We start from the raw sequence: 55,964 nt of genomic DNA on the forward strand, positions 1-55,964 counted from the left end.
CTTCAGTGCCTGGGTGAGCAACTCGTCGGAGCGCGAAGGCTCGGCCTCGCCGGACGGGTGGTTGTGCGCCAGGATGGCCGCGGCGGCGTTCAGCTCCAGCGCGCGCTTGACCACTTCGCGCGGGTAGACGCTGGTCTGTGTCAACGTGCCGTGGAACAGCGTTTCCATCGTGATCAGCCGGTGCTGGGCGTCGAGGAACATCACCGCGAAGACCTCATGGTCCAGCGCATCCAGATGCAGCCGGAGGTAGTCACGCACCAGCTGCGGCGAGTCGAACACCGGCGTCCTGCGCAAGGGTTCGCGCAAGGCGCGCTGGGCGATTTCCAGCACCGCGGCGATCTCGGCCCGCTTGGCCGGGCCCAGGCCTTTCACCATGCCCAGCCGGTGCGCGTCGGCGCGCAGCAGACCGGTCAGGCCGCCGAACTGGTCCAGCAGTGCCTGCGCCAGCTGCAGCACCGTCTGGCCGGCGCTGCCGGTGCGCAGCAGCAGCGCCAGCAGCTCGGCGTCGGCCAGGGAGCCGGCGCCGTGCGCCAGCAGCTTTTCGCGCGGGCGGGAGTCGATGGGGAGGGTTTGGAAGCTCATGAATGCAGGTGCGGCGGGGAGGATTGTGGGCCACAGCCTAAAATCCGGGATCGATTTTAAAAAGTGCCCCCTTGATGGGGCGTCAAACGCCGTGAATCTCGTTCAAGCCGGATCCTTCCTGACCCTGCACTACCGTCTCGCCGGTCCGGACGGACAAGACGTGATCAACACCTTTGCCGACAAGCCCGCCACGCTGTCGCTGGGCAACGGCGAACTGGCACCGGCCATCGAGGCGCGGCTGATCGGCTTGGCCGAGGGCACGCGGACCCAGTTCGAGCTGGCGCCTGGCGAGGCGTTCGGCGAGCGCAATGCCGAGCTGCTGCAGCGCGTCAAACTCGAATTGCTGCGCCAGCTGGGCGATCCCGACGAGCAGTACCAGGTCGGCGACGTCGTTCAGTTCCCCACGCCAGACGGGCAGGGGCAGTATGCCGGCGTGGTGCGGGAGATCGGCGAGGACTGGCTGCTGTTTGACTTCAACCATCCTCTCGCCGGCCAGGCGGTGAGCTTCGAAGTGCAGCTGATCGGGGTGCTGTGAGCATGGCAGCGGCATCCAACCTCCCGGACGACGCGGACGGCAAGGCCATCCTGCTGGCCGAGCCGCGTGGCTTCTGCGCCGGCGTGGACCGTGCGATCGAAATCGTCGAGCGGGCGCTGAAGAAGTTCGGTGCCCCGATCTATGTGCGCCACGAGATCGTGCACAACACCTATGTGGTGAACGACCTGAAGGCCAAGGGCGCGATCTTCATCGAAGAGCTGTCCGAGGTGCCGCCCGGCGCCACCCTGGTGTTCTCGGCCCACGGCGTCAGCCAGGCCGTGCGCCGCGAGGCGGCTGCGCGCGGCTTCCAGGTCTTCGACGCGACCTGCCCGCTGGTGACCAAGGTGCATGTGGAAGTGGCCAAGCTGCGCAAGGAAGGCTACGAGTTCATCATGATCGGCCACAAGGGCCACCCCGAGGTCGAGGGCACGATGGGTCAGCTGAACGACGGCATCTACCTGGTCGAGGAGGCCGCCGATGTGCCCCATGTCCGTGTCAAAGATCCGTCTCGTCTGGCGGTGGTCACGCAGACCACGTTGAGCGTGGACGACGCCGCCGAGATCCTGGCTGCGGTGAAGCAGCACTTTCCGCTGGTGCGCGAACCCAAGAAGCAGGACATCTGCTACGCCACCCAGAACCGCCAGGACGCCGTCAAGGTGTTGGCGCCGCAGGTGGACGTAGTCGTCGTCGTCGGCAGCCCCACCAGTTCCAACAGCAACCGGCTGCGCGAACTGGCCGAGCGCCTCGGCACGCCGGCCTACATGGTCGACGCGGCCAGTGACCTGAAGCCCGAGTGGCTGGAAGGGCGCTCGCGCGTGGGTCTGACGGCCGGAGCCTCGGCGCCGGACGTGCTGGTGCAGGCCGTGATCACGCGGCTGCGCGAGCTGGGCGCCACCGCGGTGCGCAGCCTGCAGGGCGTGGAGGAGCATGTGCGCTTCCCGCTGCCTCTGGGCCTGGGCGACAAGTCCATGGCCGAGGTCACCAGCGAACGATCCTGATCCGCGCTTGCCTCCCGCGCCCCGCGATGGCGCGCGTCGCTGCGCGCGCCGGTCGCCCAGACCCATCGAACCGCATTCGAAAGAAAAACCCATGCTAGACATCAGCCTGCTGCGCAAGGACCTGGACGCCGTCATCGAGCGCCTGAACGCGCGCAAGAACCCGCAACCCTTCCTGGACGTCGAGCGCTACAAGGCCTTCGAGGCCGAGCGCAAGGCGGTACAGACCCGCACCGAGGAGTTGCAGGCGCGCCGCAACGCGCTGTCCAAGCAGATCGGCATGGCCAAGGGCAAGGGCGAGGACGCGTCGGCCCTGATGGCCGAGGTGGGCGGGATCGCCGACGAACTGAAGGCCGGCGCCGAGCGCCTGGACGCGATCCAGCACGAGCTCAACCATCTGCTGATGGGCGTGCCCAACCTGCCCGACGCCAGCGTGCCGCCGGGCACGGACGAGAGCGGCAACGTCGAGGTGCGTCGCTGGGGCCAGCCGCGCAGTTTCGATTTCGAGGTCAAGGACCATGTGGACCTGGGCGCTCCGCTGGGCCTGGACTTCGAGACCGGCGCCAAGCTCTCGGGCTCGCGCTTCACCTTTCTGAAAGGGCCGGTCGCGCGCCTGCACCGTGCGCTCGCGCAGTTCATGCTGGACGTGCAGACCGCCGAGCACGGCTATACCGAGTGCTATACGCCCTATATCGTCAACCGGGAGATCCTTGAAGGCACCGGCCAACTGCCCAAGTTCCGCGAAGACATGTTCTGGGTGCTGCGCGGCGGCGACGACGAGGCGCAGGAGCAGTACCTGATCTCGACCTCGGAGATCTCGCTGACCAACACCGTGCGCGAGAGCGTGCTCAAGGCTGAGGAACTGCCGATCAAGCTGACCGCCCACAGCCCCTGCTTCCGCTCGGAAGCGGGCTCGGCCGGCCGCGACACGCGCGGCATGATCCGCCAGCATCAATTCGACAAGGTCGAGATGGTGCGCATCGAGCAGCCCGAGCACAGCATGGCGGCGCTGGAGGAAATGACACTGCACGCCGAAGCCATCCTGCAGAAGCTGGGCCTGCCGTACCGGACCATGCTGCTGTGTGGCGGCGACATGGGGTTTGGGGCCACCAAGACCTATGACCTTGAGGTCTGGCTGCCGGCGCAGAACACCTACCGTGAAATCAGCTCCTGCTCGAACATGGGCGCCTTCCAGGCGCGCCGCATGCAGGCCCGCTACAAGAACGCGCAGGGCAGGAACGAGCTGGTGCACACGCTCAACGGCTCGGGCCTTGCCGTGGGCCGTACGCTGGTCGCGGTGCTGGAGAACTATCAGAACGCCGATGGCAGCATCGGCGTGCCCGAAGTTCTGCGTCCCTATCTGGGCGGTCTGGAGGTTCTGCGGGCCTGATCCGGGGTGGTGAAGGGTCCCAGCCCACAAGTCTGCAAGAAGTTCTTGGCTTCTCCCGAAAACTGGCTATACTAGCGGGCTTACTCGCAAACAACCACGCGAGCACCGAATCAGGAGAGGTGGCAGAGTGGTTGAATGTACCTGACTCGAAATCAGGCGTACGTGAATAACGTACCGAGGGTTCGAATCCCTCCCTCTCCGCCAAAATGCTTGTTAAATCAAGCACTTAAAAGCCCGCTTGAAGCGGGCTTTTTCTTTGGCTGGTGGTGTCGTTTCCGCAATTTCCGCAACTGCGTTTCCGCAGTTCAGCGGGTTGGGGCGACCTTTTCGCCGCGGCGCCTGTATACCCGGCGTGTGAGTGCCTCGCTGCTGTGGGCCAGCGAAGCCGAGCAGGCGCTGCGCAAGCCTCAGGTCATCACGTCGCTGGATCGCGTCGGAGAAATCGATGCTGAGCTGGCGCGCGACTAGGCCCGGGCGCATGAGCTGTCCGACCCGGCCGTCGGGTACGGCCAAATGTTCGATGCTGAACGGACCGAACTGGCGCGTCGGCTTCAGGAGCTGCGCGCGGAGCGCGATGCGCTGTCTCGCGACTGGCCCTCGGCGGTTCCCGGCGCCACCACCAGCTTCAGCACGGAGGCTGGCGCAAAGCTGAACGGTCACTATGCGCCAATGGAGGCCGGCGATCTTCAGACGTCGCACGACATGAACCTACGGCCAAACCCGATCTATCCGCAGGAGTTGTAGCCGCGCGAGCGCGACCGAGCCGCCAGCGAAATGCAGGTGTCCGGCATCGTTCAGCGCATCGATCCCGCGCGCCTGGGCCTGGCGGTCCCCGGACTCACCGCAGCGTGTTGCGCAGCAAGCTCCCCATGCCAGTGGTCGTTGGCCGGTGGTAGTTGCAGTGACGATGCGCGCGCAAGGCTCAATCGGTGCGCATGCGTCAAGGGATGCTTGGCGGCATCGCCAGTTCGCTGCGCAGTGCCTGCACCAGCGCCTGCGCTGGCCCGCCCAAGCGCCGACCCTGGCGGGTGATCAGGCCCAGGGTCCGCTCGATACGCGGCTGCTTGAGCGGCACCCCCACCAGAACGGCCCCGGCCCGCATGGACAGCGCCAGCCGCGGCACCACGGCCACCCCCAGCCCCGCCTCCACCATGCCCAAGGCGCCGGACACGTGGTTGGCCTCGAACTGCACCGTGGGCCGCTGTTTCAGGCGCGACAACGCCTGGTCGATCAGCACCCGGTTGCCGCTGTCGCCGGTCACCGCCACCATGGGCTCGGCCAGTAGGTCCCGCCAGCTCAAGTCAGCGCGCTGCGCCAAGGGGTGGTCGGACCGCAGGGCCAGCACATAGTCCTCGGTCAAGAGCGGCTGGAAGTCGATCTCGGGGTGCGAAGCACCGGTGAAGCTCAAGCCCAGCTCGGCTTCGCCCGACTGCACCGCGCGCAAAACCTCGGACGCCCCCTCGTCGAGCATGCGCAAGCGCACCCCGGGATGGTGGGCGGCCAACCGGGCAAAGGCTCGCGGCAACAACGCGCTGGCCACGGTGGGGATGCAGGCCACGGTGAGACTTGCGGCACGGCGCGCCACCTCCCGCTCCACCTCATCAACCCCGGTGCGCAGGGCTGCCAAGCCGCGCTCGGCATGGGTCAGGAACTCCCGCCCCTCCGGCGTCAATGCCACCCGGCGTGTGGTGCGCTCCAACAGCCGCACCTCCAGCACCTGCTCCAGCTGGTCGACCCGACGGCTGAGGGCGGGCTGCGAGAGGAACAGCGCGTCAGCCGCTCCCTTGAAGCTGCCCGCATGCGCCACGGCGACGAAGGCCTGGACTTCGTCCAAGGTCATATTGATGCGCTTCATGGAAAAGTGATTCTGAATAATGCACTTAACAAATAAGTGTGCCCGTTGCACCATCGCTTCACAAGCAGGCGCCCACGCCTTCAGAACACATCGGAGACATTCTTGAAGCAAAAGTCCATCCTGTCGGCAGTCTTCCTGCTCTTTGCAGCCGGTGCCGCCGTGGCGCAAGGCAGCGTCGTCGTTGGCGGCATCCTTGACTCCGCTGTCCGCTACGTCCGCAACGACGGCGGCGGCTCGATCAAGTCGCTGGTGAGCGGCTCTAACCAGACGAGTCGTCTGTACTTCCGCGGGGACGAAGACCTTGGCGGCGGGCTTTCAGCTGGCTTCTGGCTGGAGTCTGGCGTGAATGCCGACACCGGCACCAGCTCTGGCGGCACGCAGTTCTTTGACCGTCGGGCCACCTTGTCGCTGTCGGGCCGGGGCATCGGTGAGCTTCGCCTGGGCCGCGACTATGTCCCGACCTACGCCATCTGGGTGCGCCATGATCCCTACTCGCACGTCGGCGTAGCCGGTTCGAACAATTTCTCGTCCTCCTCTCAACAGGGGCCGATCCGGAGCGCGTTCGGCACGGGCCCGAATACGACGGTCCGATCCAGCAACACCGTGGCATACCTGCTTCCGTCCGACCTCGGTGGACTCGAGGGTGGCCTGATGGTGGCTGCCGGCGAAGGCGGAACCGCAGCGAATGGCCAGGACAAGCTGATCGGTGGTCGCATCGGGTGGCAGAGCACCAGCTTTGGCGCGCATGCCAGCCGGGTGGTCACCTCCAATGACCTCACGGCGTCCGGCAAGTTCAAGGACACGCTGTTCGCTGTGAACGGGAGTGTCGGTCAGGTGCGGATGAACGCAGCGCTGCGCAAGTATGAACAAGCCCTGTCCGAAGAGACCATCCTGTTGCTTTCGACCGTGGTGACCTTGGGCCAAGTCGAGCTGAAGGCGTCCTATCTGCGGGCCAATATGAAGGGCAAGGTCGGCACGACGGTGATTGACGCCAACGATGCGACGCAGATCGGCCTTGGTGCGGTCTACAGCTTGTCCAAGCGGTCGGCGCTGTATGTCCAAGGTGCTCGCATCAACAACGACGGCAAAGCAAGCTTCTCAATCCCAGGGGGATCGACGATGGTCGCCGGCGGCAGTTCCACGGCCTTTGAAGCCGGCATGCGCCACAACTTCTGACGCGGCCCCCCAGCCGCAAACGCCGACTGGGTGAGCGGCTCGGTCCGTCGACGCACCGCCGGCGACGGGAAGTTCTTCGCCCGACAGGTCACAAGCCCGCGGCGCTGCAGCGTCGCTCCCTTCTGCGGTCCACCCTGGGGCTGGCGCAGCGCCGCCTCCCGCTCTATCTCATCGAACCGGGTACCGAGGGTGCCCGACGCACCCTCGCTTCACATCCAGGAGACAAGCCATGATCCACACCCGCCGCGGCCACCCGCCGCTGCCCCACCTCGCCCTGCTCGTCGTCATCAGCCTGATGCTGATGCTGGTCGGCTCCGTCGCCCGGGCCGACGAGGTGCGCGTCGTGAGCTCCGGCGGCTTCGCGGCCGCCTACAAGGCCCTGGCGCCGGCATTCGAGAAGGCCACCGGGCACACCTTGATCAGCAGCTGGGGCCCTTCGATGGGCGAGACGAAGAACGCCATCCCCCAACGGCTGGCCCGACAGGAACCCATCGACGTGGTGATCATGGTGGGCAGTGCCCTGGACCAACTCGTGGCCCGGGGACAGCTCGACGGGGCCACTCGCACGGAGCTGGCCAGCTCGCGCATCGCATTGGCTGTTCGCCGCGGCGCGCCACAACCCGCCATCGCCACGGTGGAGCAACTCAAGCAGGCGCTGCTCGCGGCCCAGTCCATCGCCTACTCCGACAGCGCGAGCGGCGTCTACCTGTCGCAGGTGCTGTTCCCCCGACTGGGCCTGGCGGAGGCCTTGAAGGGCAAGGCGCGCATGATTCCCGCCGAACCCGTGGGCCAGGTGGTGGCACGGGGTGAGGCGGAGCTCGGCTTCCAGCAGCTCAGCGAGCTGCAGCACATCGAGGGCATCGACGTGGTCGGCCTGCTGCCCGAGGCCGCACAGGAGGTGACCCAGTTCTCGGCCGCGGTGGTCCGGGGCGCCGCTCATGCCCAGGCGGGGCAGGCCCTGATCCGCTTTCTGGCCTTGCCTGAAGCGGCGCCCATCATTGATGCTACCGGCTTGACCGCCAACCACCGCTGAGCCGACGCTCACGCCTATTCCTAACGATTCGGAGACCTTCCATGACACGTCGTACCTTTCTGCTGGCCAGCCTGGCCACCGGTCTGACTTGCGCACTCGCGCCCACCCTCGGCCACGGCCAATCCCCATCGGCACCCATCATCATCAAGTTCAGCCATGTGGCTGCGGTGGATACGCCCAAAGGGCAGGGCGCCGAGCGATTCAAGAAGCTGGCCGAGGAACGTACCAAGGGTCGAGTCAAGGTTCAGGTTTATCCCAACAGTCAGCTCTACAAGGACAAGGAAGAGCTGGAGGCGCTCCAGTTGGGCTCGGTGCAGATGCTGGCGCCCTCGGTGTCCAAGTTCGGTCCCTTCGGCATCAAGGCGTTCGAAGTCTTTGACCTGCCTTTCGTCACGCCGGACCAGGCCAGCTATCAGAAGGCCGTGGGCAGTGATTTCGGCAGCGCGATGCTGAAGAAGCTGGACGCCAAGGGCGTGCGCGGCCTGGCCTATTGGGATGCCGGCTTTCGCGTCGTCACCGCCAACAAGCCGCTTCGCAAGCCCGAAGACTTCAAGGGCCTGAAGATCCGTATCAACTCGTCCAAGGTGATCGACGCGCAGATGCGAGCCGTGGGCGTCATTCCGCAGACCATGGCGTTCTCCGAGGTCTATCAGGCGCTGCAATCCGGCGTGGTGGACGGAGCCGATGTGACGCTGTCCAACGTCTACACCCAGAAGCTGTACGAGGTGCAGAAGTACGTGACGCTGCTGCATCACTCGCATCAGGCCTATGCGGTGGTGGTCAACCGCCAGTTCTGGGAGGGCTTGCCCAAGGACCTCCGGGACACGCTGGAGTCCGCCATGGCCGACGCCACCACTTACGCCAACGGTCTGACGCTGGCCGAAGAGCGCAACGCCTACGACAAGATCAAGGCGGCCGGCAAGGCCGTGCTGATCGAGCCCACGCCGGCCGAGCGCGACGCCATCCGTGCCGTGATGGTGCAGACCCACAAGGACATGGAAGGCCGCCTGGGGCGTGACACCATGCAGGCCTTGTACAAGGCGACGGAGTTCAACGTCGGCAAGCGTTGATCGCTGGCTCCGTGCATCCGGCATCGGCGGGGCGCGAACAGGATTCAACCAGGGACGAACGACCCCTCCTGCTTGAGCTTGCGACAACGGCCTGGACTGACATGTGCGGAGGCTTGCATGCATCCCGAACTCAAGAAGATCGCCGACGAGCTGGAATCCTCCGGAGGCCATCGCGAGCTGGCTTTGCGCTTCGGCCTGGCCTGCGTGGAGGACGTGGCCGGCAACCTGGAGAGCGATGACGTCGTCGCTGGCCTCGAGGGCTTTCGTGCTTGCCTGGCCAACTTCGGGCCGGAGGCCGAGGCCCAGCTGAACGACTTGGCTGAGGCGATGGCGTCGCTGGCCGCCAGCCATCCGGGGTCACGGTCGATCGACGGAACACGGCATGCCGCGGTGTCAGCGACCTACGCGCTGGCCAGGGCCATGCGCGGGCAGGCCATCGAGGCTGCCGCCTATGCCGCCTACTCGTGCGTCTATGGGTACGGTGCTTACGCGGTCTCGGACCCAGAGGCCTTCTCCGAGGTGCATGGCAGGCAACTGGAACGACTGAGAGCCCTGAAGCACGTAACGACGCCCGCCGGTTCGTGATCGCTGTTGGACCCACTCGCCCCTGTTGTCCTCTGCCCAGCGAATCGCGGCCTCCCCCTCCGCCCGAATGGCTTGTGAATCAAGCGATTGGGAAACCCGCCCTCGGGCGGGTTGTTCGTTTCTCCGGCTGCCTTGCCAGGGGTTGGGCGCGGCTCTCCAAGCCGCCAGCGCGGCGCCTCCTGTCGCTTTCGCTGACGTCGTTTCGTTGTTCTAGGTAAATCCCCCGTTGTATTCACCGCGGCGCGGGACGGTGCTGGGGGCACCGAACCATGGAAGCAATCACCGTGCGGCGGTCTCATCCTGAGACAGGACGAGTCTGGACCTTCCATCTGGAAATCCTGAGTCGCAAGAACACCGAAGATGGCGCCGCCATCGTGTGGCAGGGCGAATCGGTCTCCGATGGCCTGCAGGTCCATCTGCGTCAGCGCGAGACGCTGCTCAAAGATCGGGATGCGGGGCTGCCACTGGAGGCCCTGGCGGAGGTTCTGGTCGACGGAGAACTGGGTTAAGGTGGCGCGTGGCCGCTGGCGTAGCGAACCCCGCTGTCTTTCACCCAGCCGGTGGCCCCGTGTCAAACCCGCCACCACTTCCGGAGAGTTTGCTGATGCATCGTCTCGCAACGGCTGCCGCCGCGCTGCTCGTCAGCTCATGGGCGTTTGCCGCGCCCCCCGACGCCCTGGCCAGCGACCCCGCCCGCATGGGCTGGATGAAGGGGGCTCCACCGCCCAGCGATCGCACGCTGCGTTTTGCCGATGGCAGCTACGCCGAGTTCCCGGCCTGGCGCTGGAGCGTGGCCCATTTCCGGGAGCTGATGCCCACCGTGCAGGTCTCGCGCGGACTGGGCGCCCCCGCGCCACTGCCGCGTGCCGAGCGCGATGACCTCGATGCGCTGAGTTTCACGCCCCTGGGGGGCGATGCGCCAATCACCTGGGCCCAGTCTCTGGCTCTCAGCTATACCGATGGCGTCGTCGTGCTGCATCGCGGCCGCATCATCTACGAACGCTATTTCGGCGCACTGACGGAGGATGGGCAGCATGGACTGATGTCGGTCACCAAGTCCTTCACCGGACTGCTGGGGGCCATGTTGGTGGCTGAAGGACAGCTGGATCCGGTCCGTCGGGTTTCCGACTATGTGCCGGAACTGGCCCGGTCGGCCTTCGGCAGCGCCACGGTGCGCGAATTGCTGGACATGACCACGGGCATTCAGTTCAGCGAAGACTATGCAGATCCGCAGGCCGATGTCTGGCGCCACGCCCAGGCCGGCAGCCCCTTGCCCAAGCCCAAGGAGTACCGGGGACCGCAGAGCTATTACGAGTTCCTGCAGACGGTGAAGCCCCAGGGCCGTCATGGCGATGCCTTCGGCTACAAGACGGCCAACAGCGATGCGCTGGGCTGGGTGATCGCGCGGGTCAGCGGGCGCTCGGTGGCGGAGCTGCTGTCGGAGCGCCTATGGCGCCGCATCGGCGCCGAGCAGGACGCCTATTTCACGGTCGACTCGATAGGCACACCCTTCGCGGGAGGAGGGCTCAATGCCGGCCTGCGTGATCTCGCGCGGGTCGGCGAACTGCTGCGCAACGAAGGCATGCTGAACGGTCAGGCCATCCTCCCCAGGGCGGCGATCGACGACATCCGGCGGGGTGGGTCCCGGACCGCCTTTGCCAAGGCAGGCTACCGCCTGCTTACCGGCTGGAGCTATCGCAACATGTGGTGGGTCACGCACAACGAGCACGGCGCCTACATGGCGCGTGGCGTGCATGGACAGGCACTGTACATCGATCCCAAGGCCGAGATGGTGATCGCGCGGCTGGCCTCCCATCCGACGGCGGCCAACGCCGCCAATGATCCCGTGTCGCTGCCCGCCTACCACGCACTGGCTCAGCACCTGCTGGCGCATCCCTGACGCCCCCTTCGTCGCTCGCCGCAAGGGCGGTTTGTGACGTTGTTTGCTTTAAAATGATAAAATTGATCTTATTGATTGATTCATTTGATTAAGCCGCTACCATCAACGCACGTCGTGATTCAAGGGAGTTCATATGAACGGCAGGACGATGCGTATCAGGACCCGGCTGTGCCTGGCCTTCGGGGTGCTGGCGGTGTTTGTATTGCTGGTGGCGCTGCTTTCGCTGCATTCGCTGGGACAAGCCAACGAGGACTTGGCCCATTACGTGGAGGGGGTGAACGCCCGCGCCACGTTGGCGGCCGAGGTCCGCAATGCCGTCGACAAGCGCGCCATCGCGGCGCGCAATCTGTTGCTGGTCACCCGGCCCGCGGACATCGCAACGGAAAAGGCCTCCGTGGAGAGCGCCCAGGCGGATGTCGTCGAAAAGCTGGCCCGGTTGCAGCGCATGGCGCGGGCGGAGGATGTCTCGCCACAGGCGCGCCAATTGATCGCCGAGATCGCAGATGTGGAGCAGCGTTATGCCCCCGTCGCGCTGCGCATCGTCGAACTGGCGCTGAAGGGTGAGACGGCCCAGGGCACCACGATGATGATCGAGCAATGCCGGCCGCTGCTGGACGCGCTGGACAAGGCGTCCGACGAATACAGGCGGCAAACCGAGACGAACGCCCAGCGGCGCGTCGAGGAGGCGAATGAACAGTACTCGACGCAGCGCAACGAGCTGATCGTGCTGTGCTCGCTGGCCTTTGTCGCGGCGGTGATCTCGGGCTGGCTGATCGCTCGCGGTCTGTATCGCGATCTGGGTGCGGAACCGGGCGAGCTCAGCGCCGCCGCCCGCAAGGTCGCGAACGGCGACCTCGGTCCCGTGGTCGGCGCCGCGGCCGCCACGGCGGGCAGCGTGCTGGCTTCGCTGGGCAGCATGCAGGAAAGCCTGGCGCTCATCGTGGCGCAGGTGCGCCAGAGCTCCGACTCCATCGCCACCGGTAGCACCGAGATTGCGACCGGCAATGCCGACCTCAGCCAGCGCACCGAACAGCAGGCCAGCGCGCTGCAGCAGACGGCGGCCACGATGGAAGAACTGGGCAGCACGGTGCGCCAGAACGCCCAGCACGCCGAGCAGGCCAACCAGCTGGGGCAGGGCGCGTCGGACCTGGCGGTCCGCGGCGGCGAGGTGGTCGGCGAAGTGGTCCAGACCATGCGCGGCATCCAGCAAAGCTCGCGCAAGATCGAGGAGATCATCGCGGTGATCGATGGCATTGCCTTCCAGACCAACATCCTCGCGCTCAATGCCGCGGTGGAGGCCGCGAGGGCTGGTGCGCAGGGGCGTGGCTTTGCGGTCGTCGCCGGCGAGGTGCGCGTGCTGGCGCAGCGCAGCGCCGCCGCAGCGCAAGAGATCAAGGGCCTGATCACCGACAGCGTGGACCAGGTCGCCAAGGGCTCGTCCCTGGCCGACCGTGCGGGCCATGCGATGGGCGAGATCGTCGCGGCGATCCGCAAGGTCAGCCAGATCGTCGGTGAGATCAACATGGCCAGCGCGGAACAGAGTTCCGGCGTGGACCAGGTCGGCCAGGCGGTGGCTCAGATGGACCGTGCGACGCAGCAGAACGCGGCCTTGGTGGAGCAGAGCGCGGCAGCGGCGGAGAGCCTCAGGCACCAGGCGGATTCGCTGGTTCAGACCGTGGCGGTCTTCCGCATGGCGGTGGCATGATGACGGCGTCGAGCAGCGGTCTTCTGCGGCGCGGCCTGAATCCCGAATGTCCGGGCGGTGGCTCGGTCGGTATTCATGCCCTCTTCATGGGCTGGCCCTAATCTGACGCGATGACGGGGGCGGACATGTTCACACGCTATTTCATGACCAGTGTGCTGGCCACCCTCGTCCACTACATGGTGCTGGCCCTCCTGGCCGGCGTGGCCGGATGGACCTCCGGACCGGCCGCCGCGATGGGCGCGGCGATTGGTGGCGTCGTCGCGCTGTGGGGCAACTGGCACTACACCTTCGTCGAGCGTCGCCGCGAGTCCACGCTGCGGCGTGTGGCCACCCGGTTCACCACCGTGGTTCTGCTCAGCGCGCTGCTGCAGGGCTTGATGGTGCAGGGCTTCTGTTCGCAGCTCGGTTTGTCGGTGCTGCCGGCCCAGTTGCTGACGACGCTGCTGCTGTTCCTTCTCGGCTATGGGCTGAATCTACGTTGGAGCTTCGCATGAGCCCCTTCGATCCTCCCGCTCTGGCGGAATACGAGCTGAGCCTGGTCATTCCGGTGTTCAACGAGCAGGACAACCTGATGGTCCTGCACGAGCGTCTGCGACAGGCGCTGCAAGGCGTGCGCGCGGAGCTGATCTTCGTCGACGACGGCAGCACCGACCACAGTGCGGCGCTGCTGCGCGAGCTGCAGTCGCGGGACCCGCATGTCGGTGTGCTGCGCTTCAGCCGCAACTTCGGCAAGGAGCAGGCCATCACCGCCGGGCTGCAGGTGGCGCGTGGTCAGGCGGTGATCCTGATGGACGCCGACCTGCAGCATCCGCCCGAGATGATTCCGGCCATGCGGGCCGCCTGGCGCGACGGCGCCGACGTCGTGAACATGCGGCGTCGCAGCCGCGAGGACGAATCCTGGCTGAAGCGGCATGCCGCGCAGGGCTTCTATCGTCTGATCAACCGGCTCAGCGACATTCCCATCCCGGACGGCGTGGGGGACTTCCGGCTGTTCAGCCGGCGCGCGGTGGATGCGCTGAACCAGCTGCAGGAACGCAACCGCTTCATGAAGGGTTTGTTCGCGTGGATAGGCTATCGCCAGACCACACTGGACTATGACTGCGCGCAGCGTCAGGCGGGCCACAGCAAATGGCGCTTCCGGCAGCTGTGGAACTTCGCGCTGGAAGGCATCACCGCCTTCTCGGTCGCGCCGCTGAAGGTGGCGACCAAGCTGGGCCTGGCCAGCGCGCTGGCGTCCTTTGCCTTCGGGCTGTACTTCTTCGTGCGGGCGCTGGCTTATGGGGACCCGGTGCCTGGCTTCCCGACTTTGATCGTCGTCGTCCTGATGCTGGGCGGGCTGCAACTGCTGGCCATCGGCGTGCTGGGTGAGTACATCGGGCGCCTCAGCCTGGAGAGCAAGCGCCGGCCGCTGTTCCTGGTCGAATCCTACGAACCGGCTAGGTCGGCCATGCCGATGGAGGAACGGGTGGTGCATGCACCGAACTGACACGAGGCCGGACGACCGCGCGCTGCGCGCGGTCTGGGGGCTGCTGGGACTGCTGCTGGTGCTGCGCCTGCTGGCCATGGCCGGCTTGCCGCTCATGGACACCACCGAGGCCCGCTACGCCGAAATCGCCCGCAAGATGCTGGCCTGGCAGGACTGGGTCACGCCCTGGCATGCGCAGGGGCAGCCCTTCTGGGCCAAGCCGCCGCTGTCGTTCTGGATGACGGCGCTGAGCATGCGGCTGTTCGGCGTCAACGAGTTCGCGGCAAGGTTGCCGCATCTGCTGTGCGGCCTGGCCATCGCGTGGATGAGCGCCCGTTTCGCGCTGCGTCAGCACACGGACGCAGCGCAGGCCCCCAGGCTGCGCGCCTGGGTCTGGGCGTTGCTGGGCGGCTCGCTGCTCTTCGTGGTCTCGGCCGGGGCGGTGATGACCGATGCCGCGCTGGTGCTGTGCGCCACCGGCGCGATGTGTGCCTTCTGGAATGCCCAGCAGCAGGGCGACCGCCGTGCGGCCTGGACCTTCTTCGTCTGGCTGGGCCTGGGGCTGCTGGCCAAGGGACCGCTGATCCTGGTGCTGGTGGGGCTGCCCCTGCTCGGCTGGTGCGCCTGGGAAGGGGCCTGGACGCGCGCCTGGCGCGCGCTGCCCTGGCTGCGCGGCGTCGCGCTGGCCTTGCTGGTCGCCGCGCCCTGGTATGGGCTGGCGGAGCAGCGCACGCCGGGCTTCCTGGCCTACTTCATCGTCGGCGAACACTGGCATCGTTTTGTCACGCCGGGCTGGGCCGGCGACCTGTACGGCAAGGCGCACCGCGCCGCGCCGGGCACGATCTGGCTGTTCGCCTTCGCAGCGGCGCTGCCCTGGAGTGTGCTGCTGCCCCTGGCGGCATGGCGCCGCCACCGCTCGGCACCGGGGGCCGGCACGGCGCAGGCCTCGCTGCGCCGCTATCTGTGGCTGTGGGCCTTGACGCCGCTGCTGTTCTTCAGCGCCGCGCGCAACATCATCTGGCCCTACGCGCTGCCGGCCTTGCCGGCCGCGGCGCTGCTGGCGGCTTTCTGGTGCCTGGACCGCCCCGCGCAGAGTCTGCGCGGGCTGCTCGCGGGGCTGCTGGCCAGCGTGGCGATGATGCTGGGGGCGCTGGGCTGGGCCTTCAGCAACGGCCATGCGGAAGCAGCCAGCGCGCGCCGTCAGGTGCTGATGTATGAGCGCGAGCATCGCGCGGGGCAGCCGCTGATCTTCCTGGACAAGCAGCCTTTCTCGGCCGAGTTCTACAGCCGTGGACAGGCCCGCAGCGCGGCGACACCGGAGGCCTTGCGCGCGCAATGCGGCGCGGCCGGCTGCCTGGCCGTGTTGCCCGAAGGCATGACGGGCGCGCTGCTGGAGACCGGGCTGCGCCCGGTGCGCGTGCTCGGCGAGGGGCATGCCGACCGCCTCTGGGAGCTGAGCGCGAGCGAAGCCGGCCCGCCCCCGCGCTGAGCGCCGGGCTCCCCCTTCGGTGGGCCCTCTTCGATGGGGTGGCGCGAGTGCCGATCTGCGGCCAAAGTTGTCGCTGTTGAAGCAGCTCGGATCCCAGGAGGCCGCCATGCATTTCGCCGAAGTCGACGCCGGGGATTACCGCATCTACGCGGTCGCGCTGGAGCGCCCGCCGTCCGGCTATGTGGCGGCGGTGGTCGTGATGCGCGTGGTGGGCGAGCGACGCGAGGCGTTTCGCGACGAGGCCCTGGCCGGTGGCTATGGCTGGCCCACGCCCGCCGAGGCCCTGCGCTTTGCGGTGAACGCCGGGCACGAGGCGGTGATGTGCCGGGTGGGCATGCGCGCCTGACGGGCACAGACCTGGCCTTTGGCGGATCGCAACGCCAATCGCATCGCGGCCGCCATTCGGGTCGCCCAGACCGTCATTCGTCGCCTCCTTGACCTTGGCAGGTTGGGCCCGGGCCCCGAGCCGGCTATCGTGCCGGCATGTCCGATGCACAAGAACTTGTCGCGCCCCCGCCGTCCTCGGGCTGGCCCGGCTTCGTGGCCTATCTGACGCCGGCACGGGTTCTGCTGGCCCTGACCCTGGCCTTCATCGCGGCGGCGCTGCTGTCGCCCATCTTCATCACGCCGTTCCCCATCTTGCTGGGGCGCACGCTGTTCGTCGGCATGCTGGCGCTGCTCGCCTTCTCGGCCGCGGGGCAGTGGCCGCAGCGCCTGCCGGTCTGGTGCGCGCGCTGGCTGTTTCAGGTGGTGGTGGTGGCGGCGGCGGTGCCGCTGGCGACGCTGATCGTCTACCTCGTCGCCACCGGTGGCGACCTGGCCAGCTTCTTCCGCAGCGAGGCCCGGGTGATGGGTTTCATGTGGATCGCCGGCACCGGCCTGCTGCTCGGGCCTTTGCTGGCCATGGGGGCGCTGTACCGCCAACGCGATGCCGAGGCGCGCAGCCAGGCCCTGCATTTCGAGTTGGAGCGCAGCGAGCTGGAGCGCCAGGCCCTGGACGCACGTCTGCGCCTGCTGCAGGCCCAGGTGGAGCCGCACTTTCTCTTCAACACCCTGGCCAATGTGCGCGAGCTGGTGGAGTCCGGCTCGGCCCAGGCCGCACCGGTGCTGCGCAGCCTGATCGCCTATCTGCGCGCGGCCATGCCGCGGCTGCAGAACGAAAGCAGCACACTGGGCGACGAGCTCTCGCTGGTGCAGGCCTATCTGGAGCTGATGCACCTGCGCATGCCGGACCGCCTGCGCTATGAGATCACCGTGCCGGCGGATCTGCAGGGACTGCGTTTTCCGCCGATGGCGCTGCTGACCCTGGTGGAGAACGCGGTACGACACGGCATTGACCCCAGTGAGCAGGGCGGACGCATCGACGTCGGCGGCGCGCGCGCCGGCGCGGAGCTGCGGCTGTGGGTCAGCGACAGTGGCGTGGGCCTGACGCAGAGCATGGGCTCGGGCACCGGGCTGCGCAACCTGAGCGAGCGGCTCAAGCTGTTCTACGGCCCGTCGGCGGCGCTGGACCTGACCGAAAATCGGCCCCACGGCCTGCGTGCCGAGATCCGCATCCAGCCCTGAACCGAGTCGACATCCCCGCGCAAGCGCCACGGCCATGAACACCCTCCGACCGACCGCCCTGATCGCCGACGACGAACCGCTGCTGCGCGACAGCCTGGTGCGCGCGCTGGGGCGGGTGTGGCCCGAGCTGGAGGTGGTGGCGCAGGCGCGCAACGGCCGCGAGGCCATGGAATTGTTCGACGCCCATCAACCGGATGTGGTCTTCCTGGACGTGCACATGCCCGGCCACAACGGCATGGAGGCGGCGCGCCATGTCGCGCGTCGCGCTCACATCGTTTTCGTCACTGCGTTCGAGCAGTACGCGCTGCAGGCCTTCGATCGGGGTGCGCTGGACTATCTGGTCAAGCCGCTGGACGAGGCCCGGCTGGCCGAGACCGTGCAACGCCTGCGCGAGCGACTGGCCGAGCGTCAGCCCGCGACTGGCGTCAACACCGAGGCCATGGATGCCGTGCTGCAGGAGTTGGCGCGCCGCCTGGCGCAGCAGTCCGGGCGAGCCTCGCCGGGCGCTTCGGCGCCCGCCGCGGGGGCGGACGAGGGGCCGCTGCAATGGATACGCGCGTCGGTGGGGCAGACGCTGAAGCTGATCCCGGTGGACCAGATCCTGTTCCTGCGCTCCGACGAGAAATACACGCTGGTCGTCTCGCAGGACGGCGAGGCGCTGATCCGTACGCCGATCCGCGAGCTGATCGAGCGCCTGGACCCCCAGCGTTTCGTGCAGGTGCACCGCTCGGTGGTGGTCAACCTGCACGCGATCAGCCATGTCACGCGCGGCCCTAACGAAACGGCCGACTTGCACCTGAAGGGCCGGCCCGAGGTGCTGCCGGTGAGCCGCAGCTATCTGCACCTGTTCCGGCAGATGTAGTCCGATCCTCCGGTGTGGCGCAGGCGGTGGCTTTAGCGCCTGCCGGCCTTGCCGTGGACCACCACCGGGTCCAGCAGCCACACCGTGACGCCGCCACCCAGCGACTGCAGCACCGCCAGCGCCGCGACGACCAGCACGGCTAGCAGCAGCGAGACATGCAGCGCGCTGTCCGACAGGCGATGCAGCCAGCGTCGCGAACGCGAGCTCTGCGTGGGCATGGACGAGTCAGCCCCATGGACCCGATGTGTGAAACCCAGGCGCATGAACTTCATGATGAGCTCCTTGGCACCATGAACGCTTGGCGTGTACCGGAGGCGGCCTTGACGAGCCGGCCTTCGCGAAGAAGGCCGGATGCCGCATCCTCCGTATCCCCGCTGGAAGTTTAGGCGTCGGTCCTGGCGAGTTCCAGGCGCGCGGCGGGGGGGCGCAAGGGGGCAGAACGCGGGGCCGTGGCCGGCGCACCGCCCCCGCCCGGCGCGGGCTTAGAAGGGCTCGGTGCGGCGCAGCAGCCAGTCGCGCGCGGCGCCATCCACCAGCGGCAACAGGCGGGCACGCACCTCGGCGTGGTAGGCGTTGAGCCACTCGATCTCGGCTGTGTCCAGCAGCGCGCGATCGATGCAGTCGGTGGCGATGGGGCACAGCGTCAGGGTCTCGAAGCCCAGCATCTCGCCGAAGGCGTTGTGCTCCGGCGTGTCCACCGCCACGTTCAGCACCAGGTTCTCGATGCGCACCCCCCACTGGCTGGGTCGGTACAGGCCCGGTTCGATGGAGGTGATCATGCCCGGCTCCATCGCCATGTTGGCGTCAGGCACCGCCTTGGAGATGCTCTGCGGGCCCTCGTGCACGTTCATGAAATAGCCGACGCCGTGGCCGGTGCCATGGCCGTAGTCCAGGCCGTGCTGCCACAGCGGCGCACGCGCGATCGCGTCCAGCATGGGGCTCAACGTGCCGCGCGGGAAGCGCGTGCGCGACAGCGCGATCGTGCCCTTGAGCACCAGCGTGTAGTCGCGCCGCTGGGCCGGCGTCACGGTGCCGATGGCCCACACGCGGGTGATGTCGGTGGTGCCGCCCAGGTATTGGCCGCCGGAGTCGATCAGCAGCAGGCCGTCGCCGGCGATGGCCGAGAAGGATTCCGGCGTGGCGCGGTAATGGGGCAGGGCGCCGTTGGCGTTGAAGCCGGCGATGGTCGAGAAGCTCAGGCCCACGAAGCCCGGGCGGCGCGCGCGCTCGGCGCTCAGCCATTCGTCCACCGTCAACTCGCTCAGCGCCTCGCCGGCGGCCAGCGCGGCCTCGAAGCGGGCGTAGAAGGCGCACATCGCCGCGCCGTCCTGCTCCATGGCCTCGCGCACGAAGCGGGCCTCGGCGGCGGTCTTGCGGCTCTTGGCCAGCGTGCTGGGGTTGATGGCCTCGACCACGCGGGCGCCGGCCGGCAGGGCTTCGCGCAGGCCCAGCGTACTGCGGCGCGGATCGATTAGCACGCAGGCCTCGGCGGGCAGCGCGGCGAGCGCGGCGCGGGCCTGGTCGTAGTCGGCCAGCGCCACGCCGTCCGCGGCCAGGCGCGCCGCCAGCTCGGCGGGCACCTTGCCGGCGCCCACGAAGAGCCGGGCCTGCTGCGCGTCCAGCAGCAGGTGAGCCATGAACACCGGGTTGTAGCTGACGTCGGCGCCGCGCAGATTGAGCAGCCAGGCCACGTCGTCGACGCTGGAAATCAGGTGGTGGCTGGCGCCCTTCGCGGCCATCGCGGCGCGCACCTGGGCCAGCTTGTCGGCCCGGCTCACCGTGGCCTGTGGCGCCTGGTGCTCGTACACGGGCGCCTGCGGCAGCGTGGGGCGGTCCTCCCAGACACGGTCCAGCAGGTCCAGCTCGGTGCGCAGCGCGATGCCCCGCGCCTCCAGCGCCGTGCGCAGCAGCTGGGCCTGGGCCAGGCCCAGGCATTGGCCGTCCACCGCCAGCGCCTGACCCGTCTGCAGCGTGTTCGCGATCCACTCGATGTGGTGCAGCGCGGCGCCGGTGGGGATCTTGAACAGCGTGATGCCGCTGCCGTCCAGTTCGCGCTCGGCCTGGGTCCAGTAGCGGCTGTCGGCGAACAACCGGGCGTCGTCCAGGGTCACCACCAGGGTGCCCATGGAGCCGGTGAAACCCGACAGCCATTCGCGGCCCTGCCAGCGTTCGGGCAGGTATTCCGACAGATGGGGGTCGGCCGAGGGCACGAGGCAGGCATGGGTGCCGGTGTCGCGCATGGCGTCGCGCAGGCGGGAAATGCGGAGTTTGATCTGCGAAATGCGGGCGTCCATGGGTGTCTCGTCTCCGTGTTCTTGGCGCGGGTGTCCTGTCGTGGGACCGGGTGCCGGACGGGCCCGGGTGGGGCCGTGGCCGGCAAGGGCTGTCGCCGCCCGGGGCCAGCGTGGCCCGAGGCGGTGCGGTAGGCCCGGCGCTGCCGGGTCCATCCTGGCGGGAATTGTAGGAGCCTGATCCAGATCAGGGCGCAAGGCGGGCGTTCAGCGCCCGCCCGCCTTGCCGGCTCACAGCTCGGTGCGCAGCGCCCAGAGCTCGGGGAAGAGCACGGTGTCCAGCATCTTGCGCAGATAACCGACGCCGGAGGTGCCGCCGGTGCCGCGCTTGAAGCCGATCACGCGCTCCACCGTGGTGACATGGCGGAAGCGCCAGAGGCGGAAGGCGTCCTCCAGGTCCACCAGCTCCTCGCCCATCTGGTAGAGGTCCCAGTGCGCGCGCGGGTCGCGGTAGACGGCCAGCCAGGCGGCCTTGACGCCCTCGTCGGCGGCATAGGGCTGGGTCCAGTCGCGCTCGACATGGCGGGCGGGCACGGCGATGCCGCGCCGCGCCATCAGGCGCAGCACCTCGTCGTACAGCGAGGGGGCGCGCCACGCGGCCTCCACCGCCGCCAGCAGTTCGGGCCGGTGCGCATGCGGCTTGAGCATGGCCGCGTTCTTGTTGCCCAGCATGAATTCGATCTGGCGGTACTGCCAACTCTGGAAACCGCTGCTGTTGGACAGATAGGGCCGGATCGCCGAGTACTCCGGGGGCGTCATCGTGGCCAGCACATCCCAGGCATGGACCAGCTGTTCCATGATGCGCGAGACGCGCGCCAGCATCTTGAAGGCCTCGGGCAACTGGTCCTGGCCGACGCATCGCACCGCGGCATGCAGCTCGTGCAGCATCAGCTTCATCCACAGCTCCGAGGTCTGGTGCTGGACGATGAAGAGCATCTCGTTGTGGTCCGGCGAGAGCGGATGCTGCGCGGACAGCACCTGGTCCAGGTGCAGGTAGTCGCCGTAGCTCATGTCGCGCGAGAAATCCAGCTGCGCGCCTTCGTCGCGGACGATCTGCTCGCTGCGGCCGGCCCCGGCATCGGCGCCGTGCGCAGGGGTGGGGTGGTGGGGACAGCTCATGTCACGGCAGCCTTTTGGTTGAAGCGGGCTTCCTGCCACTCCTCGGTGGCGAGGACCTCGCGGAGATGCTCCACCGCGTCCCAGACGTCTGCAAAGCCCAGGTACAGCGGCGTGAAGCCGAAGCGCAGGATGTGGGGCACGCGATCCAGCCGCTCGGGGTCGCCGGCGCGGAAGTCGCCGATCACGCCGCGGCCGATCAGCGCCTGCACCACCGCATAGCCCGCCTCGTGCAGCGGTGCGGCCAGGCTCAGGCACACCTGGCTGCCGCGCCGCGCCGCATCGCGCGGCGACTCCAGGCGCACGCCCAGGTCGCGCGACGCCTTCAGGCCGCAGCGCGATTCGGCCAGCTCGATGAAGAGCTCGGTCAGCGCGATGGACTTGGCGCGCAGCGCCTGCATGCCTCCCAGCGGCTCGGCGGCCAGCAGCGTGTCCACGCCGCATTCCAGCGCCGCGGTGCCGATGATGGCCGGCGTGCCGCAGATGTAGCGTTGAATGCCCGGCGCGGGCTGGTAGTCCGGCGTGAACTGGAAGGGCGCGGCATGGCCCAGCCAGCCCGACAGCGGCTGCCAGAAGCGGTCGACGTGGCGCGGGTTCACCCAGACGAAGGCCGGCGCGCCGGGACCGCCGTTGAGGTATTTGTAGCTGCAGCCGATCGCGAAGTCGGCGTCCGCGCCGTTCAGGTCCACCGGGATGGCACCGGCCGAATGCGCCAGGTCCCAGACCACCAGGGCTCCGGCTTTGTGGGCCGCCGCGGTCAGCGCCTGCATGTCGTGCAGATGGCCGCTGCGGTAGTTGACCTGCGTGAGCATCAGCACGGCCAGCTCGCCGTTGATCAGCGCGGGCAACTCGTCCACGTGATCGAAGAGCTTGAGCGAGTAGCCATGCTGCTCGGCCAGGCTCTCGGCGATGTAGAGGTCGGTCGGGAAGTTGCTGCGTTCCGAGACGATGAGCCGGCGCGCGGGCTGGTCGGCACGCGCAATGCGCAGCGCCGCGCTGAGCACCTTGTACAGGTTCAGCGAGGTGGAATCGGCCACCACGGTCTCGCCCGGGCGGGCCCCGATCAGCCGGCCGATCTTGTCGCCGATGCGCCGCGGCAACTCCATCCAGCCGGCGCTGTTCCAGCTCTTGATCAGGTCCTGGCCCCATTCCTGCGTGATCACCTGCTGCACGCGCGCGGCCGTCGCCTTGGGCAGCACGCCCAGCGAATTGCCGTCCAGATAGATCACGCCCGGTGGCAGCGCGAACTGCTCCTTCAGCGGACGCAGCGGGTCCGCCTGATCGCGCGCCACGCAATCCTGTCGGGTGGTCATGGTGTCTCCTGTGTCAGTGGTCTAACGATGATGAAAACCGGTGCCGAGCGCCGGCGCCTTGCCGGGGGGCTTCATCCACCCCTCAACACCGCCCGCACCGGTGACGCGCAAGCTCCGGCCAGCCGCAGGGGCAGCGCGATGAGTTCGTAGTCGCCCTCAGGCACCTCGTCCAGCACCAGGTTTTCCAGCACGCGCAGATCGGCGCGGCGCAGCTGCTGGTGGCTGTCCAGGGTTTTGCTGGCGCCGGGGTCGACCGAGGGCGTGTCAATGCCGATCAGCCGAACGCCCTGCGCGGCCAGCCATTGCACGGTCTCCGGTGCGTAGGCGCTGAAATCGGGGTTCCAGTGGCGGTCGGCGCGTTCGCAGCAGCGCACCAGCACGCGCGGGGGCAGGTCATGCGCGGCATGGCGCAGGTGCTCGACGCGCACCAGCGGCCCGCAGCCGATCGCATGGATCACGCGGCAGGGCCCGAGGTAGGGTGCGAGGTCCACCGAGGCGATGTCGGACGCACCGTCGGCGTAATGCAGCGGCGCGTCGGCATGGGCTCCGACATGGGGCGACATCGTGATCGCGCTGAGGTTGACTGGGCAGCCCGGCGAGAGGCGGGCGGTCCAGCGCAGCGCATAGGGTTCATCCCCCGGGAAGATGGGCGCGTCCGCACTCACTAGCGGCGAGATGTCCCAGAGTCTGCGTTCATTCGTCATCGTGGATCTCCTCGCATCGACGGCGCGCCATCGGGCGTGGCGGTCGAAGCGGCGCGCACGTTAGCCTGCGCCGCGACCGTGTGGTGTCGGTTAATTCCAACATCGAATCGGGGACAGGCGCCAGTGCCGGACGGGCCCATTGCCTGGTGTGGCGCGGCGGCCGTCGCGGCGGCTTCACAGGGCTTTACCTTGGAACAGCTTGGGAAACCTTGGCACACGGCCGGGCAAACCGGGGCCGGGAGACTGGCCCGTTGTTCCCTCCCGCACCTGTTGCCGTGAAATCCCCAATCCCTTTGTTGCGCGCCGTACTGCCGGTGCTGGCTCTGCCGGCCCTGGTGTTCGTGCTGGTGGGCCTGTTCGCCAGCTGTCTCTTCCTGCGCAATTACCTCGGGCCGGTGACGCTGAGCCAACTGCTCTACCACCTGCAGTACGGGGGCATGGACTACGCCGACCCGCGCATGCTCTGGCGCGCGCTGCGCTATGGCGCGGGCACGCTGCTGCTCACCGCCTTGCTGTGCGGGCTGCTGCGCCGCATGCGGCCCTGGGTGCGCAAGCTGGTCTGGGGCGGGCTGCTGGCCGGCGTGGCGCTGTCGGTCACCGCGACGGTGGAGTCGCCCTGCGAGGACCCGGAGCTGGACCTGATCGCGGCCGACTATGTCGACCCGGCGGCGCAGCGCTTCGAGCGACCCGCCGGACCCATGCCCGACCTGCTGCTCGTGTTCATGGAGTCGCTGGACCAGCGTTTCGTGCAGGCGCGCTGGATGCCGCAGCTCAGCAAGCTGGGCACGGACGGCACGGACTTCGGCCACCTCTACACGCTCAACGGCGCGAACTGGACCGTGGGCGGCCTGTTCAGCACGCTGTGCGGCCTGCCGTTGCAGCCGGTGGGGCTGATGAGCCGCCATGCGCTGGAGTACGCGACACGCTTTTTCGACGGGGGGACCTGCCTGACCGACGTGCTGGCGCGCGAGGGCTGGTCGCTGAGCTTCTATGGCGGCGCGTCGCTGAAGTTCGCTGGCAAGGGCCTGTTCCTGGAGCGCCACGGCGTGACGCGGCGCTTCGGCCGCGAGCAGTGGCAGCAGCGCGGCGTGCCGGTGCCCGAACAGGGCTGGGGGCTGCTGGACGCGGCGCTGGCCGAGCAGGCCTGGCAGGACATGCAGCGCCCGCGCGAGGACGGCCGGCCGCGCGTCTCGCTGATGCTGACGGTGAACACCCATGGGCCCAATGGCACCCCGGACCCCGGCTGCGGGCAGGGCGGCACCGCGCCCTTGAGCGACAACGAACAGATGGCGCTGGCGCTGGACTGCTCGGATCGCGCCGTCGCCCGCCTGGTGCGGCGCTTCCTGGCACAGGCCGACGGCCGGCCCAAACTGGTCTGGCTGCAGGGTGACCACGTGTCCCCGCTGCCCCTGCTGTTCGACGGCAGCGAGGACCAGTGGAAGGCCCGCGACCTGTTCCAGCTGCTGCTGCGCGCCGACGGGCAGGGGCATGTCCTGCCGTCGCTCACGCCGCGCGACGAGAACGGCAGCCCGACGGAGCGCCAGTACAGCCACTTCGACGTCTTCGCGACCCTGCTGGATGCGATGGGTCTGCGCTGGAGCCCGGCCAGCCACCGGCTGGGCCTGGGCGTGTCGCTGCTCGCGCCCGAGGCGCCCGCGACGCTGCTCGAGCGCGAGGGCGTTGCCGCATCCAACCGCCGCCTGTCTTGCCCGTCGCCGCTGTTCCATAGACTCTGGTTCTCGGATCGCTGAATTGCTTGACATCTAAAATATCGAACCCTAAAGTTGGTTTGTCAACCACGAAAGGGTTTCGAGATGCGGATCACCTGCCTCGGTGGCGGCCCGGCCGGCCTCTACTTCGCGCTGCTGATGAAACAGCAGGACCCGGCGAACCAGGTCACGGTGCTGGAGCGCAACCGGCCCGGTGACACCTTCGGCTGGGGGGTGGTGTTCTCGGACCAGACCCTGGAGGGCCTGCGCGCGGCCGACCCCAAGACCGCCGGCCAGATCCTGGACGCCTTCAACCACTGGGACGACATCGCGGTGCATTTCGGCGGCCGCCGCATGGTCTCTGGTGGCCACGGTTTCTGCGGCATCGGGCGCAAGAAGCTGCTCAACATCCTGCAGGACCGCTGCGCCGAACTGGGCGTGGAGATCCGCTATGAGACGGAGGCCCCCGACGACGAGGCGCTGGAGGCCGACCTCGTCATCGCCGCCGACGGCCTGAACAGCCGCGTGCGCCAGAAGTACGCGGCGCACTACCAGCCGGACATCGACCTGCGCCGCTGCCGCTTCGTCTGGCTGGGCACGACCAAGCTCTTCGACGCCTTTACCTTCGACTTCCAGAAGACCGAATGGGGCTGGTTCCAGGCCCACGCCTACCGCTTCGACGCCACGCACTCCACCTTCATCGTCGAGGCGCCCGAACCGGTCTGGCAGGCCGCTGGGCTGGAGCAGATGAGCAAGGAGGAGGGCATCGCCTTCTGCGAGAAGCTTTTCGCCCAGGTGCTCGACGGCCATGCGCTCATCTCCAATGCCAGCCATCTGCGCGGATCGGCGCAGTGGATCCGCTTCCCGCGCGTGGTGTGCAAGACCTGGGTGCACCGCAACAGTCGCGGTACACCGGTGGTGCTGATGGGCGATGCGGCGCACACGGCGCACTTCAGCATCGGTTCGGGCACCAAGCTGGCGTTCGAGGATGCGATCGGTCTGGCGCGCGAGATCGCCGCCTGCCCCGGCGACCTGGGCACGGCGCTGGAGCGCTATCAGGCCAGCCGCAGCATCGAGGTGCTGCGCATCCAGAACGCGGCGCGCAATTCCACCGAGTGGTTCGAGAACGTCGAGCGCCATGCGCAGCTGGAGCCCGAGCAGTTCGCCTACTCGCTGCTGACCCGCTCGCAGCGCATCTCGCACGAGAACCTGCGCCTGCGCGATGCCCGCTATGTCGGCGACTACGAACGCTGGCTGGCGCAGCGCAGCGGGCTGGACCGCGCCGTGCCGCCCATGTTCACGCCGTTCAAGCTGCGCGGCGTGCAGCTGAAGAACCGTGTCGTCGTGTCGCCGATGGCGCAGTACTCCTGCGTCGACGGTCTGCCGGCCGACTATCACCTGATGCACCTGGGTGCGCGCGCGATGGGGGGCGCCGGGCTGGTCTTCGCCGAGATGACCTGCGTCTCGCCGGACGCGCGCATCACCCCGGGCTGTCCGGGGCTGTGGAATGACGCGCAGCAGGCCGGCTGGACGCGCATCGTGGACCATGTGCATCGCCACAGCAGCGCCAGGATCGCGCTGCAGCTGGGCCATGCCGGGGCCAAGGGCGCGACCCGCGTGGCCTGGGAGGGCATCGACCAGCCGCTGCAGGAGGGCGGCTGGCCGCTGATCTCCGCTTCGCCGCAGCAGTACCTGGACGGCGTCAGCGCCTGGTCGCGCGCGATGACGCGCGAGGACATGGACCGCGTGCGCGAGGACTTCGTCGCCGCCACGCGCCGCGCGGCCGCCGCCGGCTTCGACTGGCTGGAGCTGCACTGCGCGCACGGCTATCTGCTGTCCAGCTTCATCTCGCCGCTGACCAACCAGCGCGACGACGCCTATGGCGGCTCGCTGGAGAACCGGCTGCGCTACCCGCTGGAGGTCTTCCAGGCGATGCGCGCGGCCTGGCCCGCCGATCGGCCCATGTCCGTGCGCATCTCCGCGCACGACTGGGTGGACGGTGGCATCACGCCCGAGGACGCGGTGCAGATCGCCGCGGCCTTCAAGGCGGCCGGCGCCGATTTGATCGACGTCTCCTCCGGTCAGGTGAGCAAGAAGGAAAAGCCGGTGTTCGGCCGCATGTGGCAGACGCCGTTCTCCGAGTCCATACGCAACCGTGTCGGCATTCCCACCATCGCGGTGGGTGCGATCTCCGAGGCCGACCATGTCAACAGCATCATCGCGGCCGGCCGCGCCGACCTGTGCGCGGTGGCCCGCCCGCACCTGGCCAACCCGGCCTGGACGCTGACCGAGGCCGCCCGCATCGGCTACCTGGGCGGCCCGGGGCTGGACTGGCCCAAGCCCTATGTCTCCGGCAAGACGCAGCTGGAGCGCGAGTTCGAGCGCCAGCGCGCCCAGGGCGGCGGTGCTGCCGCGCAGGAAGCGGCCAACAAGGCACTGGGGGTGTGATGGGCGAGGCCTTGCATGCGGTGGTGACCGGCGGCGGCAGCGGCATCGGCGCGGCGGTGGCGCGGCGGCTGCGGCAGGAGGGCCTGCGGCTGACGCTGATGGGGCGCTCGCTGGACAAGCTGCGCGCGCAGCAGGCCGAGCTGGCGGCCTTGGCCGGCGCGGCGGCGGTGCAGATCCAGGTCTGCGACGTCGGTGACGAGGCCAGCGTGCGCGCGGCCTTTGCTGCGGCGGTGCAGGCTCAGGGGCCGGTGGACGTGCTCGTCAACAACGCCGGCCAGGTCGAGACCGCGCCGCTGGCGCGCACCTCGCTGGACAGCTGGAACCGGCTGCTGCAGGTCAACCTGACCGGCAGCTTCCTGTGCAGCCGCGAGGTGGCGCCCGCGATGGCGCAGCGCGGCTTCGGCCGCATCGTCAATGTCGCGAGCACCGCGGCGCTGAAGGGCTATGCCTATGTCGCCGCCTATTGCGCGGCCAAGCATGGCGTGCTGGGCCTGACGCGGGCGATGGCGCTGGAGCTCGCCACCAAGGGTGTGACGGTGAACGCGGTCTGCCCGGGCTACACCGAGACCGACATCGTCGCGAATGCGGTGGACACCATCGTTGCCAAGACCGGCCGCACGGCCGAGGCCGCGCGCGCCGAGCTGGCGGCCGCGAACCCGCAGGGCCGGCTGGTGCAGCCGGACGAGGTGGCGGCGGCCGTGGCCTACCTGCTGCGGCACGACGCCGGCGCGATCACCGGCCAGGCCATCGCTGTCTGCGGCGGGGAGGTGATGTGATTCCCGCCCTGCCGCCGGACGGCGAGGCCCTGGTCGACGAGGTGCCCGACCTCGAATCGCGCGTGGCCGAGCACGACCACCAGGCGCTCAAGCTCTGGCTGCGCCTGCTGGCCTGCACCATGCGGATTGAAACCCAGATCCGCAGCCGGCTGCGCCAGGACTTCGGCACCACGCTGCCGCGCTTCGACCTGCTCGCACAGCTGGAGCGCCATCCGCAGGGGTTGTCCATGCGCGAGCTGTCGCAGCGGCTGATGGTCACCGGTGGCAACGTCACCGGCATCACCGACCAGCTGGAGGCCGAAGGCCTGGTGCAGCGCGAGCCGCATCCCAGCGACCGGCGCTCTTTCAGCGTCAAGCTCACGCCCGCGGGCCGGCGCCAGTTCAAACGCATGGCGGCCACGCACGAAGCCTGGATCGACGAGCTGCTGGCGGGCTGGAACGCCGAGCAGAAGACCCAGGTCTATGCGCTGCTGGCGGCGCTGAAGGGCCACCTGAACCAACTGCCGCCGTCTGCCGAGCGGACCGGCGGTGCCACGAACCCGAGGAAATGACACCATGGACTCCCACCTGATTCAGGGCAACCGGCGCAGCCTCGCCGGCTTTGTGCCGCAGCACTTCGGCTGGCGCCAGGAGGGCACGGTCGGCGTGATCACGCTGAACCGGCCCGAGCGCAAGAACCCGCTGACCTTTGCGTCCTATGCCGAGCTGCGCGACCTGTTCCGTACCCTGGCCTATGTGGACGAGGTAAGGGCCCTGGTCGTCCAGGGCGCGGGCGACAACTTCTGCTCCGGCGGCGATGTGCACGAGATCATCGGCCCGCTGACCCAGATGGCCATGCCCGACCTGCTGGCCTTCACGCGCATGACCGGCGATCTGGTCAAGGCGATGCGCGCCTGCCCGCAGCCCATCATCGCGTCCATCGACGGCGTCTGCGCCGGGGCCGGCGCCATCCTCGCGATGGCCTCAGATCTGCGTGTGGGCACGGCGCGCAGCAAGACCGCCTTCCTGTTCACCCGTGTGGGCCTGGCCGGCTGCGACATGGGCGCCTGCGCGCTGCTGCCGCGCATCATCGGCCAGGGGCGTGCGTCGGACCTGCTGTACTCCGGCCGCTCGCTGGGCGGCGAGGAGGCCCACAGCTGGGGCTTCCTGAACCGGCTGGTCGAGCCCGAGCAGCTGCTGGCCAACGCCAGCGCCTGGGCCGCCGAGATCGCCAAGGGCCCCAGTTTCGGCCACGCGATGACCAAGCGCATGCTGCACCAGGAATGGGCCATGGGCGTGGACGAGGCCATCGAGTCCGAGGCCCAGGCCCAGGCCATCTGCATGATGACGCAGGACTTTCATCGTGCTTACCACGCCTTTGTGGCGAAGCAGCGCCCCGAGTTCGAAGGCCATTGATGCCGGTGACCCCAGACCCGCGCGCCGCCGTGGCACATGACCGCGGCCATGCCGGAACGGCGACGCCGCAGGAGACACGACATGCATCTTGAACATCTGGACTGGCCTTTTTTCGACGCCAAGCACCGCGAGTTGGCGGCGGCACTGGAAGCCTGGTGCGGGCAGCACCTGGACGCTCATCCGCACGGCGACGTGGAGGTGGACGCGCACTGCCGATCGCTGGTGGCGCTGCTGGGGCAGGGCGGCTGGCTGAACCATGCGGTGGCCGGTGAGGGCCAGGCCATCGACACGCGCGCGATCTGCCTGTTGCGCGAGACCCTGGCGCGCCACAGCGGCCTGGCGGACTTCGCCTTCGCGATGCAGGGCCTGGGCTCGGGGGCGATCTCGCTGGCCGGGTCGGCGGCGCAGCGCGAGCGCTACCTGCCGCGCGTCGCGCGCGGCGAGGCGCTGGCGGCCTTCGCGCTGTCCGAGCCGCAGGCGGGCTCCGATGTGGCGGCCCTGCAGTGCAGCGCCCGTGACGACGGCGACGCCTATGTGCTCAACGGCGAGAAGACCTGGATCTCCAACGGTGGCATCGCCGACTTCTACGTGCTCTTCGCGCGCATGGACGAGGGCGCGGCCGCGGGGGAGGGGCCGCCGCGCAGCACCAAGGGCATCAGCGCCTTCATCGTCGACGCCGGCCTGCCGGGCTTCGAGATCGCCGAGCGCATCGATGTCATCGCGCCCCACCCGCTGGCGCGCCTGCGCTTTCGCGACTGCCGGGTGCCCAAGTCGCAGCGCATCGGCGCCGAGGGTGAGGGCTTCAAGATCGCGATGCGCACGCTGGACGTGTTCCGCACCTCGGTGGCGGCGGCGGCGCTGGGCTTTGGCCGCCGCGCGCTGCAGGAGGGCCTGGCCCAGAGCCAGGCGCGGCCCATGTTCGGCGCCCGCCTGGCCGACCTGCCGCTGACCCAGGCCAAGCTGGCCGACATGGCCTGCACGATCGACAGTTCGGCGCTGCTGGTCTATCGCGCTGCCTGGCTGCGCGACCAGGGCCGCAACATCACCCGCGAGGCGGCCATGGCCAAGCTGATGGCGACCGAGGGCGCGCAGCGCGTGATCGACGCGGCGCAGCAGCTGCATGGCGGGCGCGGCGTGCGCCGCGGCGAGATCGTCGAGCAGCTCTACCGCGAGATCCGCGCGCTGCGCATCTACGAAGGCGCCAGCGAGGTGCAGCAGTTGATCATCGGGCGCGAGCTGCTGAAGAAGGGCTGAACTCGCGCCACTCACGCAGAACAACGGGGACTCATCCATGGCCATCACCGCACACCGCGACACCTTTGCCCGCGACCATCTGCCCCCGCCGGAGCAGTGGCCGGACCTGGTCTTCGAGCTGCCGGAGCTGCAGTTCCCCGAACGCCTGAACTGCGCCGCGGAACTGCTGGACCGCTGGGTGGCCCAGGGCCAGGGCGAGCGTCCCTGCGTACAGGGCCTGCACCTGGGCGAATGGGTGTGCTGGAGCTATGCCGAGCTGCAGGCCCAGGCCAACCGCATCGCCCATGTGCTGGTGCGGGAGATGGGCGTGCAGCCGGGCAACCGCGTGCTGCTGCGTGGCGCCAACTCGCCGATGATGGCGGCCTGCTGGTTCGCGGTGATGAAGGTGGGCGCGATCGCCGTGGCCACCATGCCGCTGCTGCGCGCCAAGGAACTCGGCCAGGTGATCCAGAAGGCCCAGGTCAGCCATGCGTTGTGCGACGCGCGCCTGGCCGAGGAACTGGTGCTGGCGGGCAGCCAGTGCCCCGAGCTGCGCGAGCTGGTGTACTACGGCGGCGACGGCGACGCCGCGCTGCAGGCCCGCGCGCAGCGCCAGCCGGCGCACTTCGACACCGTGGACACGGCCGCCGACGACTGCTGCATCATCGCCTTCACCTCGGGCACCACCGGCCAGCCCAAGGGCACCATGCATTTCCATCGCGACGTGATGGCGATCTGCCGCTGCTGGCCGCCGCACTGCCTGCGGCCGAACGCGGACGACATCTTCATCGGCAGCCCGCCGCTGGCCTTCACCTTCGGCCTGGGCGGGCTGCTGCTCTTTCCGCTCAGCGTGGGCGCGTCCACCGTGCTGCTGGAGAAAGCCTCGCCCGACCAGCTGCTGCCCGCCATCGCGCGCCACCGCGCCACCGTGTGCTTCACCGCGCCCACCAGCTACCGCGCGATGGCCGGCGAGGTGAATCGGCATGACATCGCCAGCCTGCGCAAATGCGTCAGCGCCGGAGAGGCGCTGCCGGCCGCGACGCGCCAGCTGTGGAAGGACGCCACCGGCATCGAGCTGATCGACGGCATCGGCGCGACCGAGTTGCTGCACATCTTCGTCTCGCACGACGAGCACAACGCCCGCCCCGGCGCCACCGGCAAGCCGGTGCCGGGCTACCGCGCCTGCATCCTGGACGACGACGGCCGGCCGCTGCCGCCGGGGCAGGTCGGTCGGCTGGCGGTGAAGGGGCCCACGGGCTGCCGCTATCTGGCCGACGAGCGCCAGCAGGCCTATGTGCAGAACGGCTGGAACCTGACCGGCGATGCCTACCTGATGGACGAGGACGGCTACTTCGTCTACCAGGCGCGCACCGACGACATGATCATCTCCGGCGGCTACAACATCGCCGGTCCCGAGGTGGAGGCCTGCCTGCTCGCCCACCCCGCGGTGGCCGAATGTGGCGTGATCGGCGTGCCCGACGAGGCGCGCGGCCAGATCGTCAAGGCCGTGGTGGTGCTCAAGCCCGGCGTGCAGGCCGAGCTGACCCAGGACCCCGTGCTGATCCGCGCGCTGCAGGACTTCGTCAAGGCCAGCATCGCGCCCTACAAGTATCCCCGTGCGATAGAGTTCCGCGCCAGCCTGCCGCGCACCGAAACCGGCAAGTTGCAGCGCTTCCGCCTGCGCGAGAGTGCCTGAGTCGCCCACCGGCGTTGCGCTTCTGCAGTACCCCTGACGAACCCGCTTCAACAAGGAGACCGCGATGATCACTGGGATCAAGAAGACTGTGGCCGGCGCGCTGATGCTGGCCGCGCTGGCGCCGGCCCAGGCCGCCGACAAGGTGAAGGTGGGCATGCTGTCCACGCTGTCCGGCCCCGGCGCGGGGCTGGGCGTGGACATCCGCGACGGCTTCCAGCTCGGCCTCAAGCACCTGGGCGGCAAGTTCGGCGAGCTGCCGGTGGAAGTGGTCACGGCGGACGACCAGCAGAACCCCGATGTCGCCAAGCAGACCGCGGAGCGCCTGCTCAAGCGCGACAAGGTGGACTTCATGACCGGCGTCGTGTTCTCCAACATCATGCTGGCCGTCGGCCCCAGCGTGTTCGCCGCCCGCGTGCCCTATGTCTCGGCCAACGCCGGGCCCTCGCAGTACGCCGGCGAGCAGTGCAACCCCTATTTCTTCAACGTGGCCTGGCAGAACGACAACCTGCACGAAGCGGTCGGCAAGGTGGTGATGGACAAGGGCTTCAAGAAGGTCGTGGTGCTGGCGCCCAACTACCCGGCCGGCAAGGACGCCGTGGCCGGCTTCAAGCGCTACTACAAGGGCGCGGTCGCCGACGAGATCTACACCAAGCTGGGCCAGCTGGACTACTCCGCCGAGCTGGCGCAGGCACGCGCGGCCAAGCCCGATGCGATGTACATCTTCCTGCCCGGCGGCATGGGCATCAACTTCATCAAGCAGTTCGTCGGCGCCGGGCTGTCCAAGGACGTGACCCTGTTCGGCCCCGGCTTCTCGGCGGACGAGGACGTGATCCGCGCGGTCGGCGAGCCCATGCTGGGCATGTTCAACAGCTCGCACTGGGCGCACGACATGGACAACGCGGCCAACCGCCGCTTCGTCGCCGACTTCCAGAAGGACTACGGCCGCCTGCCTTCGCTGTACGCCTCGCAGGGCTATGACGCCGCGCTGCTGATGGCGGCCGCGGTGCGCGACGTGAAGGGCCGGATCGAGGACAAGCCCGCGCTGCTGAAGGCGCTGAAGGCGGCGCGCTTTGAATCGGTGCGCGGACCTTTCCGCTTCAACAGCAACCAGTACCCGGTGCAGGACTACTACCTGCGCGTGATCGGCAGGGACGGCCAGGGCCGCGTCACCAACAAGAGCCTGGGCCGCATCTTCAGCAACCATGCCGACGCCTATGTGTCGGCCTGCAAGATGCCCTGAGCCCAGCGCCGCAGGCACACCGCACATGGACTGGATCCTGATCGCCGAGCAACTGCTCAACGGGCTGCAGTTCGGGTTGATGCTGTTCCTGCTGGCGGCCGGGCTGACCCTGGTCTTCGGCATCATGGACATGATCAACCTGGCGCACGGCTCGCTGTACATGGTGGGCGCCTACCTGGCCGCCGCCGCGACGGCGGCCAGCGGCTCCTTCGTGCTGGGCGTGGCCGCGGCGCTGGCTGGCACCGCGGCCGTGGGCATGCTGCTGGAAACCGCGCTGCTGCGCCGCCTCTACAGCCGCGACCACCTGAGCCAGGTGCTGGCCACCTTCGCGCTGATCCTGATCCTCAACGAGGGCGTGCGCATGGTCTGGGGCGCGCAGCCGGTGATGCTGAACATGCCCGCCGCGCTGTCCGGGCCGGTGGAGCTGCTGCCGGGGCTGATGTATCCGGCCTACCGGCTGCTCATCATCGCGGTGGGCCTGGCCGTGGCGCTGATGCTCTACCTGCTGGTCACGCGCACCCGCGTGGGCATGTGGGTGCGCGCGGGCGCGTCGAACCGGCCCATGGCCCTGGCGATGGGTGTCAACATCCGGGCGCTGTTCACCGCGGTCTTCGGCTTCGGCGCGGCGCTGTGCGCGCTGGCCGGCGCGCTGCTGGGGCCCATCCTGGCGGTGCAGGTGGGCATGGGCGAGAGCATCCTCATCCTCGCCTTCGTGGTGATCGTGATCGGCGGCATCGGTTCGATCCGCGGGGCACTGGTCGGCTCGCTGCTGGTCGGGCTGGTCGATACCTGCAGCCGCACGCTGCTGCCGGCGCTGCTGCGCGCCCATGCGTCGCCCGAGGTGGCGTCCAACCTCGGGCCGGCGCTGGCCTCCATCCTGATCTATGTGCTGATGGCGGCGGTGCTGTTCTGGAAACCGCGCGGCCTGTTCCCGGCGCGCGGCTGAAGGGGATCCGGCGATGAACACGCACACCGCATGCCGCTCACCGTCCCGCGCGTTCGGGCGCCCGCGGCTCGGGCCGCTGGCGGCGCTGGTGCTGCTGGGCCTGCTGCCGCCGCTGCTGGAGGCGCTGGGGCTGGACTTCTACATCGGCGTGGCCACGCGGGTCCTGATCTTCGCGATCGCGGCGGCCAGCCTGAACCTGATTCTGGGCGAGGGCGGGCTGGTGAGCTTCGGCCACGCCGCCTTCCTGGGGCTGGGCGCCTACACGGTGGGCATCCTGATGGACGCCGGCATCGGTTCGGCCTGGATCGCATGGCCGGCGGCGATGCTGGTGTCAGGTCTTGCGGCGGCGCTGGTGGGTGCGGTGAGCCTGCGCACGCGCGGCGTCTACTTCATCATGATCACGCTGGCCTTTGCCCAGATGTTCTATTACCTGATGGTCTCGCTGAAGGCCTATGGCGGCGAGGACGGGCTGGCGCTGGCGCAGCGCAGCGCGCTGCCGGGGCTGGACCTGCAGCAGGACGCGCAGCTGTACTGGGTGGTGCTGGCCCTGGCCGCCGCGGCGCTTGCGCTGCTGGCGCGCTGGACCGGGTCGCCCTTCGGCTGGCTGCTGCGCGCTGCGCGCGAGAACGAGCCCCGCGTGTCCGCGCTGGGCGGCGAGGTCCTGCGCGTGCAGTGGCTGGCCTTCGTGCTGGCCGGCGCGCTCGCTGGGCTGGCGGGCGCGCTGCTGGCCAATCTCAACGGGCTGGTGACGCCGCACATGATGCACTGGTCGCAGTCCGGCCAGCTGATGGTCATGGTGATCCTGGGCGGCGCCGGCGCGCTGTGGGGCGGGCCGCTGGGCGCGCTGGTCTTCCTGCTGCTGGAGGAGCTGCTGTCGGGGCTGACGCTGCACTGGCAGATGGGGCTGGGCCTGATCCTGCTGGCGGTGGTGTTGTGGGCGCCGCGGGGGCTGGCCGGGCTGCTGGCGCGGAGGCGCGACCATGGCTGAGTCGCTGCTGCGGGCGCAGGGCCTGGTCAAGCGCTTCGGTGCGTTGCGCGCGACCGATGGCGCCAGCTTCGAGGTGCGCGAGGGCGAGGTGCATGCGTTGATCGGCCCCAATGGCGCCGGCAAGACCACGCTGATCCACCAGCTGTCGGGCGCGCTGCGTCCGGACGAGGGGCGGATCCTCTTCGACGGGCAAGACCTGACCCGGGCCGGCATGGCCGCGCGGGTGCGCGCCGGTCTGGTGCGTTCCTACCAGATCACCAGCATCTTCCGCCGCGACACGGTGCGCGACAACCTGGTGATGGGCCTGCTCGCCGCGCGCGGCGGCTGGCCGTCGCCGTGGCGGCGCGTGCGTGCCGATGCGTCGCTGCACGCCGAGGCGGATGCGCTGCTGGCGCACATCGGCCTGGCCGCGCAGGCCGGGCGCGTGGCCGGCACGCTGGCCCATGGCGAGCAGCGTCAGCTGGAGCTGGGCCTGGCCCTGAGCACACGGCCGCGGCTGTTGCTGCTGGACGAGCCCATGGCCGGCATGGGGCCGGACGAATCCGAGCGCATGGTGGGTCTGCTGCAGGCGCTGCGGCGGCAGACGACGCTGCTGCTGGTCGAGCACGACATGGACGCGGTGTTCCGCCTCGCCGACCGCATCTCGGTGCTGGTCTCGGGCCGCATCATCGCCAGCGGCACGCCGGCACATGTGCGCGAGCATGCCGAGGTGCGCAAGGCCTACCTCGGCGACGAGCTGGTGTTCGAGGCGGCGCTGGACGCCGGCGCGGCAGGGGGAGGCCCATGAGCGAGGCCTTGCTGGAAGTCGAAGGCCTGCAGGCGGCCTACGGGGCCTCGCAGGTGCTGTTCGGGCTGGACCTGCGCATCGCGCCGGGCGAGGTGGCCACGCTGTTGGGCCGCAATGGCATGGGCAAGAGCACCACGCTGCGCTGCCTGACCGGCTGGATGGCGCCCCGCGGTGGCCGCATTCGCCTGGCCGGCGAGGACATCACCGGCTGGAGCGCCGACCGCATCGCGCGCCTGGGGCTGGCCATCGTGCCAGAGGGGCGGCAGTGCTTTCCCAACCTCAGCGTGCTGGAGCATCTGCAGGCCTTCGCCGCGAACCGCAGCGGCAGCCGCGATCCCTGGACGGTGGAGCGGGCCTTCGCGCTCTTCCCGCGCCTGAAGGAGCGGGCGCAGAACCTGGGCACCCAGCTGTCCGGTGGCGAGCAGCAGATGCTGGCCATCGCGCGCGCGCTGGTCACCAACCCGCGCCTGCTCATCCTGGACGAGGCGACCGAGGGCCTCGCGCCGCTGATCCGCGAGGAGATCTGGCGCTGCCTGGACCAGATCCGCGCGACGGGGCAGACCATCCTCGTCGTCGACAAATACGTGCAGCGCCTGATCCGGCTCGCCGACCACCACACCATCCTGGAACGCGGACGCCCGGTGTGGCGCGGCGCGTCCGCCGAACTCGATGCCAGCCCCGAGCTGTGGCACCGCTACCTGGGCCTTTGAACCTCGCCATGAACGACACCGATTCCGCGCCCGCGACGGGCTGGCACTTCGAGCGGACGCAGCGCGTGCGCTTCGGCGAATGCGACCCGGCCGGCATCGTCTTCTTCCCGCGCTATCACGAGATGCTCAACGCGCTGGTCGAGGACTGGTTCACCGAGGGCCTGGGTATCGACTACGCCGACCTGATCGGTCCGCGCCGTGTCGGCCTGCCCACGGTGAGGCTGGAAAGCGATTTCCTGCGCGTCAGCCGCATGGGCGACGCGCTGACGCGGCGGCTGCGCGTGGCGCGGCTGGGCGATCGTTCGATGACGCTGCAGGTCGAGTTCGCCGGCGCCGACGGCGTGCGCGCGCGCTTTGCGCAGGTGCTGGTCTGCACCTCGCTGGTGACCCACGCGGCCCAGCCCTGGCCGGCGGACCTGCGCGCGGCGGTCGACGCGGCCATGGACGCGACGCCGAACGAACCGTCGCTCCCCTGAATCATCCCGAAAACCCAAGGAGCTGTACCCGATGAATGCCACCAAGACTCTTTTGCAGCCGCCCGGTTGGGCGGAACCGCGCGGCTATGCCAACGGCGTCGCCGCCACTGGCCGCTGCGTGTTTGTCGCCGGGCAGATCGGCTGGAACGCGCAATGCCAGTTCGAGAGCGACGACTTCATCGCCCAGGTGCGCCAGACCCTGCTCAACATCAAGGCCGTGCTGGCCGAGGCGGGCGCCGCGCCGGAGCACATCTGCCGCATGACCTGGTATGTGCTGGACAAGAAGGAATACCTGGGCCGTGGCCGCGAGGTCGGCCAGGTCTACCGCGAGGTGCTGGGCCGCGAGTACGGCGTCGCGATGAGCGCGGTGCAGGTCGCGGCGCTGATGGAGGATCGCGCCAAGGTGGAGATCGAGGTCACCGCCATGCTGCCCTGAGGCCGCGATGCCCGCCGTCCGCCACCGTTCAGCGCGCCGGTGCCAGCGCGAGAAAGCGCTCGCGCAGCGCCGAGGCCTCGTCGCGCCGCCAGGCCGCGAAGACCTGCGAGGGCGCGATGTCTTCCTCGATGGGGCGGAACACCGCGCCCTGCACGCCAGCCTGGCGGAAGGACGCGGGCACGATGGACACGCCCATGCCCTGGGCCACCAGCAGCACCACGGACAGCCAGTGCCGGCCCTCGTGCTGCAGACGCGGATAAAAGCCCTGCTGGCGGCAGGCCTCGACGATGCGGGCGTGGTAGTCCGGCGAGCCCCGGCGCGAGAACAGGATGAAGGGCTGCTCGCGCAGCCCGGCGAGCGAGACCTTGCGCGAGCGCGCCGCCGCATGGTCGGCGGGCAGGCAGGCCATGAAGGGCTCCTGGTAGAGCGGCTGGTGCGCCAGCGCCGGCGGCAGCCGGTCCGTGTGCACCAGCGCCAGGTCCAGCTCGTGCTGCAGCAGCGCCTCGATCTGGTCCTGCGAATTCAACTCCACGACGACCACCTCCACGCGCGGATGGCGTGCCTGGAAGCGGTGCAGCCAGTCGGCCAGCCCGTGGAACAGCGTGGAGCCGACGAAGCCCAGGCGCAGCCGGCCGCGTTCGCCGGATTCGACCTCGCGCGCCAGCGCGCCGGCTTCCTCGGCGCCGTCCAGCAGCGCGCGGGCGCGCTCGCGGAAGGCGGCGCCGGCCGGGGTCAGACGCACGCCCTTGCTGTCACGGTCCAGCAGCCGCGCACCGACCGCCGCTTCCAGCTGCTGGATGTTGACCGACAGCGGCGGCTGCGAGATCGCCAGCCGTTGCGCCGCGCGGCCGTAGTGCAGCTCCTCGGCCAGAACGAGGAAGTAGCGCAGGTGGCGGAACTCGAAGTTCATAGGATATTCGTATCGTCGGAATGCTTTATTGAATTGGACACGAATGGACGCGCTATTGATACTGGCGCATGCACGCGGCGCGCCGCACAGCTCTCGCAGGACTACACAAGGAGATGACCATGGCTGACAAGGCCCGATTCCAATGGGACGACCCGCTGCTGCTGGACCAGCAGCTCAGCGATGACGAGCGCGCGGTGCGCGATGCGGCGCGCGCCTACTGCCAGGACCGGCTGGCGCCGCGCGTGCTGGAGGCCTTCCGCCACGAGAAGACCGACGCGGCCATCTTCCGCGAGATGGGCGAGCTGGGGCTGCTGGGCCCCACGATTCCCGAAGCCTACGGCGGCGCCGGGCTGAACTACGTCTGCTACGGGCTGATCGCCCGCGAGGTGGAGCGGGTGGATTCCGGCTACCGCTCGATGATGAGCGTGCAGAGCTCGCTGGTGATGGTGCCCATCCATGAGTTCGGCAGCGAGGCCACCAAGCAGAAGTACCTGCCCAAGCTCGCCAGCGGCGAATGGATCGGCTGCTTCGGCCTGACCGAGCCCAACCACGGCTCGGACCCCGGCTCCATGGTCACGCGCGCGCGCAAGGTGGATGGCGGCTACAGCCTCACCGGCGCCAAGATGTGGATCACCAACAGCCCGATCGCCGATGTCTTCGTGGTCTGGGCCAAGGACGACGGCGGCCAGATCCGAGGCTTTGTGCTGGAGAAGGGCTGGAAGGGCCTGAGCGCGCCGGCCATCCATGGCAAGGTGGGGCTGCGCGCCTCCATCACCGGCGAGATCGTGATGGACGAGGTGTTCTGCCCCGAGGAGAACGCCTTCCCTGAGGTGCGCGGGCTGAAGGGGCCGTTCACCTGCCTGAACAGCGCACGCTACGGCATCGCCTGGGGCGCGCTGGGCGCGGCCGAGTTCTGCTGGCATACCGCGCGTCAGTACACGCTGGACCGCCAGCAGTTCGGCCGGCCGCTGGCGGCCAACCAGCTGGTGCAGAAGAAGCTCGCCGACATGCAGACCGAGATCACGCTGGGCCTGCAGGGCTGCCTGCGTCTGGGGCGCATGAAGGACGAGGGCACGGCGGCGGTGGAAATCACCTCCATCATGAAGCGCAACAGCTGCGGCAAGAGCCTGGAGATCGCCCGCACCGCGCGCGACATGCTGGGCGGCAACGGCATCAGCGACGAGTTCGGCATCGCGCGCCACCTGGTGAACCTGGAGGTGGTGAACACCTACGAGGGAACGCACGACATCCACGCGCTGATCCTGGGCCGCGCGCAGACCGGCATCGCGGCGTTCTGATCCTGCTGGGGCGCCGGGCCGCGAGGGCCCGGGGCCCTTAGCCGGTCGTCGCGTCGAAGGGGGCGGTGGCCGTACCCTGGTGGAAGACCAGGCGCCAGCCCAGGCGCGCGTCGTGCCGCCACAGCGAGGCACGCAGCGAATGCCGCTCCAGCGCGCCGCCGGGCGCCCGGTGGGCGCTGCGGTAGCGCAGCAGCACCAGGTCGTCGCCCAGCGGCTGCAGCACGAAGTCCTGGGCATGGATGTCCACGGGCTCGGCTTCGGCCAGCATGCGCAGGATGGCCGGCCGGTCCCAGGCGCGCCCGGAGCGTCCGTGTTCGCAGAACTCGGCGTCCAGCAGCTGTTCGAAGCGCCCGGGCGAGTGCTCGGGCCGGTGCAGCTCGCGCTCCAGCGCGATCAGCGTGTCGCGCAAGTCCGGCGGCACGGTCGTGGCGAGCATGGGTGGCCGGCCGTTCAGCGGCTGCCGCGCGCGGCGCGCAGCCGGCGCAGCAGTGGCTCGTTCAGTTCACGGGTTTGGCGGTTCCAGCGCGCGCTGCTCTTGTCCAGTTCGGTATCGAGCTGCGCCGCCAGCGCGGCCTCGCCCGCCGCATGGGCCCAGATCGCGAGCTCGGTCTTGGCCGCGAAGCTGCCATGGCGCTGCTGGGCGTCCTCCAGCATGGCGCGTGCCTCGGCCAGCCGGTCGAGGCCGGTCAGCGCGCGTCCATGCAGCAGCGCCACCTCCTCGCGCCGGAACTCGGGCCGCTCCTGCTGCAGCGCGCGCAGATGGGGCAGGGCCTCGGCATGGCGGCCGCACTCGACAAAGGCGCAGGCGGCGCCGTAGCGGATGTCGGGGTCGGATGCGAAGGGCCCCACCAGGCAGCGCTCATAGGCCTGCGCCGCCTCCTGGCCGCGGCCCAGCGCCAGCAGCGCCGCGGCCAGGCGCATCTGGTTTTGCGCCGTCGGGGTGTCGTCCAGCGCGGCGCGCGCCTCGCGCAGCTCGCGCTCCGGATCCAGCGCGCGGGCCGCTGCGCCCAGGGCCTTGACGGCACCGCGCTCCAGCCGCGAATTGGGCAGATAGATGGCGAAGAAGTACACCAGGCTGCCCAGCAGCGGGAAGGCGAAGAGGATGAAGAGCCAGTACATCTGCTGGCGCGTTTTCACCGCATGGATGGCGCACAGCAGCGCGATCACGACGTGCAGGCCAAGGCCGGCAAATGGCATGGAGTCCTCCCTGTTCGATCTCTGTCTTGGTCTTGGGGCGCCGCCGCCGCAGGCCCGGCGGAATTATGCCGGGGCGTCGGCGCCGCAGCAGGCCAGCCAGGCGCGCATCAGCCGCGCCTCGGCGCGTTCGCGCAGGCAGTAGAGGTACTCGCAGACCTCGGGCATGGGGTCGGCAAAAGGGCGCACGAGCAGGTCCGGGCTGCTGCCGGTCTCATGCGCGGCGAACACGCTCAGGCCCAGTCCCAGCCGCACCGCCTCGCGCAGCGCTTCGCGGCTGGCAATCTCCAGTGTGTCGCGCGGCCGCAGCCCGGCGGCCTCCATGGCCTGTTCGGTCAGCGTCCGCGTCATCGAACCGCGTTCGCGCAGCAGCAGGGTCTGGTCGGCCAGCGCGGCCAGCGGCACGGCCGCCAGCGCCGCCAGCGCGTGGCCTTGCGGCAGCAGCAGCACCAGCGGGTCGCGTCCCAGCTCCAGGCGCTGCAGGCGTGGGTCTTTTTCCAGATGGGAGGAGGTGACCACGTCGACCTGGTAGCTCAGCAGCGCCTCCATCATCTGGCGCGAGTTGCCGGACGCCACGCTGATGTCCACCCGCGGATGGCGGGCGCGGAAGCGCTGCAGGATCTCCAGCAGGTAGTAGGGCGCGGTCGCGCCCAGGCGCAGGCTGCCGCCGCTCAGCTCGGCGCTGTTGCGCAGCGTGAACTCCAGGTCCAGTTCCTGCTGCAGCAGCGCGTCGACGCGCGGCAGCAGGCGCGCGCCGGACTCGCTGAGGCTGAGCCGGCCGCCGCTGCGGCGGAACAGCTCCAGCCCGTACTGCTCCTCCAACGCGCGGATCTGCGTGGTCACCGTGGGCGCGGACAGCTCCAGCTGCTTGGCCGCCAGCGTGATCGATCCCAGCCTGGCCACGGCGTAAAAGGCCTTCAGCTGGTTCACCAGCACGCTCAATTTCCTGCCCCAAAAGCGCCAAAACGGGCTTCATTGTTTTTCCGTTCCTTGACGCAGTCGTGACATGTTGGATTCCTACAGTGCCGGGCACACCCCGACGGTGATGGAGCACACACGCATGAAGACACTGAAGACCGCGATCCGCGCCACGCTGGCCGGCCTGTCGCTGACGCTGGCCGCCGCGGGCGCGGCCTGGGCCCAGGGCAAGACCGAGCTGCTGGTCTACACCGCGCTGGAAGCCGACCAGATCAAGGCCTACAAGGCCGCGTTCGAGCAGGACCACCCGTCCATCGAGCTGAAGTTCGTGCGCGAGAGCACCGGCATCGTCACCGCCCGGCTGCTCGCCGAGAAGGCCAACCCGCAGGCCGACGCGATCTGGGGCCTGGCCGCCACCTCGCTGATGCTGCTGGACAAGGAAGGCATGCTGGCCGCCTACGCGCCCAAGGGGCTGGAGCAGGTGCGCCCCAGCATGCGCGATCCGCGCGCCCAACCCACCTGGGTGGGCATGGACCTGTGGTCCTCGGCGGTCTGTTTCAACACCGTGGAGGCCGAGAAGCGCAAGCTGCCCAAGCCGCAATCGTGGGCCGACCTGACCCTGCCGGCCTACAAGGGCGCGATCACCATGCCGCACCCGGCCTCCAGCGGCACGGGCTATCTGATGGTTTCGGCCTGGCTGCAGATGATGGGCGAGGCCAAGGGCTGGGCCTTCATGGACGCGCTGCACCAGAACATCGGCGTGTACACGCACAGCGGCTCCAAGCCCTGCAAGCAGGCCGGCGCCGGCGAGTTCCCGGTGGGCCTGTCCTTCGAGTACCGCGCCAACAAGACCAAGCGCGAGGGCGCGCCCATCGACATCGTCTTCCCCAAGGAAGGCCTGGGCTGGGACGTCGAGGCCACCGCGATCATGAAGACGAGCAAGAAGCAGGACGCCGCGCGCGCGCTGGCCGACTGGGCGGTGACGCGCAAGGCCAACGAGCTGTACGCGAAGAACTTCGCTGTGCTGGCGCTGCCCACGGTGCAGGAGCAGCTGGAGTTCGTGCCGCAGGACCTGGACAAGCTGCTGGCCAAGAACGACTTCCACTGGGCCGCGGCCAACCGTGACCGCATCCTCGCCGAGTGGTCGCGCCGCTACGAAGGCAAGGCCGAGAAGAAGCAGTGAACGCGCGACGGACCCGGCAGGTGAACTCCCATGCTGCAGATTGAACAGCTGAGCAAGCGCTTCGGCACGCAGACGGTGCTGCGTGGCATCGACCTCACGCTGGCGGCGGGGGAGTTCGTCAGCCTGCTGGGGCCGTCGGGCTGCGGCAAGACCACGCTGCTGCGCCTGGTCTGCGGCATCGAGACCGCCGAGCGCGGCCGGCTGCTGCTGCAGGGGCAGGACATCACGCGCTGGAGCGCCGCGCAGCGGCGCTTTGGCGTGGTGTTCCAGTCCTATGCGTTGTTTCCCAACATGACGGCGCGCGAGAACGTCTGCTACGGCCTGCAGGCGTTGAGCCGACGCGAGGCGCAGGCGCGCGCCGACGAGATGCTGGCGCTGGTGGGCCTGGGCGAGCAGGCGCACAAATTCCCCGCGCAGCTCTCCGGCGGCCAGCAGCAACGCGTGGCGCTGGCCCGCGCGCTGGCGCCGCAGCCGCGCCTGCTGCTGCTGGACGAGCCGCTGTCGGCGCTGGACGCCCAGGTGCGCCAGGGCCTGCGGAGCGAGATCCGCCGCCTGCAGCAGCGCCTGGGCATCACGACGCTGATGGTCACCCACGACCAGGACGAGGCGCTGGCCATGTCCGACCGCGTGGTGCTGATGCACGAGGGGCGCATCGCCCAGCAGGACCGGCCGCAGGCGCTCTATGAGCGGCCGGCCAGCCGCGAGGTGGCCGGCTTCGTGGGCCGCATGAACTGGCTGGAGGGCCTGGTGGTGGCCGAGAACCGCGTGCGCGTGGGCACCGCGCTGCTGGACGCCGACACCTGCGCCTACAAGACCGGCAGCCCGGTGCTGCTGGGCTTGCGCCCCGAGGCCCTGCGCCTGCACGCGCAGGGCGACCTGGCGGTGCTGCTGAGCGAGCTGGTCTTTCAGGGGCCGTGGACGCGGCTGCTGCTGCGCTGCGAGGCGCTGCAGACCGAGCTGGAACTGGAACTGCCCAGCGAGCAGGCCGCCGCCCTGCAGCCGCGGCTGGAATGCGGCATGCCGCTGCGCATCGCCGCGGCGCCCGGCGCCATCCATCTGTTCGAACTGCCGCTTTCGATGCGGAGGGCGGCATGAGCGCGCCGGGCCGCTCCCAAGCGCGAATCCCGGAGCGCGCAGCGCGGAGGGACCATCCAGCCCACGCGCCGGGCCGCTCCCAAGCGCGAATCCCGGAGCGCGCAGCGCGGAGGGACATCCCATGAGCGCAGTGCTCCCGGGCACCGCGCAAGACCTGGCCGGACCAGGCCGCGCTGAGACCACCGGCCCCGCGCCATCGCCAGGCGCCATGCTGGAGCCCTGGCTGCTGCGCGCGCTGCTGGCGCTGGGGCTGTTGCTGCTCGGGCTCGCGGTGCTGGCGCCGCTGGCCAGCCTGGGCTGGCGCAGCCTGCTGGACGCGCAAGGCCAGTTCGTCGGCCTCGCCAACTTCCAGGCCTACCTGGGCGGCGGGCGGCGGCTGGAGTCGCTGACCAACAGCCTGCTGCTGTCGGCGCTGTCGGCCAGCCTCTGCGTCGGGTTGGCCTATGGCTATGCCTGGGCGCTGACCCACTGCCGGCTGCCGGCCGCGCTGCTGTGGCGCGCGCTGGCGCTGCTGCCGCTGCTGGCGCCGTCGCTGCTGGCAGCGATCGGGCTGGTGTACACCTTCGGCCAGCAGGGACTGCTGAAGGAGCTGCTGGTGCTGCTGGGCCTGCCCGGGCTTTACGGGACCACGGGCATCGTGCTCGGTTCGGTGCTGTGGACCTTCCCGCATGCGCTGCTGATTCTCGGCACCGCGCTGTCCAGCCGCGACGCGCGGCTGTACGAGGCGGCTCAGTGCCTGGGCGCGGGGCCGTGGCGGATCTTCGCCACCGTGACCCTGCCGGGCAGCCGCTACGGGCTGCTGATGGCCTGGGTGGTGGTCTTCGTGCTGGTCATCACCGACTTCGGCGTGCCCAAGGTCGTCGGCGGGCAGACGCCCATGCTGGCGACCGACATCTACAAGGAGGTGGTGGGCCAGCAGAAGCTGCACATGGGCGCCGTCGTGGCTTTGTTGCTGCTGCTGCCGGCGGCGCTGGCCTTTCGCGTGGAGCAATGGCTGCGCGCGCGCCAGGCGGCCAGCCTGGGTCTGCGCGCGGTGCTCCATGTGCCGGAGCGCCGCGCGCTGCGCGATGGGCTGGCGCTGCTCTATGTGGCGGGCGTCGCCGTGGCGCTGGCGGGGGTGTTCGCGGTGGCCGTCTATGCCTCCTTCGCCACCTACTGGCCCTACCGGCTGACGCCCACGCTGGCGCACTACGCCTTCGACATGAGCGATGGCGGCGGCTGGGCCGCCTATGGCAACTCGCTGAAGCTGGCGCTGTGGACCGCGGCGGCGGGCACGCTGCTGAGCTTCGTGCTGGCCTGGCTGGTGGACAAGCCGCGTGGGCTGGCGCCCGGGCGCGGGCTGCTGCATGCCATGGCCACGCTGCCCATGGCCGTGCCGGGGCTGGCGCTGGGGCTGGGCTACATCCTCTTCTTCAACGCCCCCTGGAACCCGCTGCGCGGGCTCTACGGCAGCCTGGCGCTGCTGGTGATCTGCACCGTGGCGCACTTCTATTCGGTGGCCCACATCACCCAGCTGTCGGGGCTGCGCCAGCTGGACGGCGAATACGAGCTGGTGGCGCAATCGCTGGGCCAGCCCTTCTGGCGCCAGCTGTGGCGTGTGCATTTGCCAGTGGCACTGCCCACGCTGGTGCAGGTCGCGGGCTACTTCTTCGTCAGCGCGCTGACCACGGTGTCGGCGCTGGTCTTCCTGTACACGCCGTCCACCGAGCTGGCCGCGATCGCGGTGCTGGCGATGGACGACGCCGGCGACACCGCGCCGGCCGCCGCGATGGCGACGCTGCTGTTCGCCACCGCGGCGCTGGGGCGCGGGCTGATCGCGCTGCTGGGGCAGGGGCTGGTGCAGCGGACGCAGAGGTGGAGGGCAAAGTGAGTGAGGCCCCCCGCCCCCGGGGTACCGGGGACGGCCCCCCGAGGGGGCGGCGATGCTCGCGGGGGTTTCCCCGCTCGCACATCGCCAGGTGGGCCGGCTTGGGGCGGCCCGGCGCCGGCCCTGCGGCCCTGGGGCGTCCTTGCTTGCGGCCTTGAGCCGCAAGCAAGGACAGCGGGGCAGGGCGCTGCGTGGGGATTTGGGTTTGCAGGGCGTGAGCCGTTAACGAAGGAAGTGGGATGGAATCGGATCTGTTGGTGGTGGGGGCGGGGATCGTGGGCCTGGCCCATGCCTGGGCGGCGGCGCGCAAGGGCTGGCGGGTGACGGTGCTGGAGCGCGACGCGGCCTGCATCGGGGCGTCGGTGCGCAATTTCGGCTTCGTCACGGTCACCGGGCAGAAGCGCGGCGCGCACTGGCTGCGGGCGCGGCGCACGCGCGCGCTGTGGGCCGAGCTGGCCGGCGAGGCAGGGCTGCGGGTGGAGCACCAGGGGCTGGTGCTGGCGATGCGCCGGCCGGAGTCGGCGGCGCTGCTGCAGGCCTTCGCCGCCACGGAGATGGGCGAGGGCTGCCAGCTGCTGGGCCGCGAGGAGGCGCTGGCGCGTCAGCCGGGGCTGAACCCGGAGGGTCTGCTGGGCGCGCTGTACAGCCCGCATGAGCTGCGCGTGGAATCGCGCGAGGTGATCCCGCGCCTGGCCGCCTGGCTGGCCGAGCGCCACGGCGTGCGCTTTCGCTTCGGCGAGGCGGTGCTGGAGGTGGACGCGCCCCGCGTGCGCTCGTCGCGTGCCGTCTACCACGCTGAACGCGTGGTCGTGTGCAGCGGCGCCGAGCTGGGCGGCCTGTACGCGCCCCGGCTGGGCGCCCAGGGCCTGCAGCTGTGCCAGCTGCAGATGCTGCGCGTGCAGCCGCCAGCCGGCTTCAGGCTGCAGGCCGCGGCGATGGGGGAACTGAGCCTGGTGCGCTATGAAGGCTATGCCGAGCTGCCCGAGGCCCAGGCGCTGCGCGCGCGGCTGCAGACCGAACGCGCCGACGCGCTGGCCCATGGCGTCCACCTGATCGCGGTGCAGAGCGCCGACGGCAGCCTGGTGGTGGGTGACTCGCACCACTACGGCGATGTGCTGCCGCCCTTCGCCAGCGAGGCGGTGGACGGGCTGATCCTGGACGAGCTGCGCGCCCAGCTGGCGCTGCCGCAGCTGGCGGTGCGCGAGCGCTGGACCGGCTGCTATCCGGTCAGCGACCGCCAGCCCTGCCTGGTCGACGCGCCCGACGAGCGCACCCGCGTCGTGTTGGTGACCGGCGGCACCGGCGCCAGCACCGCGTTCGCGCTGGCCGAGGAGGTGCTGCATGGCTGGTGATCGCGTCGCGCCGCCGCTGCAGGCGGTGGTGCTGGACTGGGCCGGCACGGTGCTGGACTTCGGCAGCCTGGCGCCCATGGGGGCCTTCGTGGAACTGTTCGCGCGCGAGGGCGTGGCGATCAGCATCGCCGAGGCGCGCGCGCCCATGGGCATGGCCAAGTGGGACCACATCCATGCGCTGGGCACGCAGCCGCGCATCGCCGCCGAATGGCAGCGCGTCAAGGGCCAGGCCTTCGGCGCGGTGGACTGCGATCGGCTCTACGAGATCTTCACGCCGATGAACGCGGCCAGCGTGCGCCAGCACGCGGCCCTGGTGCCCGGCGCGCTCGAAACCATCGCGGCGCTGCGCGCGCGCGGACTGAAGATCGGCTCCACCACCGGCTATAACCGGCCCATCATGGAGGTGCTGGCGCCCATCGCCGAGGCGCTGGGCTACGCGCCGGACAACCTGGTCTGCGCCGGCGACATGGCCAGCGCGCGGCCCGGCCCCTTGATGATGGTGCGCACGATGTCGGACCTGCAGGTCTGGCCGCCGGCCGCGCTGCTCAAGGTGGACGACACACCGGTGGGGCTGCAGGAAGGCCGCGCGGTCGGCGCCTGGTGCGTGGGCGTCGCGGTCAGCGGCAATGTGATGGGCCTGAGCCTGGACGAATGGCAGGCGCTGGACGAGGCCGAGCAGGCACGCCGCCGCGAAGCCGCGCGCGCCGAGCTGCTGGCCGGCGGTGCCCACCTGGTGGTGGACGGGCTGTGGGAGCTGCTGCCTGCGCTGCAGGAGATCGAACGCCGCATCGCCGCGGGCGAGCGCCCGGACGCCGGCTGAGCGTCCGCCGGGCGCGCCATGGCGTGCCCGTCACCCGGGCCGGGACCTGCACGGCCCGTTGCCAGCGCCCGGCGCCGGCGCCCCGATCGGCAGCTGTGGAACAATCCGCCTTTGTCCTTTCGGCGAGTCATGCGCGAGCAGGGAATTCTGGCGAAGTGGGACGATGCCAAGGGCTATGGCTTCATCCAGCCCCAAGGCGGCGGCCCGCGACTTTTCGTTCACATCAAGGCCTTCGGGCTGCGCGCCGGCCGGCCCTTCGTCGGCGAGCGGCTCAGCTTCGAGCCGGGCCGTGACGCGCAAGGCAAGGCGCGCGCGCTCAAGGTGCAGAGCCTGGAACCGCGCCGCCCGGTGACCCCGCCGGCCGCAGCGCCGCGTGCCGCGGGCACGGCGCGGGCCGCCGGTTCGGCCTCGCTGTGGCTCATCCCGCTGTTCGCCGTCCTGGTGCTGCTGACCCACCTGGCCTGGCCGCTGCCGCATGGGCTGTGGGGCTTCTACGTGGCCATGAGCCTGGCCACCTTCATCGTCTACTGGCAGGACAAGCGCTCCGCGCAGCGCGGCGGCTGGCGCGTGGCCGAGGGCACGCTGCACGGCCTGGCGCTGGCCTGCGGCTGGCCCGGGGCCTTGCTGGCGCAGCAGATGCTGCGCCACAAGAGCGCCAAGCCGGCGTTCCGGCGCGTGTTCTGGGCCTGCGTGGCGGGCAACATCCTGCTCTTCGTGCTGCTGTTCACGCCGCTGCTGGCGCAGTGGCGGCGGGTCTGAGCGCCGTGCGGGGCTGGGAATTGGAGGGCGCCGTTGCGGCGCCCGGCGTGGCCGGGGCGGATCCCCGGCGAGAGGGATAGCGGATCTGATGTTGAGGTTGAAGGTGATGGACAGGTCGGACGTGCCGGCCGTCCTGGCGATGCAGGCGCAGTGCTATGGCGCCGATTTCCTGGAGAGCGAGCAGGCCTTCGCGGCCAAGCTGCAGGCCACGCGCGGGCTGAACTGCAGCTATCTGGCGCTGGGCGCGGACGATGAGCCGCTGGGCTATGTCGTGAGCCTGCCGGTGGACGAGGGCCAACTGCCGGCCCTGGATGCCGGCGCCTGGCCGGCGGCGCGCGCGCCGCAGGCGCTGTATCTGCACGACCTGGCGGTGGCGCCGGCGGGCCGCGCGCAGCGCCTGGGCTCGGCCCTGCTGAGCCAGGTGCTGCGGCGGGCGCAGGACATGGGTCTGCCGCGCGTGGTGCTGATCGCGGTGCAGGGCTCGGTGCCCTACTGGCAGCGCCAGGGTTTTGCCGAACTGGCCGTGCCCAGCGCGGCGCTGCAGGCCAAGCTGGACAGCTTCGGGGCCGAGGCGCGCCTGATGCAGCGGCTGCTGCGGGCGGCCTGAACCGCGGGCGGAGCCGGGGGGCGGACCGCTTCCCGGCGCGCGCTCCCACCCGGCGATAATCGCCGCCCATATGACCGATCACGCTGCAAGCGCGGCACGGGGCGCGGCCATCGACGATGGCGATGCAGGCGCCGAGTCCCTGCGCTTCGAAGACTATTTCCGCGATGGCGCGGCGCCCACCGAGGCCTTGCTGTGGTGGCAGCTGGAGCGCAGCGATGCGCTGCTGGCGGCGCTGCGCGCGCTGTTCCACGGGCCGGCGACGCTGGCGCGTCTGCGCGTGTGGGTGTTCATCGAACTGATGAGCCTGCCCGAGTCGCGCCTGACGCGCGACGTGCTGAACCGCCATTTCCACCACCTGCGCGACGACGCGCTGGAGCTGGTGCTCAAGCGCCTGCGCGAGGCCCATCTGCTGGCCTGGGAGCCCACCGACCAGCAGTACGGCATCACGCCGCTGGCGCAGCAGCTGGTGGCGCTGCTGTCGCCGCTGACGCAGGGGCAGGACCAGGACGGCGACCTGGCCGGTTTGCTGGCCAACGTGGCCGGTGCCCACCAGCTGGGCACGCTGGAGCCATCGCAGCTGCAGCACCTGCTGGCCCAGCTCTCGCGGCTGTACAACGAGTTCGCCGACGCGATCGCGTCGGGCTCCGAGTTCCATCTGCGCCGCGCGCGCATGCGCTTCGAGCGCGCGCTGAAACTGGTGGAAAAGGCCAGCGACGCGCTGTCGGCCATCATCCAGCAGGCGCAGTCGGACGGCAACGCGCGGCTGGAGCGGCTGGCGCGCGAACTGGGCCTGGCCCAGGCGCGGCTGCTGGCCATGGCCAGCCAGTTCAACCGCGCGCTGCAGCAGGCCGACCGCCAGCGCGTCACCCTGGGCACCACCGGCATCACCACCACCGACGTGCGGCGCTGGCTGCAGGGCGTGCCCTTCCTTGAAAACCTGGCGCTGGGCGCGCTGTCGCGGCCGGTGCAGCCGGTCTTCGTCGCCCAGCACGAGATGCTGGACACGGCCGAGGCGGAGTTCGAGCGCGACCGGCCCAAGCCGCCCACCGTGGAACCGCTGCCCGAGGGGCTGAAGGCGCCGCCCGGCGAACTCGCGGTGATGAGCCTGCCGCCCGAAATGGACCAGCTGCAGGCGCTGCTGGGTCGTTGGCTGGAGGCCGGCGGCGAGGGCGGCCAGGCGCGCGACCTGCGTCCCGCGGTGCTGGGCGGCAGCTATGCGCGCGCGGCCTACCGCGCGCAGCTGCTGCCGCTGCTGGGCGATCCGCAGGCCCAGCACCTGGCCGGCGCGACCGGCGACATGGCGCGCCAGCCCTGGCGCGTGCGCTGGTCCGCCGAGCAGGGCGAGGTGGACGACGACTATGTGGCCTGGATGAGCCGCGGCGTGCTGCACACCGTGGACCATGAGCCCGGGGCCGCCGCACCGGCCCCCGACAACAGGGCCACCGAGGCCGCCGCGGCCTCGGTCAACCCGAACGAGAACAAGGCATGAGCAACACCCTCGATGACGCCGCCCAGCTGGCGGCGCAGCTTCTCGCCCGCCGCTGGCTGCCGCGCAACCAGGCGCTGGTCAAGCGCGCGCTGATCGACCAGGAGCTGTGGCGCGCGCTGAACGAACGCCTGGGCGCGGTGGGCCTGAAGGTGGTCGACAACGTCTATGCCGACCACATCAGCGTCGCGATGCTGCGACCGGCCGAGGTGGCCGTGTTCGGCGAGACCGGCCTGGCCGCCAACAACAACCTGGACCTCCCGCGCGACGGCGTGGCGCTGCTGGTGGTGCTGTGGGCGCTGATCGTGCTGCCCAAGCGCCAGCGCCAGCTCACGCGCAGCGAGGAGGCCGAGGGGCAGGGCGAGATGTTCGCCACCGACAAGCCGCTGCCCAGCGCCGCGAGCAGCGCCCCGACGCTGTCCTACCGCAGCCTGCTGGCCGACTTCGGCAACCAGCTCGGCAAGAAGATGCGCCTGGACGCCAACCTGAAGCTGCTGGAGCGCCAGGGCTTCATCACGCGCAAGGGCGAGGACATCGCCGAGGGCCCGCTGCTGGACCTGCTGCTGGACTACGACACCCTGGCGCCGCGCATCCTGGACGGCGCGCTGGCCGACGTGCTGTCGCGCAGCACCGACGAGGGCGCGGGCCCGGCGCTCAGCCACATCCTCGCCGCACGCCACAACGAAGAAAACGCCTGATGTTTCACCTGCAATCCCTGGAACTGCTGCACTGGGACTACTGCCGCCGCGTGGCCATGCCGCTGGACGGCAACATCATCACCATCGCCGGCCCCAATGGCTCGGGCAAGACCACGCTGCTGGACGCGATGCGCACGCTGCTGGGGCTGGAATGCTCGGGCGGGCGCACCTACAAGACCTACGCCCGCCACGCGAATGCCGAGACGGCCTGGCTGCGCGCGCTGGTGGACAACCGCCCGCGCGGCCGCCAGAACAGCAGCCGGCCCTTCGCCAGCTCGCTGCTTTATGCCGACCAGGTGACGCTGGCCTGTCGCATCTCGCGCCAGGGGGGCGACTGGGTGCGGCGCTACATCCTGGTCGACGGTGTGCATGAGATCGAGGAACTGGACCAGCGCGCCGAGAAGGACTGGCTGGGCATCGAGGCCTGGAAGAAGCGCCTGGAGGCCGCCGGCCTGACGCGCGCGATCGGCCGTGTGCTGGCCCTGGAGCAGGGCCAGACCGACCGGCTGTGCGAGCTCTCGCCCAAGGAACTGCTGCGCCTGGTCTTCGAGGTCTTCGGCGACCAGGAGGTGCTGGACCGCTACGAACTCGCGCGCAACCACCAGCAGCAGCTGCTGAAGGAGGTCGAGCAGGCCACGCACGAGCTCTCGCATGCGCAGGCCCAGCTCTCCGACCTGGCCAACCGCGTCACCAGCTACCAGCAGTACCAGCTGCGCCTGAAGGAACGCGAGCGCCTCTCCACCGAGGTGCTGCCGGTGCTGCAGTGGAGCGAGCAGCGCCAGCGCATCGCGCAGCAGCTGCGCGAGTTGCACCGCCAGCGGCTCTTCGCCCGGTCCGACGAGCGCGGCATCCGCGAGAAGCGCCAGCAGCTGCATGCGCTGTTCGAGGCGCAGCAGCAGGCCCAGACCCGGCTGACCGAGCTGGAAGGCGAGCGCAAGGGCGCCCGCCAGGCCTTCGAGACCGCGCGCGAGGCCGAGCGGCCCATGGAGCAGCTCGCCAAGCGCGAGGAGGACCTGAAGGCGCTGGCCGCGGTCGAGACCGATGGCGAGCAGCTCACCAGCCGGCTGGAGGAACTGGGCACGCGCCAGCACCAGCTGCGCGAGAACTTCACGCGGCAGAGTGACCAACTGCGCAAGGCGCAGGCGGCGATGGATGCGCTGCAGGGGCAACACCTGCCCCCACCGCCGCCCGAGGTCACGCGTTTCCGCAAGGCGCTGGACGAGGCGGGCATCGCCCACCATGTGCTGGCCGATTGCATCGACATCGCCAACGACGCCTGGCGCGCCGCGGCCGAAGGTTTCCTGCGTCCGTCGCGCTGGGTGGTGGTGCTGGCCCATGCCTCCGACGAGGCGCAGGCCTACCGTCTGGCCGCGCGCGAGCGCTACCGCCACTACGTCGTCGCCGACGCCGAGCAGGTGCCGGCCACGGTCCCCCGGGACAGCCTGCTGGCCGCGCTGAAAGTGCATGCGCGGCTGCCGGGCTGGCTGCTGCGCCAGCTGGCCTCCATCCGCTGCGTGGCGGACACGGAGCAGGGGGCCAAGGTCGGTGGTGAATGGATCACGCAGGACGCCTACTACCGCGACGGCCGGGGCGGCCGCAGCCTGTGGGTGGAGCCGCGCGAATTCCAGTTCGGCGTGTCGGCGCTGGATTCGCGCCGCAGCTCGCTGGAGGCCGAGCTGGCGCGCTACGAGCTGGAGCTGACCAAGATCGCCCGCGAGCAGGCCGAGATCGAGCGTCAGCTCAAGGATGTGCAGCGCGCCGCGCAAGGCCACAAGGCCGCGCAGGAGCTGCTGGACCGCGCCGACGAATTCGCCGAGGCGCGCTCGCGCCTGCCCGCGCTGCGCCAGGCGCGCATCGAGGCGGCGACGCGCATGGCCCAACTGGACCAGACCCACGACCGCGCCGTGGCCCAGGCCACGCGCGCCGAGCGCGACTACGAAGCCGCGCAGGCCGGGCTCAAGAGCAGCGAGGACTCGGTGCTGCGCAGCGAGCGCGACTGGGCCACGCGGCGCGAGGACCTGCAGGCCGCGGCGCGCGCGTCCCGGACCGCGCGCGAGCGCTTCCCGGCAGCCTGGGTGCATGCCGAGCGGCTGGCCGCGCTGCGTGACGAGTTCGAGAACGCCAAGCAGGCCGAGATCGCGATGCGCCATGTCCAGCAGGAGTTGGACACCGGCGTGTGGGAGACCGATCCGCAGGTCCAGGACCGCCATGCGCGCATGCATCTGGCGGTGCTGGAGCAGAGCGGCCAGCTCGACGACCGCCGTGCCAGCAACGAGATGGCGCGCATCGCCGCGTTCAACGCGCGCGAGCGCTACATCGACGTGCTGCGGGCCACCGTGCGGCGCTACAAGAAGAACGTGCAGGAACTGGGCGAACTGGCCGGCGTGCTGGCCCAGGCCGAACTGCCTCATCTGGACAACGACGACACCGTGCTGGCGCAGGCCGGCCTGCAGGTGCGGTTCAACTTCGACGGCAAGGGCGAAGTCGGGCTCAACGACGGCGAGGCCTCCGGTGGCCAGCAGGTGCTCAAGAGCCTGATCCTGCTCGTGGGCCTGATGAAGGACGACGACGCGCCGGGCGGCTTCGTCTTCATCGACGAACCCTTTGCCCACCTGGACGTGCGCAACATCCAGCTGGTCGGCCACTTCCTGAAGAGCACCCGTGCGCAATACCTGCTGACCACGCCGATCACGCACAACGTGGAAGTCTTCGAGCCCTCCGAGATCACGCTCGTGACCAGCAAGAAACCGCGCGGCGAACGCTGGGCACCGCCGATCGCGGTGCTGGCGAGGCGGCCCGAAGTCTCACCCTATTGACTGCCAACCCCCCCGCCTAAACCGTGAGCCCCCCGCCCAAGGCGTACCTTGGGCGGCCCCCCCGAGGGGGCGGCGATGCTCGCGGGGCGTGCCCCGCTCGCACATCGCCCAGTGGGCCGGCTTGGGGCGGCCCGGCGCTCGGCCCTCCATGCCGCCGATGCTCGCGGCATGGAGCCGCCAGCATCGGCATGCAGGAGCCGGCGCACGAGGCCCGATCTGGAGTCGAGCCGTACCCGTCGAGTGACTCACGGCCTGAGCGGAGGGATGGCCCGGAGGGTGGTCGGGCCAGCGCTCCATGCCCAGCGCGGTCCTCGGTCAAATCGTCTTCAGGCCTTCCTTTTGGTTCCTTTTCCTGGGCCCGCAGGAAAAGGAACTCGCCTGCCGGGGCGAGACCCGGCGGGCTCTGCGCACAGCGCAAAGACCACAAAGACCGCGCAGGCCCCGCAAGACCCCGTCACCTTCAAAGGCTCACCCCATACGCCCAAGCAC

53 protein-coding genes and 1 tRNA gene (1 of these 54 cut by a window edge) are annotated in these 55,964 nt (G+C 69.8%); 43 read left to right on the forward strand and 11 right to left on the reverse strand.

Annotated features, from left to right (window positions below; all coding sequences use genetic code 11):
• Window positions 1–582: the 5' portion of a DNA repair protein RadC gene (radC, locus tag LZ017_RS17140; protein WP_241398112.1), read on the reverse strand. 93 nt of this gene lie to the left of the window's left edge; the window shows 582 of its 675 coding nt (coding positions 1–582); it begins with the start codon at window positions 580–582; its stop codon lies off the left edge, out of view.
• A 91-nt stretch (window positions 583–673) separates the two neighbouring features.
• Here radC and LZ017_RS17145 point away from each other — a divergent pair, with 91 nt between their 5' ends.
• The 5 genes from LZ017_RS17145 to LZ017_RS17165 all read left to right on the forward strand — a co-directional run bounded on the left by LZ017_RS17145 (window position 674) and on the right by LZ017_RS17165 (window position 4,246).
• Window positions 674–1,117: a peptidylprolyl isomerase gene (locus LZ017_RS17145; protein ID WP_241398113.1), complete on the forward strand. Its 444-nt coding sequence runs from the start codon at window positions 674–676 to the stop codon at window positions 1,115–1,117.
• A gap of 2 nt (window positions 1,118–1,119) precedes the next feature.
• Window positions 1,120–2,115: a 4-hydroxy-3-methylbut-2-enyl diphosphate reductase gene (gene ispH, locus LZ017_RS17150; protein WP_241398114.1), complete on the forward strand. Its 996-nt coding sequence runs from the start codon at window positions 1,120–1,122 to the stop codon at window positions 2,113–2,115.
• Between the two features lie 91 nt (window positions 2,116–2,206).
• Complete coding sequence (serS, locus tag LZ017_RS17155) at window positions 2,207–3,502, forward strand: serine--tRNA ligase (protein ID WP_241398115.1); 1,296 nt, start codon at window positions 2,207–2,209, stop codon at window positions 3,500–3,502.
• Between the two features lie 113 nt (window positions 3,503–3,615).
• Window positions 3,616–3,706: transfer RNA gene (locus LZ017_RS17160), tRNA-Ser, on the forward strand.
• 309 nt (window positions 3,707–4,015) lie between these two features.
• Window positions 4,016–4,246, forward strand: coding sequence for a hypothetical protein (locus tag LZ017_RS17165; RefSeq protein WP_241398116.1), 231 nt, complete (start codon window positions 4,016–4,018; stop codon window positions 4,244–4,246).
• Window positions 4,247–4,442: 196 nt separating this feature from the next.
• On the opposite strand, the gene LZ017_RS17170 is transcribed toward LZ017_RS17165, so the two are convergent.
• Window positions 4,443–5,357, reverse strand: coding sequence for a LysR family transcriptional regulator (locus LZ017_RS17170; RefSeq protein ID WP_241398117.1), 915 nt, complete (start codon window positions 5,355–5,357; stop codon window positions 4,443–4,445).
• 102 nt (window positions 5,358–5,459) lie between these two features.
• Between LZ017_RS17170 and LZ017_RS17175 the strand changes: the two genes are divergently transcribed.
• The 13 genes from LZ017_RS17175 (at window position 5,460) to LZ017_RS17235 (ending at window position 18,208) form a co-directional block, all read left to right on the forward strand.
• The gene (locus tag LZ017_RS17175; RefSeq protein ID WP_241398118.1) at window positions 5,460–6,533 is read left to right on the forward strand and encodes a porin; all 1,074 of its coding nucleotides are present in this window, start codon (window positions 5,460–5,462) and stop codon (window positions 6,531–6,533) included.
• Window positions 6,534–6,762: 229 nt separating this feature from the next.
• Window positions 6,763–7,566, forward strand: coding sequence for a substrate-binding domain-containing protein (locus LZ017_RS17180; RefSeq protein ID WP_241398119.1), 804 nt, complete (start codon window positions 6,763–6,765; stop codon window positions 7,564–7,566).
• Window positions 7,567–7,607: 41 nt separating this feature from the next.
• The gene (locus LZ017_RS17185; RefSeq protein ID WP_241398120.1) at window positions 7,608–8,636 is read left to right on the forward strand and encodes a DctP family TRAP transporter solute-binding subunit; all 1,029 of its coding nucleotides are present in this window, start codon (window positions 7,608–7,610) and stop codon (window positions 8,634–8,636) included.
• 117 nt (window positions 8,637–8,753) lie between these two features.
• Entirely contained in the window at window positions 8,754–9,221 is a 468-nt protein-coding gene (locus tag LZ017_RS17190) for a hypothetical protein (protein ID WP_241398121.1), read from the forward strand.
• Window positions 9,222–9,490: 269 nt separating this feature from the next.
• Window positions 9,491–9,730, forward strand: a complete 240-nt coding sequence (locus LZ017_RS17195; protein WP_241398122.1) for a hypothetical protein — start codon at window positions 9,491–9,493, stop codon at window positions 9,728–9,730.
• A 95-nt stretch (window positions 9,731–9,825) separates the two neighbouring features.
• Entirely contained in the window at window positions 9,826–11,121 is a 1,296-nt protein-coding gene (locus LZ017_RS17200) for a serine hydrolase (protein WP_241398123.1), read from the forward strand.
• 148 nt (window positions 11,122–11,269) lie between these two features.
• Complete coding sequence (locus tag LZ017_RS17205; protein ID WP_241398124.1) at window positions 11,270–12,826, forward strand: methyl-accepting chemotaxis protein; 1,557 nt, start codon at window positions 11,270–11,272, stop codon at window positions 12,824–12,826.
• 125 nt (window positions 12,827–12,951) lie between these two features.
• Window positions 12,952–13,320: a GtrA family protein gene (locus tag LZ017_RS17210; protein ID WP_241398125.1), complete on the forward strand. Its 369-nt coding sequence runs from the start codon at window positions 12,952–12,954 to the stop codon at window positions 13,318–13,320.
• The gene (locus LZ017_RS17215) at window positions 13,317–14,312 is read left to right on the forward strand and encodes a glycosyltransferase family 2 protein (protein ID WP_241398126.1); all 996 of its coding nucleotides are present in this window, start codon (window positions 13,317–13,319) and stop codon (window positions 14,310–14,312) included. Before LZ017_RS17210 ends, LZ017_RS17215 begins: the two co-directional genes overlap by 4 nt.
• Window positions 14,299–15,780: a glycosyltransferase family 39 protein gene (locus LZ017_RS17220; RefSeq protein ID WP_241398127.1), complete on the forward strand. Its 1,482-nt coding sequence runs from the start codon at window positions 14,299–14,301 to the stop codon at window positions 15,778–15,780. The genes LZ017_RS17215 and LZ017_RS17220 overlap by 14 nt, the downstream gene beginning before the upstream one ends.
• 106 nt (window positions 15,781–15,886) lie before the next feature.
• On the forward strand, window positions 15,887–16,126 hold the full coding sequence (locus LZ017_RS17225; RefSeq protein ID WP_241398128.1) for a hypothetical protein: 240 nt from the start codon (window positions 15,887–15,889) through the stop codon (window positions 16,124–16,126).
• A 137-nt stretch (window positions 16,127–16,263) separates the two neighbouring features.
• Entirely contained in the window at window positions 16,264–17,346 is a 1,083-nt protein-coding gene (locus LZ017_RS17230; protein WP_241398129.1) for a sensor histidine kinase, read from the forward strand.
• A gap of 34 nt (window positions 17,347–17,380) precedes the next feature.
• Window positions 17,381–18,208 (forward strand): LytTR family DNA-binding domain-containing protein, encoded by an 828-nt coding sequence (locus LZ017_RS17235; RefSeq protein ID WP_241398130.1) that lies wholly within the window; start codon window positions 17,381–17,383, stop codon window positions 18,206–18,208.
• Window positions 18,209–18,240: 32 nt separating this feature from the next.
• Here LZ017_RS17235 and LZ017_RS17240 read toward each other — a convergent pair whose 3' ends face one another.
• The 5 genes from LZ017_RS17240 to kynB all read right to left on the reverse strand — a co-directional run bounded on the left by LZ017_RS17240 (window position 18,241) and on the right by kynB (window position 23,632).
• Window positions 18,241–18,480 (reverse strand): hypothetical protein, encoded by a 240-nt coding sequence (locus LZ017_RS17240; protein WP_241398131.1) that lies wholly within the window; start codon window positions 18,478–18,480, stop codon window positions 18,241–18,243.
• A 210-nt stretch (window positions 18,481–18,690) separates the two neighbouring features.
• Window positions 18,691–20,502, reverse strand: a complete 1,812-nt coding sequence (locus LZ017_RS17245) for an aminopeptidase P family protein (RefSeq protein ID WP_241398132.1) — start codon at window positions 20,500–20,502, stop codon at window positions 18,691–18,693.
• Between the two features lie 228 nt (window positions 20,503–20,730).
• Complete coding sequence (kynA, locus tag LZ017_RS17250) at window positions 20,731–21,618, reverse strand: tryptophan 2,3-dioxygenase (RefSeq protein WP_241398133.1); 888 nt, start codon at window positions 21,616–21,618, stop codon at window positions 20,731–20,733.
• Entirely contained in the window at window positions 21,615–22,928 is a 1,314-nt protein-coding gene (gene kynU / locus LZ017_RS17255) for a kynureninase (protein ID WP_241398134.1), read from the reverse strand. The genes kynA and kynU overlap by 4 nt, the downstream gene beginning before the upstream one ends.
• A gap of 71 nt (window positions 22,929–22,999) precedes the next feature.
• Window positions 23,000–23,632, reverse strand: a complete 633-nt coding sequence (gene kynB, locus LZ017_RS17260; protein ID WP_241398135.1) for an arylformamidase — start codon at window positions 23,630–23,632, stop codon at window positions 23,000–23,002.
• 296 nt (window positions 23,633–23,928) lie between these two features.
• Between kynB and LZ017_RS17265 the strand changes: the two genes are divergently transcribed.
• The 14 genes from LZ017_RS17265 to LZ017_RS17330 all read left to right on the forward strand — a co-directional run bounded on the left by LZ017_RS17265 (window position 23,929) and on the right by LZ017_RS17330 (window position 38,472).
• Window positions 23,929–25,383, forward strand: coding sequence for an LTA synthase family protein (locus LZ017_RS17265; RefSeq protein ID WP_241398136.1), 1,455 nt, complete (start codon window positions 23,929–23,931; stop codon window positions 25,381–25,383).
• Window positions 25,384–25,446: 63 nt separating this feature from the next.
• Window positions 25,447–27,789 (forward strand): bifunctional salicylyl-CoA 5-hydroxylase/oxidoreductase, encoded by a 2,343-nt coding sequence (locus LZ017_RS17270; protein ID WP_241398137.1) that lies wholly within the window; start codon window positions 25,447–25,449, stop codon window positions 27,787–27,789.
• Window positions 27,789–28,565, forward strand: coding sequence for an SDR family NAD(P)-dependent oxidoreductase (locus LZ017_RS17275; RefSeq protein ID WP_241398138.1), 777 nt, complete (start codon window positions 27,789–27,791; stop codon window positions 28,563–28,565). Before LZ017_RS17270 ends, LZ017_RS17275 begins: the two co-directional genes overlap by 1 nt.
• Window positions 28,565–29,116: a MarR family winged helix-turn-helix transcriptional regulator gene (locus LZ017_RS17280; protein WP_374109945.1), complete on the forward strand. Its 552-nt coding sequence runs from the start codon at window positions 28,565–28,567 to the stop codon at window positions 29,114–29,116. The genes LZ017_RS17275 and LZ017_RS17280 overlap by 1 nt, the downstream gene beginning before the upstream one ends.
• 4 nt (window positions 29,117–29,120) lie before the next feature.
• Complete coding sequence (locus LZ017_RS17285) at window positions 29,121–29,960, forward strand: enoyl-CoA hydratase family protein (RefSeq protein WP_241398140.1); 840 nt, start codon at window positions 29,121–29,123, stop codon at window positions 29,958–29,960.
• 81 nt (window positions 29,961–30,041) lie between these two features.
• Window positions 30,042–31,214 (forward strand): acyl-CoA dehydrogenase family protein, encoded by a 1,173-nt coding sequence (locus tag LZ017_RS17290; RefSeq protein WP_241398141.1) that lies wholly within the window; start codon window positions 30,042–30,044, stop codon window positions 31,212–31,214.
• Between the two features lie 37 nt (window positions 31,215–31,251).
• The gene (locus LZ017_RS17295; protein WP_241398142.1) at window positions 31,252–32,889 is read left to right on the forward strand and encodes an AMP-binding protein; all 1,638 of its coding nucleotides are present in this window, start codon (window positions 31,252–31,254) and stop codon (window positions 32,887–32,889) included.
• A gap of 64 nt (window positions 32,890–32,953) precedes the next feature.
• Window positions 32,954–34,129, forward strand: a complete 1,176-nt coding sequence (locus LZ017_RS17300) for an ABC transporter substrate-binding protein (protein WP_241398143.1) — start codon at window positions 32,954–32,956, stop codon at window positions 34,127–34,129.
• A gap of 25 nt (window positions 34,130–34,154) precedes the next feature.
• On the forward strand, window positions 34,155–35,075 hold the full coding sequence (locus LZ017_RS17305; protein ID WP_241398144.1) for a branched-chain amino acid ABC transporter permease: 921 nt from the start codon (window positions 34,155–34,157) through the stop codon (window positions 35,073–35,075).
• 13 nt (window positions 35,076–35,088) lie between these two features.
• Entirely contained in the window at window positions 35,089–36,063 is a 975-nt protein-coding gene (locus tag LZ017_RS17310; protein ID WP_241398145.1) for a branched-chain amino acid ABC transporter permease, read from the forward strand.
• On the forward strand, window positions 36,056–36,850 hold the full coding sequence (locus tag LZ017_RS17315) for an ABC transporter ATP-binding protein (protein WP_241398146.1): 795 nt from the start codon (window positions 36,056–36,058) through the stop codon (window positions 36,848–36,850). Before LZ017_RS17310 ends, LZ017_RS17315 begins: the two co-directional genes overlap by 8 nt.
• Entirely contained in the window at window positions 36,847–37,560 is a 714-nt protein-coding gene (locus LZ017_RS17320) for an ABC transporter ATP-binding protein (protein WP_374109940.1), read from the forward strand. Before LZ017_RS17315 ends, LZ017_RS17320 begins: the two co-directional genes overlap by 4 nt.
• 8 nt (window positions 37,561–37,568) lie before the next feature.
• Window positions 37,569–38,036 (forward strand): thioesterase family protein, encoded by a 468-nt coding sequence (locus LZ017_RS17325; protein WP_241398147.1) that lies wholly within the window; start codon window positions 37,569–37,571, stop codon window positions 38,034–38,036.
• A gap of 31 nt (window positions 38,037–38,067) precedes the next feature.
• Window positions 38,068–38,472, forward strand: a complete 405-nt coding sequence (locus LZ017_RS17330) for a RidA family protein (protein ID WP_241398148.1) — start codon at window positions 38,068–38,070, stop codon at window positions 38,470–38,472.
• Window positions 38,473–38,500: 28 nt separating this feature from the next.
• Here LZ017_RS17330 and LZ017_RS17335 read toward each other — a convergent pair whose 3' ends face one another.
• Window positions 38,501–39,382 (reverse strand): LysR family transcriptional regulator, encoded by an 882-nt coding sequence (locus LZ017_RS17335; protein ID WP_241398149.1) that lies wholly within the window; start codon window positions 39,380–39,382, stop codon window positions 38,501–38,503.
• Between the two features lie 119 nt (window positions 39,383–39,501).
• On the opposite strand from LZ017_RS17335, the gene LZ017_RS17340 reads away from it, so the two are divergent.
• Window positions 39,502–40,680 carry an acyl-CoA dehydrogenase gene (locus LZ017_RS17340; RefSeq protein WP_374109941.1) on the forward strand — a complete coding sequence of 393 codons (1,179 nt, stop codon included), beginning with the start codon at window positions 39,502–39,504 and terminating at the stop codon, window positions 40,678–40,680.
• A 37-nt stretch (window positions 40,681–40,717) separates the two neighbouring features.
• Here LZ017_RS17340 and LZ017_RS17345 read toward each other — a convergent pair whose 3' ends face one another.
• The 3 genes from LZ017_RS17345 to LZ017_RS17355 form a co-directional block, all read right to left on the reverse strand.
• Window positions 40,718–41,116, reverse strand: a complete 399-nt coding sequence (locus LZ017_RS17345; RefSeq protein ID WP_241398151.1) for a DUF4440 domain-containing protein — start codon at window positions 41,114–41,116, stop codon at window positions 40,718–40,720.
• A 14-nt stretch (window positions 41,117–41,130) separates the two neighbouring features.
• Complete coding sequence (locus LZ017_RS17350) at window positions 41,131–41,877, reverse strand: hypothetical protein (RefSeq protein ID WP_241398152.1); 747 nt, start codon at window positions 41,875–41,877, stop codon at window positions 41,131–41,133.
• A gap of 63 nt (window positions 41,878–41,940) precedes the next feature.
• Entirely contained in the window at window positions 41,941–42,810 is an 870-nt protein-coding gene (locus tag LZ017_RS17355; RefSeq protein ID WP_241398153.1) for a LysR substrate-binding domain-containing protein, read from the reverse strand.
• Between the two features lie 124 nt (window positions 42,811–42,934).
• Between LZ017_RS17355 and LZ017_RS17360 the strand changes: the two genes are divergently transcribed.
• The 10 genes from LZ017_RS17360 (at window position 42,935) to LZ017_RS17405 (ending at window position 55,475) form a co-directional block, all read left to right on the forward strand.
• Window positions 42,935–43,975, forward strand: a complete 1,041-nt coding sequence (locus tag LZ017_RS17360) for a putative 2-aminoethylphosphonate ABC transporter substrate-binding protein (protein ID WP_241398209.1) — start codon at window positions 42,935–42,937, stop codon at window positions 43,973–43,975.
• A 30-nt stretch (window positions 43,976–44,005) separates the two neighbouring features.
• Window positions 44,006–45,070, forward strand: a complete 1,065-nt coding sequence (locus tag LZ017_RS17365; RefSeq protein WP_241398154.1) for an ABC transporter ATP-binding protein — start codon at window positions 44,006–44,008, stop codon at window positions 45,068–45,070.
• Window positions 45,071–45,191: 121 nt separating this feature from the next.
• Window positions 45,192–46,940 (forward strand): putative 2-aminoethylphosphonate ABC transporter permease subunit, encoded by a 1,749-nt coding sequence (locus LZ017_RS17370; RefSeq protein WP_374109942.1) that lies wholly within the window; start codon window positions 45,192–45,194, stop codon window positions 46,938–46,940.
• A gap of 236 nt (window positions 46,941–47,176) precedes the next feature.
• A complete protein-coding gene (locus tag LZ017_RS17375) occupies window positions 47,177–48,289 on the forward strand; it encodes a TIGR03364 family FAD-dependent oxidoreductase (protein WP_241398155.1) in 1,113 nt (370 codons plus the stop codon).
• On the forward strand, window positions 48,279–49,109 hold the full coding sequence (gene phnX, locus LZ017_RS17380; protein WP_241398156.1) for a phosphonoacetaldehyde hydrolase: 831 nt from the start codon (window positions 48,279–48,281) through the stop codon (window positions 49,107–49,109). The genes LZ017_RS17375 and phnX overlap by 11 nt, the downstream gene beginning before the upstream one ends.
• Before the next feature lie 129 nt (window positions 49,110–49,238).
• A complete protein-coding gene (locus LZ017_RS17385; protein WP_241398157.1) occupies window positions 49,239–49,868 on the forward strand; it encodes a cold shock and DUF1294 domain-containing protein in 630 nt (209 codons plus the stop codon).
• Window positions 49,869–49,974: 106 nt separating this feature from the next.
• Window positions 49,975–50,475, forward strand: coding sequence for a GNAT family N-acetyltransferase (locus LZ017_RS17390; RefSeq protein WP_241398158.1), 501 nt, complete (start codon window positions 49,975–49,977; stop codon window positions 50,473–50,475).
• 70 nt (window positions 50,476–50,545) lie between these two features.
• A complete protein-coding gene (locus tag LZ017_RS17395) occupies window positions 50,546–51,964 on the forward strand; it encodes a hypothetical protein (RefSeq protein WP_241398159.1) in 1,419 nt (472 codons plus the stop codon).
• The gene (locus LZ017_RS17400; RefSeq protein WP_241398160.1) at window positions 51,961–52,659 is read left to right on the forward strand and encodes a DUF4194 domain-containing protein; all 699 of its coding nucleotides are present in this window, start codon (window positions 51,961–51,963) and stop codon (window positions 52,657–52,659) included. Before LZ017_RS17395 ends, LZ017_RS17400 begins: the two co-directional genes overlap by 4 nt.
• The gene (locus LZ017_RS17405) at window positions 52,659–55,475 is read left to right on the forward strand and encodes an ATP-binding protein (protein WP_241398161.1); all 2,817 of its coding nucleotides are present in this window, start codon (window positions 52,659–52,661) and stop codon (window positions 55,473–55,475) included. The genes LZ017_RS17400 and LZ017_RS17405 overlap by 1 nt, the downstream gene beginning before the upstream one ends.
• Window positions 55,476–55,964: the final 489 nt, after the last annotated feature.

Source organism: Pelomonas sp. CA6 (assembly GCF_022549225.1).
Classification (GTDB): Bacteria; Pseudomonadota; Gammaproteobacteria; order Burkholderiales; family Burkholderiaceae_C; genus Roseateles.

Bases quoted from the DNA above. Each gene is read 5' to 3' on its own strand.
- ispH (WP_241398114.1), top strand. From the start codon at position 1,120: ATGGCAGCGGCATCCAACCTCCCGGACGACGCGGACGGCAAGGCCATC.
- serS (WP_241398115.1), top strand. From the start codon at position 2,207: ATGCTAGACATCAGCCTGCTGCGCAAGGACCTGGACGCCGTCATCGAG.
- LZ017_RS17165 (WP_241398116.1), top strand. From the start codon at position 4,016: ATGTTCGATGCTGAACGGACCGAACTGGCGCGTCGGCTTCAGGAGCTG.
- LZ017_RS17170 (WP_241398117.1), bottom strand. From the start codon at position 5,357: ATGAAGCGCATCAATATGACCTTGGACGAAGTCCAGGCCTTCGTCGCC.
- LZ017_RS17180 (WP_241398119.1), top strand. From the start codon at position 6,763: ATGATCCACACCCGCCGCGGCCACCCGCCGCTGCCCCACCTCGCCCTG.
- LZ017_RS17185 (WP_241398120.1), top strand. From the start codon at position 7,608: ATGACACGTCGTACCTTTCTGCTGGCCAGCCTGGCCACCGGTCTGACT.
- LZ017_RS17190 (WP_241398121.1), top strand. From the start codon at position 8,754: ATGCATCCCGAACTCAAGAAGATCGCCGACGAGCTGGAATCCTCCGGA.
- LZ017_RS17195 (WP_241398122.1), top strand. From the start codon at position 9,491: ATGGAAGCAATCACCGTGCGGCGGTCTCATCCTGAGACAGGACGAGTC.
- LZ017_RS17200 (WP_241398123.1), top strand. From the start codon at position 9,826: ATGCATCGTCTCGCAACGGCTGCCGCCGCGCTGCTCGTCAGCTCATGG.
- LZ017_RS17205 (WP_241398124.1), top strand. From the start codon at position 11,270: ATGCGTATCAGGACCCGGCTGTGCCTGGCCTTCGGGGTGCTGGCGGTG.
- LZ017_RS17210 (WP_241398125.1), top strand. From the start codon at position 12,952: ATGTTCACACGCTATTTCATGACCAGTGTGCTGGCCACCCTCGTCCAC.
- LZ017_RS17215 (WP_241398126.1), top strand. From the start codon at position 13,317: ATGAGCCCCTTCGATCCTCCCGCTCTGGCGGAATACGAGCTGAGCCTG.
- LZ017_RS17220 (WP_241398127.1), top strand. From the start codon at position 14,299: ATGCACCGAACTGACACGAGGCCGGACGACCGCGCGCTGCGCGCGGTC.
- LZ017_RS17225 (WP_241398128.1), top strand. From the start codon at position 15,887: ATGCATTTCGCCGAAGTCGACGCCGGGGATTACCGCATCTACGCGGTC.
- LZ017_RS17230 (WP_241398129.1), top strand. From the start codon at position 16,264: ATGTCCGATGCACAAGAACTTGTCGCGCCCCCGCCGTCCTCGGGCTGG.
- LZ017_RS17235 (WP_241398130.1), top strand. From the start codon at position 17,381: ATGAACACCCTCCGACCGACCGCCCTGATCGCCGACGACGAACCGCTG.
- LZ017_RS17240 (WP_241398131.1), bottom strand. From the start codon at position 18,480: ATGAAGTTCATGCGCCTGGGTTTCACACATCGGGTCCATGGGGCTGAC.
- LZ017_RS17245 (WP_241398132.1), bottom strand. From the start codon at position 20,502: ATGGACGCCCGCATTTCGCAGATCAAACTCCGCATTTCCCGCCTGCGC.
- kynA (WP_241398133.1), bottom strand. From the start codon at position 21,618: ATGAGCTGTCCCCACCACCCCACCCCTGCGCACGGCGCCGATGCCGGG.
- kynU (WP_241398134.1), bottom strand. From the start codon at position 22,928: ATGACCACCCGACAGGATTGCGTGGCGCGCGATCAGGCGGACCCGCTG.
- kynB (WP_241398135.1), bottom strand. From the start codon at position 23,632: ATGACGAATGAACGCAGACTCTGGGACATCTCGCCGCTAGTGAGTGCG.
- LZ017_RS17270 (WP_241398137.1), top strand. From the start codon at position 25,447: ATGCGGATCACCTGCCTCGGTGGCGGCCCGGCCGGCCTCTACTTCGCG.
- LZ017_RS17275 (WP_241398138.1), top strand. From the start codon at position 27,789: ATGGGCGAGGCCTTGCATGCGGTGGTGACCGGCGGCGGCAGCGGCATC.
- LZ017_RS17285 (WP_241398140.1), top strand. From the start codon at position 29,121: ATGGACTCCCACCTGATTCAGGGCAACCGGCGCAGCCTCGCCGGCTTT.
- LZ017_RS17290 (WP_241398141.1), top strand. From the start codon at position 30,042: ATGCATCTTGAACATCTGGACTGGCCTTTTTTCGACGCCAAGCACCGC.
- LZ017_RS17295 (WP_241398142.1), top strand. From the start codon at position 31,252: ATGGCCATCACCGCACACCGCGACACCTTTGCCCGCGACCATCTGCCC.
- LZ017_RS17300 (WP_241398143.1), top strand. From the start codon at position 32,954: ATGATCACTGGGATCAAGAAGACTGTGGCCGGCGCGCTGATGCTGGCC.
- LZ017_RS17305 (WP_241398144.1), top strand. From the start codon at position 34,155: ATGGACTGGATCCTGATCGCCGAGCAACTGCTCAACGGGCTGCAGTTC.
- LZ017_RS17310 (WP_241398145.1), top strand. From the start codon at position 35,089: ATGAACACGCACACCGCATGCCGCTCACCGTCCCGCGCGTTCGGGCGC.
- LZ017_RS17315 (WP_241398146.1), top strand. From the start codon at position 36,056: ATGGCTGAGTCGCTGCTGCGGGCGCAGGGCCTGGTCAAGCGCTTCGGT.
- LZ017_RS17320 (WP_374109940.1), top strand. From the start codon at position 36,847: ATGAGCGAGGCCTTGCTGGAAGTCGAAGGCCTGCAGGCGGCCTACGGG.
- LZ017_RS17325 (WP_241398147.1), top strand. From the start codon at position 37,569: ATGAACGACACCGATTCCGCGCCCGCGACGGGCTGGCACTTCGAGCGG.
- LZ017_RS17330 (WP_241398148.1), top strand. From the start codon at position 38,068: ATGAATGCCACCAAGACTCTTTTGCAGCCGCCCGGTTGGGCGGAACCG.
- LZ017_RS17335 (WP_241398149.1), bottom strand. From the start codon at position 39,382: ATGAACTTCGAGTTCCGCCACCTGCGCTACTTCCTCGTTCTGGCCGAG.
- LZ017_RS17340 (WP_374109941.1), top strand. From the start codon at position 39,502: ATGGCTGACAAGGCCCGATTCCAATGGGACGACCCGCTGCTGCTGGAC.
- LZ017_RS17345 (WP_241398151.1), bottom strand. From the start codon at position 41,116: ATGCTCGCCACGACCGTGCCGCCGGACTTGCGCGACACGCTGATCGCG.
- LZ017_RS17350 (WP_241398152.1), bottom strand. From the start codon at position 41,877: ATGCCATTTGCCGGCCTTGGCCTGCACGTCGTGATCGCGCTGCTGTGC.
- LZ017_RS17360 (WP_241398209.1), top strand. From the start codon at position 42,935: ATGAAGACACTGAAGACCGCGATCCGCGCCACGCTGGCCGGCCTGTCG.
- LZ017_RS17365 (WP_241398154.1), top strand. From the start codon at position 44,006: ATGCTGCAGATTGAACAGCTGAGCAAGCGCTTCGGCACGCAGACGGTG.
- LZ017_RS17370 (WP_374109942.1), top strand. From the start codon at position 45,192: ATGAGCGCAGTGCTCCCGGGCACCGCGCAAGACCTGGCCGGACCAGGC.
- LZ017_RS17375 (WP_241398155.1), top strand. From the start codon at position 47,177: ATGGAATCGGATCTGTTGGTGGTGGGGGCGGGGATCGTGGGCCTGGCC.
- phnX (WP_241398156.1), top strand. From the start codon at position 48,279: ATGGCTGGTGATCGCGTCGCGCCGCCGCTGCAGGCGGTGGTGCTGGAC.
- LZ017_RS17385 (WP_241398157.1), top strand. From the start codon at position 49,239: ATGCGCGAGCAGGGAATTCTGGCGAAGTGGGACGATGCCAAGGGCTAT.
- LZ017_RS17390 (WP_241398158.1), top strand. From the start codon at position 49,975: ATGGACAGGTCGGACGTGCCGGCCGTCCTGGCGATGCAGGCGCAGTGC.
- LZ017_RS17395 (WP_241398159.1), top strand. From the start codon at position 50,546: ATGACCGATCACGCTGCAAGCGCGGCACGGGGCGCGGCCATCGACGAT.
- LZ017_RS17400 (WP_241398160.1), top strand. From the start codon at position 51,961: ATGAGCAACACCCTCGATGACGCCGCCCAGCTGGCGGCGCAGCTTCTC.
- LZ017_RS17405 (WP_241398161.1), top strand. From the start codon at position 52,659: ATGTTTCACCTGCAATCCCTGGAACTGCTGCACTGGGACTACTGCCGC.